General features: G+C 60.4%; 47 protein-coding genes (1 of these 47 only partly in view). 25 read left to right on the forward strand and 22 right to left on the reverse strand.

Going from position 1 to position 48,539, the window contains the following annotated elements; genetic code table 11:
- The 3 genes in view from ACVDG9_RS26040 to ACVDG9_RS26050 are tightly spaced (at most 50 nt apart) and all read right to left on the reverse strand, a layout consistent with a single transcriptional unit that may run on beyond the window.
- Positions 1 to 491, reverse strand: partial view of a TRAP transporter substrate-binding protein gene (locus ACVDG9_RS26040; protein WP_447239343.1) — the start only. It extends 577 nt beyond the left edge of the window; 491 of the gene's 1,068 nt are visible here — the first part of the coding sequence; it begins with the start codon at positions 489 to 491; its stop codon lies off the left edge, out of view.
- Between the two features lie 29 nt (positions 492 to 520).
- The gene (locus ACVDG9_RS26045) at positions 521 to 844 is read right to left on the reverse strand and encodes a 2Fe-2S iron-sulfur cluster-binding protein (RefSeq protein ID WP_447239344.1); all 324 of its coding nucleotides are present in this window, start codon (positions 842 to 844) and stop codon (positions 521 to 523) included.
- Positions 845 to 894: 50 nt separating this feature from the next.
- Positions 895 to 2,070 (reverse strand): cytochrome P450, encoded by a 1,176-nt coding sequence (locus tag ACVDG9_RS26050; protein WP_447239345.1) that lies wholly within the window; start codon positions 2,068 to 2,070, stop codon positions 895 to 897.
- A gap of 149 nt (positions 2,071 to 2,219) precedes the next feature.
- Here ACVDG9_RS26050 and ACVDG9_RS26055 point away from each other — a divergent pair, with 149 nt between their 5' ends.
- Positions 2,220 to 3,158, forward strand: a complete 939-nt coding sequence (locus ACVDG9_RS26055) for a LysR family transcriptional regulator (protein WP_055660383.1) — start codon at positions 2,220 to 2,222, stop codon at positions 3,156 to 3,158.
- Positions 3,159 to 3,179: 21 nt separating this feature from the next.
- On the opposite strand, the gene ACVDG9_RS26060 is transcribed toward ACVDG9_RS26055, so the two are convergent.
- On the reverse strand, positions 3,180 to 4,283 hold the full coding sequence (locus ACVDG9_RS26060) for a citrate synthase/methylcitrate synthase (protein ID WP_055660578.1): 1,104 nt from the start codon (positions 4,281 to 4,283) through the stop codon (positions 3,180 to 3,182).
- 76 nt (positions 4,284 to 4,359) lie between these two features.
- Here ACVDG9_RS26060 and ACVDG9_RS26065 point away from each other — a divergent pair, with 76 nt between their 5' ends.
- Together ACVDG9_RS26065 and rsgA are read left to right on the forward strand one after the other, a co-directional pair.
- Positions 4,360 to 5,529 (forward strand): citrate/2-methylcitrate synthase, encoded by a 1,170-nt coding sequence (locus tag ACVDG9_RS26065; protein ID WP_075284145.1) that lies wholly within the window; start codon positions 4,360 to 4,362, stop codon positions 5,527 to 5,529.
- Positions 5,530 to 5,728: 199 nt separating this feature from the next.
- On the forward strand, positions 5,729 to 6,823 hold the full coding sequence (rsgA, locus tag ACVDG9_RS26070) for a ribosome small subunit-dependent GTPase A (protein ID WP_447239346.1): 1,095 nt from the start codon (positions 5,729 to 5,731) through the stop codon (positions 6,821 to 6,823).
- Positions 6,824 to 6,930: 107 nt separating this feature from the next.
- On the opposite strand, the gene ACVDG9_RS26075 is transcribed toward rsgA, so the two are convergent.
- From ACVDG9_RS26075 to ACVDG9_RS26085, 3 genes are read right to left on the reverse strand one after another with little or no spacing between them, the layout of a single operon-like run.
- Positions 6,931 to 7,395: a GNAT family N-acetyltransferase gene (locus ACVDG9_RS26075; protein WP_447239347.1), complete on the reverse strand. Its 465-nt coding sequence runs from the start codon at positions 7,393 to 7,395 to the stop codon at positions 6,931 to 6,933.
- Positions 7,396 to 7,401: 6 nt separating this feature from the next.
- On the reverse strand, positions 7,402 to 8,247 hold the full coding sequence (locus ACVDG9_RS26080; RefSeq protein WP_075284142.1) for an isocitrate lyase/PEP mutase family protein: 846 nt from the start codon (positions 8,245 to 8,247) through the stop codon (positions 7,402 to 7,404).
- Positions 8,248 to 8,294: 47 nt separating this feature from the next.
- Positions 8,295 to 8,474: a hypothetical protein gene (locus ACVDG9_RS26085; RefSeq protein WP_162493103.1), complete on the reverse strand. Its 180-nt coding sequence runs from the start codon at positions 8,472 to 8,474 to the stop codon at positions 8,295 to 8,297.
- Here ACVDG9_RS26085 and ACVDG9_RS26090 point away from each other — a divergent pair.
- Positions 8,473 to 9,120 carry a pyridoxamine 5'-phosphate oxidase family protein gene (locus tag ACVDG9_RS26090; RefSeq protein ID WP_208997801.1) on the forward strand — a complete coding sequence of 216 codons (648 nt, stop codon included), beginning with the start codon at positions 8,473 to 8,475 and terminating at the stop codon, positions 9,118 to 9,120. The genes ACVDG9_RS26085 and ACVDG9_RS26090 overlap by 2 nt on opposite strands.
- Here ACVDG9_RS26090 and ACVDG9_RS26095 read toward each other — a convergent pair whose 3' ends face one another.
- Positions 9,121 to 9,588, reverse strand: coding sequence for a DUF1203 domain-containing protein (locus ACVDG9_RS26095; protein WP_447239348.1), 468 nt, complete (start codon positions 9,586 to 9,588; stop codon positions 9,121 to 9,123).
- 100 nt (positions 9,589 to 9,688) lie between these two features.
- The gene (locus ACVDG9_RS26100) at positions 9,689 to 10,111 is read right to left on the reverse strand and encodes a GNAT family N-acetyltransferase (protein ID WP_447239349.1); all 423 of its coding nucleotides are present in this window, start codon (positions 10,109 to 10,111) and stop codon (positions 9,689 to 9,691) included.
- Between the two features lie 236 nt (positions 10,112 to 10,347).
- Between ACVDG9_RS26100 and modB the strand changes: the two genes are divergently transcribed.
- The 9 genes from modB to ACVDG9_RS26145 all read left to right on the forward strand — a co-directional run bounded on the left by modB (position 10,348) and on the right by ACVDG9_RS26145 (position 20,497).
- On the forward strand, positions 10,348 to 11,055 hold the full coding sequence (gene modB, locus ACVDG9_RS26105) for a molybdate ABC transporter permease subunit (protein ID WP_055660401.1): 708 nt from the start codon (positions 10,348 to 10,350) through the stop codon (positions 11,053 to 11,055).
- Positions 11,048 to 12,169: a molybdenum ABC transporter ATP-binding protein gene (gene modC, locus ACVDG9_RS26110; RefSeq protein ID WP_447239350.1), complete on the forward strand. Its 1,122-nt coding sequence runs from the start codon at positions 11,048 to 11,050 to the stop codon at positions 12,167 to 12,169. Before modB ends, modC begins: the two co-directional genes overlap by 8 nt.
- Positions 12,170 to 12,212: 43 nt before the next feature.
- A complete protein-coding gene (locus ACVDG9_RS26115; RefSeq protein ID WP_023002314.1) occupies positions 12,213 to 14,009 on the forward strand; it encodes a sensor histidine kinase in 1,797 nt (598 codons plus the stop codon).
- A gap of 16 nt (positions 14,010 to 14,025) precedes the next feature.
- Entirely contained in the window at positions 14,026 to 15,360 is a 1,335-nt protein-coding gene (locus ACVDG9_RS26120) for a sigma-54-dependent transcriptional regulator (protein WP_023002313.1), read from the forward strand.
- Between the two features lie 147 nt (positions 15,361 to 15,507).
- On the forward strand, positions 15,508 to 15,939 hold the full coding sequence (locus tag ACVDG9_RS26125; protein ID WP_031269919.1) for a carboxymuconolactone decarboxylase family protein: 432 nt from the start codon (positions 15,508 to 15,510) through the stop codon (positions 15,937 to 15,939).
- Position 15,940: 1 nt separating this feature from the next.
- Positions 15,941 to 16,855: an RNA polymerase sigma factor SigJ gene (sigJ, locus tag ACVDG9_RS26130; protein ID WP_023002311.1), complete on the forward strand. Its 915-nt coding sequence runs from the start codon at positions 15,941 to 15,943 to the stop codon at positions 16,853 to 16,855.
- A 273-nt stretch (positions 16,856 to 17,128) separates the two neighbouring features.
- Positions 17,129 to 18,136 (forward strand): DctP family TRAP transporter solute-binding subunit, encoded by a 1,008-nt coding sequence (locus ACVDG9_RS26135; RefSeq protein ID WP_023002310.1) that lies wholly within the window; start codon positions 17,129 to 17,131, stop codon positions 18,134 to 18,136.
- Positions 18,137 to 18,261: 125 nt separating this feature from the next.
- On the forward strand, positions 18,262 to 18,882 hold the full coding sequence (locus tag ACVDG9_RS26140) for a TRAP transporter small permease (RefSeq protein ID WP_023002309.1): 621 nt from the start codon (positions 18,262 to 18,264) through the stop codon (positions 18,880 to 18,882).
- A 10-nt stretch (positions 18,883 to 18,892) separates the two neighbouring features.
- A complete protein-coding gene (locus ACVDG9_RS26145) occupies positions 18,893 to 20,497 on the forward strand; it encodes a TRAP transporter large permease (RefSeq protein WP_023002308.1) in 1,605 nt (534 codons plus the stop codon).
- A gap of 311 nt (positions 20,498 to 20,808) precedes the next feature.
- On the opposite strand, the gene ACVDG9_RS26150 is transcribed toward ACVDG9_RS26145, so the two are convergent.
- The 9 genes from ACVDG9_RS26150 to ACVDG9_RS26190 form a co-directional block, all read right to left on the reverse strand.
- On the reverse strand, positions 20,809 to 21,090 hold the full coding sequence (locus ACVDG9_RS26150; protein ID WP_023002307.1) for an SCP2 sterol-binding domain-containing protein: 282 nt from the start codon (positions 21,088 to 21,090) through the stop codon (positions 20,809 to 20,811).
- 283 nt (positions 21,091 to 21,373) lie between these two features.
- A complete protein-coding gene (locus ACVDG9_RS26155; RefSeq protein WP_023002305.1) occupies positions 21,374 to 23,173 on the reverse strand; it encodes an IlvD/Edd family dehydratase in 1,800 nt (599 codons plus the stop codon).
- A 115-nt stretch (positions 23,174 to 23,288) separates the two neighbouring features.
- The gene (locus ACVDG9_RS26160; protein WP_447239351.1) at positions 23,289 to 24,692 is read right to left on the reverse strand and encodes an HAD family hydrolase; all 1,404 of its coding nucleotides are present in this window, start codon (positions 24,690 to 24,692) and stop codon (positions 23,289 to 23,291) included.
- Between the two features lie 774 nt (positions 24,693 to 25,466).
- On the reverse strand, positions 25,467 to 27,188 hold the full coding sequence (locus ACVDG9_RS26165; RefSeq protein ID WP_077291308.1) for an ABC transporter ATP-binding protein: 1,722 nt from the start codon (positions 27,186 to 27,188) through the stop codon (positions 25,467 to 25,469).
- Between the two features lie 7 nt (positions 27,189 to 27,195).
- Positions 27,196 to 28,173 (reverse strand): ABC transporter permease, encoded by a 978-nt coding sequence (locus ACVDG9_RS26170; RefSeq protein ID WP_023002302.1) that lies wholly within the window; start codon positions 28,171 to 28,173, stop codon positions 27,196 to 27,198.
- A gap of 14 nt (positions 28,174 to 28,187) precedes the next feature.
- Complete coding sequence (locus ACVDG9_RS26175; RefSeq protein WP_023002301.1) at positions 28,188 to 29,162, reverse strand: ABC transporter permease; 975 nt, start codon at positions 29,160 to 29,162, stop codon at positions 28,188 to 28,190.
- A 79-nt stretch (positions 29,163 to 29,241) separates the two neighbouring features.
- Positions 29,242 to 30,825 carry an ABC transporter substrate-binding protein gene (locus ACVDG9_RS26180; RefSeq protein WP_031269916.1) on the reverse strand — a complete coding sequence of 528 codons (1,584 nt, stop codon included), beginning with the start codon at positions 30,823 to 30,825 and terminating at the stop codon, positions 29,242 to 29,244.
- A gap of 116 nt (positions 30,826 to 30,941) precedes the next feature.
- Positions 30,942 to 32,084, reverse strand: a complete 1,143-nt coding sequence (gene argE, locus ACVDG9_RS26185) for an acetylornithine deacetylase (RefSeq protein ID WP_447239369.1) — start codon at positions 32,082 to 32,084, stop codon at positions 30,942 to 30,944.
- A gap of 64 nt (positions 32,085 to 32,148) precedes the next feature.
- The gene (locus ACVDG9_RS26190; protein ID WP_152504993.1) at positions 32,149 to 33,927 is read right to left on the reverse strand and encodes an adenylate/guanylate cyclase domain-containing protein; all 1,779 of its coding nucleotides are present in this window, start codon (positions 33,925 to 33,927) and stop codon (positions 32,149 to 32,151) included.
- A 273-nt stretch (positions 33,928 to 34,200) separates the two neighbouring features.
- Between ACVDG9_RS26190 and ACVDG9_RS26195 the strand changes: the two genes are divergently transcribed.
- A complete protein-coding gene (locus ACVDG9_RS26195) occupies positions 34,201 to 34,560 on the forward strand; it encodes an ArsC family reductase (protein ID WP_023002296.1) in 360 nt (119 codons plus the stop codon).
- Positions 34,561 to 34,624: 64 nt separating this feature from the next.
- On the opposite strand, the gene ACVDG9_RS26200 is transcribed toward ACVDG9_RS26195, so the two are convergent.
- Positions 34,625 to 35,041 carry a YcbK family protein gene (locus ACVDG9_RS26200; RefSeq protein ID WP_075284578.1) on the reverse strand — a complete coding sequence of 139 codons (417 nt, stop codon included), beginning with the start codon at positions 35,039 to 35,041 and terminating at the stop codon, positions 34,625 to 34,627.
- Positions 35,042 to 35,229: 188 nt separating this feature from the next.
- On the opposite strand from ACVDG9_RS26200, the gene ACVDG9_RS26205 reads away from it, so the two are divergent.
- The 3 genes from ACVDG9_RS26205 (at position 35,230) to purU (ending at position 38,288) form a co-directional block, all read left to right on the forward strand.
- A complete protein-coding gene (locus ACVDG9_RS26205; protein WP_447239352.1) occupies positions 35,230 to 36,546 on the forward strand; it encodes an aspartate aminotransferase family protein in 1,317 nt (438 codons plus the stop codon).
- 2 nt (positions 36,547 to 36,548) lie between these two features.
- Positions 36,549 to 37,358 (forward strand): beta-keto acid cleavage family enzyme, encoded by an 810-nt coding sequence (locus ACVDG9_RS26210; protein WP_289807657.1) that lies wholly within the window; start codon positions 36,549 to 36,551, stop codon positions 37,356 to 37,358.
- A 72-nt stretch (positions 37,359 to 37,430) separates the two neighbouring features.
- Positions 37,431 to 38,288, forward strand: coding sequence for a formyltetrahydrofolate deformylase (gene purU / locus ACVDG9_RS26215; protein ID WP_023002292.1), 858 nt, complete (start codon positions 37,431 to 37,433; stop codon positions 38,286 to 38,288).
- 99 nt (positions 38,289 to 38,387) lie between these two features.
- On the opposite strand, the gene ACVDG9_RS26220 is transcribed toward purU, so the two are convergent.
- Positions 38,388 to 39,314 (reverse strand): LysR family transcriptional regulator, encoded by a 927-nt coding sequence (locus ACVDG9_RS26220; RefSeq protein ID WP_023002291.1) that lies wholly within the window; start codon positions 39,312 to 39,314, stop codon positions 38,388 to 38,390.
- 191 nt (positions 39,315 to 39,505) lie between these two features.
- On the opposite strand from ACVDG9_RS26220, the gene ACVDG9_RS26225 reads away from it, so the two are divergent.
- Positions 39,506 to 39,646, forward strand: a complete 141-nt coding sequence (locus ACVDG9_RS26225) for a hypothetical protein (protein ID WP_023002290.1) — start codon at positions 39,506 to 39,508, stop codon at positions 39,644 to 39,646.
- Positions 39,647 to 39,757: 111 nt separating this feature from the next.
- Here the strand turns inward: ACVDG9_RS26225 and ACVDG9_RS26230 are convergent, their stop codons facing one another.
- On the reverse strand, positions 39,758 to 40,285 hold the full coding sequence (locus tag ACVDG9_RS26230; RefSeq protein ID WP_055660585.1) for a TetR/AcrR family transcriptional regulator: 528 nt from the start codon (positions 40,283 to 40,285) through the stop codon (positions 39,758 to 39,760).
- Between ACVDG9_RS26230 and ACVDG9_RS26235 the strand changes: the two genes are divergently transcribed.
- Entirely contained in the window at positions 40,265 to 41,137 is an 873-nt protein-coding gene (locus tag ACVDG9_RS26235) for a methyltransferase family protein (protein WP_447239353.1), read from the forward strand. The genes ACVDG9_RS26230 and ACVDG9_RS26235 overlap by 21 nt on opposite strands.
- A 13-nt stretch (positions 41,138 to 41,150) precedes the next feature.
- Here ACVDG9_RS26235 and ACVDG9_RS26240 read toward each other — a convergent pair whose 3' ends face one another.
- A complete protein-coding gene (locus tag ACVDG9_RS26240) occupies positions 41,151 to 41,747 on the reverse strand; it encodes a LysE family translocator (protein ID WP_447239354.1) in 597 nt (198 codons plus the stop codon).
- Positions 41,748 to 41,853: 106 nt separating this feature from the next.
- Between ACVDG9_RS26240 and ACVDG9_RS26245 the strand changes: the two genes are divergently transcribed.
- The 6 genes from ACVDG9_RS26245 to ACVDG9_RS26270 all read left to right on the forward strand — a co-directional run bounded on the left by ACVDG9_RS26245 (position 41,854) and on the right by ACVDG9_RS26270 (position 48,152).
- Entirely contained in the window at positions 41,854 to 43,263 is a 1,410-nt protein-coding gene (locus ACVDG9_RS26245; protein ID WP_209014511.1) for an aminotransferase-like domain-containing protein, read from the forward strand.
- 127 nt (positions 43,264 to 43,390) lie between these two features.
- Positions 43,391 to 44,170, forward strand: coding sequence for an energy-coupling factor ABC transporter ATP-binding protein (locus ACVDG9_RS26250; protein WP_447239355.1), 780 nt, complete (start codon positions 43,391 to 43,393; stop codon positions 44,168 to 44,170).
- Positions 44,167 to 44,775 carry an energy-coupling factor transporter transmembrane component T family protein gene (locus tag ACVDG9_RS26255; protein WP_023002284.1) on the forward strand — a complete coding sequence of 203 codons (609 nt, stop codon included), beginning with the start codon at positions 44,167 to 44,169 and terminating at the stop codon, positions 44,773 to 44,775. The genes ACVDG9_RS26250 and ACVDG9_RS26255 overlap by 4 nt, the downstream gene beginning before the upstream one ends.
- A 145-nt stretch (positions 44,776 to 44,920) precedes the next feature.
- The gene (locus ACVDG9_RS26260) at positions 44,921 to 45,475 is read left to right on the forward strand and encodes a biotin transporter BioY (protein ID WP_031269905.1); all 555 of its coding nucleotides are present in this window, start codon (positions 44,921 to 44,923) and stop codon (positions 45,473 to 45,475) included.
- Positions 45,476 to 45,501: 26 nt separating this feature from the next.
- Entirely contained in the window at positions 45,502 to 46,956 is a 1,455-nt protein-coding gene (locus ACVDG9_RS26265) for an AMP-binding protein (RefSeq protein ID WP_447239356.1), read from the forward strand.
- Positions 46,953 to 48,152: a thiolase family protein gene (locus ACVDG9_RS26270; protein ID WP_447239357.1), complete on the forward strand. Its 1,200-nt coding sequence runs from the start codon at positions 46,953 to 46,955 to the stop codon at positions 48,150 to 48,152. The genes ACVDG9_RS26265 and ACVDG9_RS26270 overlap by 4 nt, the downstream gene beginning before the upstream one ends.
- Positions 48,153 to 48,539: the final 387 nt, after the last annotated feature.

A 48,539-nucleotide genomic window follows, 5' to 3' on the forward strand; every position in this document is an offset into this window, starting at 1 on the left:
ATCAGCCCGGGTCCATGCACCCAGAGCCCCAGAACCTTCATGTCCTTGAAGTCCTGGTCCAGCATGGTTTCTTCCGCCAGTTGCCAGAAGGCACGCGACACGGCCTCGGCATTGGTCATGACGAAGGGCAGTTCGAAGACTTCCGTCCTTGGAAAGCGGCCGGGCGTATAGCCAGGCAAGGTCCAGACGATGTCGGCGATGCCGTCGATGGCCTGGTCGACCAGTTCCGGCGGCTTGCCGCCAAGCTGCATGGCGGGGAAATGCTGGAACTCGATCCGCCCGCCCGATTCTTCCTCGATCCTGGCCATCCACGGTTCAAGGATGTTCTTCGGCACACTGGCTTGCGCCGGCAGCATCTGGTGCAGCCGCAGCGTGACCTCCGCTGCCACGGCCTGGCCCGCCGTAAGGCTCAGTGAAAGCGCGGCCATGGCAACCGCTCCCACGGTGAGCGCACCTGCGGCCACCGATCTCATCATCCGGTACTTCGACATGGTTTCCTCCCTTGTTCGAAATCGTTTCCTCACGCCTGCTCGTCCGGCAGATGCACCACCAGTCCGTCGAGCGCACCGGTCAGCCTGATCTGGCAGGACAGGCGGGATGTTTCGCGCAAGTCGGCGGCCGCGCATTCCAGCATGATTTCCTCGCCGTCCGTGCGCGCGCCGGTCCTGTCGCTCCACGCCTCGTCCACGTAGCAATGGCAGGTGGCGCACATCATGGCGCCGCCGCATTCGGCAAAGATGCCATCAACCCCGTGGCTGACAGCCGTTTCCATGACGCTCGCCCCTTCGCTCGCATCTATGGTCTTCCGGCTGCCGTTCGGCTGGACGAAGATGATCTGCACCATGCGGTTTTCCTTTCAGCCGGCTCTAACCCGGCCCGGTTGGTTTCTTTTTGTCAGCTCAGTTTGACGGGCAGGTTCAGGGGGCCACGGAAACCGAAACCGCTCCAGACAACGTCTTCGGGCTTGTCCAGCGTCATGCCGGGGAACCGTTCGAACAGCATCGGCAGCATGATTTCCCCGACAGTCCGCCGCGAGATATGGGCGCCGGCACAATGGTGCGGGCCGCTGCCGAAGGCCTGATGCGGCGCTTTCTTTCGAAAGACGTTGAAGGATTCGCCGTCCTCATAGAGATCCTCGTCGCGATTGGCCGAGGCCTGGATGGTCATCAGCGTCACGCCTTCGGGAATGTCGATGCCGTCGATTTCCAGATCCCGCGTCGCCCGGCGAGACGACGCCTGGATCGGCGCGACCCAGCGGACACCTTCCTCGAATGCATCCGCCCAGGCGTCCTGCCGCTTCACTTCCTCAAGCTGGTCCGGATTGGTCAGCAGGCCATAGATGATGGTTGCCAGCGCATCGCGCGGCTCGTTGATACCGCCGCCGATGGCAATCTTGATGTTGGCGTAGATCTGGCTTCTGGGGATCGGGTCGCGGGCATTCAGCATGACGGAGAACGCGGAGTTGTTGGGCTCTGCCAGATGCCGGGCAATCAGGCTGTCGAACAAGGCATCCATTTCGGCATTGGCCGCATCGGACCGGGCAAACGGTTCATCCGCGAAGCCGAAATTGCCGGCGCCGTCGATCAGCACCTGCGACCAGCGCTGCATGTCGGCGTCGCCGACTTCGTCGAGACCCAGGATGTGCGCGAGGATCCGTGCCGCCACCGGTCCGCACAGGTCAGTGAAAAGGTCGACCGTTTCGCCTCGTGGGAGCCGGTCGAGATACTCCGCGGCAATCTTGCGGTAGAGATCGGCCCAGTCTGTCTTGATGACCTTGGGCGAGAAAGCCGGCTGCATGGCCATGCGCTCGCGTCGGTGTTCCTCTCCGTCCTTGCGCATCAGTGTGTGGGCCAGAAAGGCGCGCCGCATCGGTGTGACAGGATCGTCCGAACTGTAAAGCTCGGGATCGTCCTTCACCATCTTGGTGTGTTTCGCCTTGGTCAGAAAGATACGGTTTGCCGCCGGAACCTGAACGATCGGCGTTTCGGCCCGCATCCGCTTGTAGATCGGATAGGGGTCGCGCGTCAGGTCCGCAAGCGTCAGCGTTTCGTCGACAGGTGCGACCGCCATCTGCCTTCTCCTCCCAAATCCGGCACTGACGGCAGGTTAAGCGGGCAGAATAAAATCAGGCAATACGATTGACTTTATAGTTGTCATCGAATTTTTTGATTTTACAAATCGTGGCGAGTGTTCTTGCCGGATTCGGGAGGAAATTGCCGATGCCGGGCGATCCGTTGGAAGTCGATTTTCGGGCGCTGCAGGTCCTGGTCTGGGTGCACCAACTCCGTTCGTTCACGCGTGCGGCGGAAGAACTCGGCGTCAATCAGTCAGCGGTCAGCTACACGATCAACAAGCTACGGGACGTGTTTCAGGATCCGCTGTTCGTCCGCCAAGCACGTCGGCTCCACCCGACACAACGCTGCGAAGATATCGTCCATCAGGCCAAACGGTTGACGGCCGAGTTCCGGCAACTGGTCGCTCCGCCGGATTTCGATCCGAAGACGGCGGCTCAGACCTTCACCATCGCCTGCAACTTCTATGAACGCGTGCTGATCATTCCGGAAATCGTTCATTTTCTGAAGCGCGAAGCGCCCAACCTGGACCTGGAGATCATCGATGCGTCGGGGATCGGTCACGAGCGCCTGCTGCGCAATGAGGCGGATCTCCTGCTTGGTCCGTTCGAACGGTCGGACCCGCATTTCTACAGGCGCGACCTCTATCAGGATCGCTACGTCTGCCTACTTGATCCGGAGCACCCGAAAGCCGGAGCGGCACTGAGCCTGGACGATTATCTGGATCTCGACCACGTGCTTGTCACCTACGGCGGCCAATGGCGGTCGCGCTACATCATCGAGCTTGAGCGCATGAACAAGGACTTGAAAGTCGCCCTGCGCGTGCCGAGCCCGGCCGGGCTGGAGCGTCTGGTCGCCGGATCGAACCTCGTCGCCACGGTGCCGGAACGACTGTCCAGATCAGTTGCGGATGGACTTCATGTGGTTCCCTGCCCGGTTGAAACGTCGGTGACGATCAGCCTCGTGTGGACCACGCTCAACCACCGCGCACCGCTGCACATGTGGGTGCGCGACATGGTCTACCGGCTGAACACACGAACCCGGAAGGCGGATGATCCGCCTTCCGGGCTGGGTATCTCACGGTAACAGGCTTTCAGCCGGTCTCCGTCATGCGGGGCTCGGCCCGACATAATGCGACGATGGCCGGATCAACTTGCCGGTTTCCTGCTGTTCCAGAACATGGGCGCACCAGCCCGGTGTCCGGCCGACGGCAAACAGCGGCGTGAACAGGGTCCGGTCGATGCCGATCGCGTCCAGCAGGACGGCGGTATAGAACTCCACGTTGGTTTCCAGCGGCCGGTCGGGCTTGGCAGTTTTCAATGCGGCAAGCGCTGCCTGTTCGATCTCCTCCGCCAGGCGCACTTTCGGGTTCTCAGGCCCAAGCAGACGCAGCCCTGCCTTCAGGACGTCCGCGCGCGGATCCCTTGTCCTGTAGATCCGGTGACCGAATCCCATTAGCCGCTCCTTGCGTGCCAAGGCTTCGCCAATCCAGGCAGCTGCGTTTTCCGGACTGCCGATAGCATCGATCATGTCCAGCACAGGGCCTGGCGCGCCGCCATGCAGCGGCCCGCTGAGGGCGCCCATCGCACCAAGAACGGCCTGTTTCAGGTTCGCCTGGGTCGAGCCGATCACGCGCGCCGTGAAGGTGGAAGCGTTCAGCCCGTGATCCAGGATTGTCACCAGATAGCGATTGAGCGCGGCGGCATGGTCGGCAGGTGGCAGCTCGCCGGTCAGCATGCGCAGAAGATCGGTTGCGGTCTCCAGAGTGCTGTCCGGTGCGATCGGCGTCTGTCCCCTGGCAATCCGGTGAGACGCAGCCAGAAAGACGGGCAATGCGCCGCTGATCGCAATCGCGTCGGGCAGGCCGGTGGACATCGGCAAGGCAGCCAGGCCCAGCTGCATGCGTTCATAAACGCCGAGGCTGGAAGGGGCAGCTTCAAGAACCGGCATGACGGCAAAGGCGGCCCGCCGGGCTTCACCGAAAGCCTCACGCAGGGACGAGGCCTCAGGCATCTGGAAATCCTGCCACAGATGCCGGACGGCCTCCTCGAAGCTCAGCTTGCCGGCCAGGTCTTCGATATGGCGGCCATAGAGGATGAGGACACCCTTTTGGCCGTCGACATGGCTGAGCATGGTGGTGGCGGCAACAACGCCCTCCAAACCGGCAATCGGGTCCGGCGTCATCCGGGCGGGGTTCGGCGCTTCGGTCATGGCTATCTCCTTTTCTTTCCCGGTCAGATAGAAAGAGAAGATTGCATTGATCAATGTTGATAATTAAAATCAATGTATGAGCAAGCCGATCTACCTGTCCGCCCGAGAAGCCGCTGCCGAACTTGGTGTTCAGCCGGCGACTCTCTACGCCTACGTCAGCCGGGGGCTGATCAATTCCGTTGCCGGTCCGGGCAAGCAGCGCCGCTACGACGCGGTGGATGTGCGCCGCATGAAAGGCCGCAAGGCTGCCGACGACTACTCCGGTGCTCGGCCCTTGACCGGCGACCCGGTGCTGGAAACCGAACTGACGCTGATTTCGGAAGCCGGTCCGGTCTATCGTGGCCGGCCGGCGGTCGATCTGGCGCAAACTTCCACGCTTGAAACCGTGGCGACCCTGCTCTGGGCGTCGCAGGAAGACCCGTTTGCCGAAAGCGCTCCATTGCCCCCGCCCAACCTGCCGGAAGGACTTGCGCCGCTGGACCGGCTGATGGTCGCGCTTGCCGCCTGGCCGCTGCAGGACAAGGCGGCCTACACCCAGGCACCCAAGCTTCTGCAGGTGAAAGGCGCTGCCCTGCTGCGCTACGCGGTTGCAGCTCTTCTCAACGCAGATCCGGTCGACGTGCCGATCCACACGCAGATTGCCAATGCTTTCGGCGTGTCGTCTTCGGCGAAGAACGTGATCCGGGCGGCGCTGATCCTGTGTGCCGATCACGAGCTCAACACCAGTGCCTTCGCGACGCGCTGCGCTGCCTCCACCCGGGCGCCCCTTCACGCGGCGCTCATTTCCGGTCTGGGGGCCTTTGCCGGTCCGCGCCACGGTGCTGCATCCGACAGGACAACGGCATGGCTGTCCGATGTCGGGCCGGACACCGATATAGAAACCCTGCTTTCGGACCGGTTGAGCCGGGGCGAGCCCCTGCCCGGCTTCGGTCACACAATCTACCGGGGTCCGGATCCGCGCGCCGCTTGCCTGCTCGACGTGCTTTACCGCAGCGAGCCCGCACACCCCTTCGTTCAGCGTCTGCCGGGTTTGATTACGGTCGCGCGTGACCTGTTCGGCGAGGCGCCGAACATCGATCTTGCCCTGGCGGCTACACAAAAGACCTATGACCTGCCGAAGGACGCCGGCAAGATCATCTTCTGCGCTGCCCGCATGACCGGATGGATCGCTCATGCACTGGAGCAATACGCGGCGCCGGAACAGATCCGGCCTCGGGCTGCCTATGTCGGCGAGCGGCCGGAATAAGCCTGGTCACATTTGCGGGATGCTTGTATCGGGGCGTCTTTGCGACTACTTAAAACGGGCACCTTCGAGGTGCGTCCCATGGAGATTGGATGTCAGAGATTGCGTGAGCAGGCTCTCTGAAGATCAGAGAGCCTTGAATACATGAACCGGTGCCTTGGCGGGCGCCTGATGACGTGTGTTTAATTCACGAGACAATCCAATGGTACGGAACTATTCCGACTTCTTTCCCGCACGCCCTAAAAACGATGGGCCGGACAAAAACACTTCACGACTTCTTTCACTTGGCTGGCGGCCCTATTTTGCACAACAGATCAGCTCCGACGAGCTGACGGCATCACCGCCCGTCCGTGTTGTCGAGGTCCATCGAAACGCGTTTCACGTGGTCGGCGAAGGGCTTGACGAAGTGATCCTGCCTGTCAGGAACGCCACGGTAGGCGACTGGTTGCTGCTGAACCGCGCTCATCCGCCGTCAAGCCGGGTGCTGGAGCGACAGAGCCTGCTCAAGCGCCGTGCACCCGGAACCGATCGACAGATCCAGCTGATCGCAGCCAACATCGACACGGTGTTCGTGGTGTCATCCTGCAATCACGACTTCAATATCGCCCGGCTGGAGCGGTACATCGCCCTTGCTTTCGAGGCGGGTATCGATCCGGTGATCGTCCTGACCAAGTCGGATCTGGCGAGCGATCCGGAAAACTATGTCGATCAGGCTCGGACGATTTCGAACTCGGTTCCGGTCGTGACGCTGGACGCGCGCGGCGATGAGCCGGGCCTGAAACTCGCGGCCTGGTGCAAGCCGGGCAAAACAGTTGCCTTCCTTGGCTCTTCGGGCGTCGGCAAGTCGACGCTTACCAACGCGCTTTCCGGCACCGAGGACATAGCCACTCAGGCTATTCGCGAAGACGATGCCAAGGGCCGTCACACGACGACCCACCGGCAACTTCACGTGGTTCCAGGCGGCTGTCTGGTGCTGGATACACCGGGCATGCGTGAACTGCAGCTGACGGATGTGGCAGCCGGTATCGATGATCTGTTCTCGGATCTGAACGAACTGGCATCCCGTTGCCGTTTCAATGACTGCCGGCACGAGACGGAGCCCGGTTGCGCCGTTCAGGCCGCGCTGGAGGAGGGCGCCCTGGAACCTGGCCGGCTGAACAGGTGGCGAAAGCTGAAGGCGGAAGAAGCCTTCAACTCTGCAAGTCTGGCGGAGCGCAGGTCCAAGGACCGGGCATTCGGCAAGATGGTCCGAAGCGTCATGAAGCAGAAGAAGCAGAAAACCTGGGGTCCGGAGTAGCGGGCCTGGAAGGCCAAGGCTTACGTAGCTGCTGACATCCGGGGCCGGGCTCTGCCCGGCCCCGGATCAATGCTTTCCAGCGCACCCGGAGTTGGCAAGCAGCTTGGTCACAGTGTCAGCCGCATGTGGACGATCCGCTTGCCGCCGCGCTGTTCCTCATGGGTTTCCGCGAAGCCCGCACGCTGGTACCAGGCCCGGTTTTCGGTCATGAGCACGTTGGTATAGAGCCGGATTTCGCTCAGCCCGAGGTCCGCTGCCCGCCGCCGCGCCCAGTCGAGCAGCTGCCTGCCACGGCCCTTGCCCTGCTCTTCCGGATCAACGGCAATGCTTTCGATCAGGAGATGGTCCGGATGCCGGATCAGAACGATGCTGGCGGCAAGAGAGGTGCCGGAGCGGAGCACCCAGACATCGTCCCGCCGGATATGCGCTGCATAATCTGCGGTCATTGGCACGGGCACGGCGTTGATGACCGGGATATAATGCGCATAGGCCCGCCGGGCGAGTTCGGTCATTGCGACTGCATCACCCGGGTTCGCCAGGCCAAAGCCTTCGGAAACCTGTGAGGCGTCCATTACGGATCAGGGCCTTGTTTTCATGAAGGATTCGAAATCGGGAATGCCTTCCGGCATGGTTTCGGTCCTGTCGAAACAGCCGAACGTGCCACCGTCTTTCATGTCTTCGGCAGCAGCAATGAAGGCGCGGTAGGCAAGCCGTGCCAGACCTGCCCCGATGGAGACACGCGTAACGCCCATGTCGCCCAGTTCCTTGCGGGTCAGGTGGAAGTTCTTGCGCCCGGCCAGGACGTTCATCGGCGCTTTCACGGCGGCCAGAACGGCGGCAATCTGTTCCTTGTCCTTCAGCTCCGGTGCATAGACGCAATCGGCACCCGCCTCTGCAAAGGCGTTCAGGCGCTTGATGGTCTCGTCAAGTTCATGCTGCGTCTGGACGGGTCCTTCACTGCGGGCAGTCAGAACGAAATCCGGCGCCAGCCGGTTCTTGGCATCCACCGCCGCCTTGATCCGCTCCACCGCCAGCTCCAGATCGTAGTAGGGATGTTTCGGATCGGTTGTGTAATCCTCGATGGAGCAGCCGGCGAGGCCGACCTCGATCGCCCCCTTGACCGTTGCCACCACATCGTCCGGGCTGTCGCCGAACCCGTTCTCCAGGTCACCGTTCACCGGCACGCTGGTCGCGGCAATGATGTCGGCGGCATGTCCGAGCGCATCGTCACGTGTGATCAGCCCTTCGGCATCCTTCACGCCTTGCGTCCAGGCATATCCGGCGCTGGACGTGGCCATCGCGTCAAACCGCAACCCGTCCAGAATGCGGGCTGTGCCGATATCGAAGGGATTCGGCATCAGGAAAGCACGCCCTTTTTCGTGAAGAGCTTTGAAGGCGGCACGGCGTTTGGCTGCGGTCGGCATGGCCGGATCTCCCTTGAGGTGTATTTCGCAAAGATTACCGTTAAAGTTTAAATCGGCAATGCGATCCCTTTATGATGGGTGCGATGTTGCTCAGGTAAGATCCAGTTTAGCCAGAATCGGGGCGCCAGTTTGGAAAAACCGTGATTCCAGCGAAACGCCTTGTCTTTGCGTTCGCAGCGCCGTTTGATGGTGAAAGCGCCAGCAGGCAGATCCAGGGAGGTTGCCATGCCGGAAGATCCCACGACACTTTCAGATTTCAACGACCCGATAACAACGGTTGACCAGCTCGAAGCCCATGCCGGAACCGCGCCTGAAAAGGTGAGGGTAAAGGAGATCAAGGCACTGGACGACCTGTGCAGACAGTTCATTGCACGGTCCCCCTTCTGCCTGATCGCGACGGTTGATCCGGAGGGCGTGATCGATGTGAGCCCCAAGGGGGACCCGGCCGGTTTTGTCACCGTCTTGAGCGACACAGTGCTGGCGATCCCCGACCGCCCCGGAAACCGCCGCCTCGACAGCTACCACAATCTGCTGAAGGACCCGCGCGTCGGACTTATTTTCCTGATCCCGGGCAAGGGCGAGACCTTGAGGGTGTCGGGCAGAGCCCGCATCGTCCGGGATGCCTGGTTGCTGGAGCGGATGCAGGTGGAGGGCAAACAGCCGGCGATGGCGCTGGCAGTGGAGATCACCCGGGCATTCATGCATTGCCCGAAGGCGATGGTCCGCTCGAAGATCTGGCAACCGGAAAGCTGGCGCAACGCTGATGACCTGGGCGACATCGGCGATGCGATGATCCGGCATGGCAAGCTGAAACAGACCCCGGAGGCGCTTCTGGAAGAAGCCACCTCCGAAGGCTTGCTCAGGCTTTATTGATCAGGTCCATGCGGTGCGTGAAACCCTTGCCGCGTAGCAGCCGCGGCGAGCAAAATGCAGGTGAATATAGTCGACTTGCGGATTGTCGAAGAACGTCCGGATGACACCTTCCAGCTCGCGGCCTTCAACGACTTCCGCGTCGATCATCTCGTGGGCCCGGTTGAAGGCTCGTGCCGACAGCAGGCGCTTTGCCACGACTTCCGGGATCGTGTCCGGGTCCGGATGGCTTTCCTTCGCGCCATCGGCGACAAAGATCGCATGCCGGGAGCGGTAGGGTGTTTCGCCAGGTTGATGCTCGAAATTGAGCAGGTAAACCCGGGTTCCCGGGGCTGCATCGGCAAGTGACACACGGCAGGGAAACGCGCCGTCCGAAATGTGCACCTGAATGCCCTTCTGCGCGAGTTCCGTATCACTCAGGCTGCTCAAATGTGCAAACTTGGTGGCGGGAAGAGGCTCGATCTGAAACATGGTGTTGTCTCCTCAATGGTTGTGAGAAGACCCTAGGCGGCTCAAAACGCCCAAACGACCCGATTTGCGAGCGGGAATATATTTTCCCGCTGCCGGTCTGTCAGACCGGTTTTTTGGAACCTGCCCGGCGTGCCATACCCAGGGAAACCGGTGCGGTTTCTTCAAAACCGAACTGGGCATAAAGCGCATTGGCCGGAACATCGGCGATCAGGCTGACATAGGTAGAGGGCGGAAACGCGCTTTCGATATGGGCCGTCAGGGCTGCCATGATGCGCTTGCCAAGGCCCTGTCCCTGGTAGGCGGGCAAAACCGCGATATCCGTTACCTGGACAAAACAGCCGCCGTCACCGATGAGACGCCCCATGCCGATCGCTTCATCACCGTCATAAAGCATCACGCAAAACAGGCTGTTCTTCAGCCCGATTTCCGCCGCGTCCCTGCCGTAGCCGCTCAGCCCGGAATCGACCCGCAGGCGCAAATAGGTATCGACGTCGGGGACCTGGGTCTTCAGCGAGATTGTCATGCAGTGTCCTGGAATCGGCTGCAACAAGGAGGGAACGCGACCCTAGCCGATCGCACCGGCGCTGGCCATCGGAATAGACATGCTCAAGCCGGCCAGGGGCTGTTGATCCCAGGCACGCTACTTTGCATTGCAGGCTCAAGACAAAGGACATCTTGCGTTCCTGCGGTGTTCTAACCGATAACGGCAGGTGGCTGAGAAAATTCGGCCGCGTACCGGAACGAGAAGACTGAGCAGACGTGGATTTTTTTAATCTCCAGCCCGGGGAATGGCAGGCCCTTCTCTTGACCCTCAAGGTCGCTTCTGCCGCCCTCGCTGTCGCGCTGCCGCTTGCCGTTCTGATGGCCTTCGTACTTGCCCGCTACCGGTTCACCGGCCACGGCGCCGTCAATGCTCTTGTGCATCTGCCGCTTGTCTTGCCACCGGTGGTCACGGGCTACGTGCTGCTGCTGACCTTTGGCCGCAAGGGTCCGGTCGGATCGTTTCTGGACAGTGTCTTCGGTGTCACCTTCGCCTTCAATTGGACCGGCGCAGCGCTTGCTGCCGGTGTGATGGCTTTTCCGTTGATGGTCAGGCCGATCCGAATTTCCTTCGAAGCCGTGGACCCGAAACTGGAAGAAGCGGCCAAGTCTCTCGGTGCCCATCGCCTGACCGCCTTTCTGACGGTCACCCTGCCTCTTGCCCTGCCGGGAATTCTCGGTGGCGCGATCCTGGGTTTTGCAAAGGCCATGGGCGAATTCGGTGCGACCATAACCTTCGTCTCCAACATTCCGGGGGAGACAAGAACCCTATCCTTGGCGCTCTATACCGCTACCCAGACCCCGGGTGGAGAACTGGCTGCCTTCCGCCTGACACTGATTGCGGCCTTTGTCGCCTTCGCGGCGCTGATCGCCTCGGAAGCACTGGCGCGCCGATTGCGCGCGCGCATGGGGGGCGGTCATGCTTGATGTCGACATCACCGGCCGTGTCGGTCAGCTCGATCTTGAAGCCCGGTTCAACAGCCGTGGCGGGGTGACATCGCTTTTCGGCCAGTCGGGGGCCGGCAAGACAACGCTCACCAACATGATCGCCGGGCTGATCAAGCCGCTCAGCGGACATATCACCGTCAACGGCACGACCCTTTTCGACGCGAACAAGAGTATCAACCTCTCGGTGCAGGCACGCAGGATCGGTCACGTCTTTCAGGATGCCCGGCTGTTTCCGCATCTCAGCGTTGCCTCGAACCTCACCTATGCGCGCTGGGCGGGCCGCAGGCCTGGAACCCGGGACATGGCCGAAGTGGTCGATCTGTTGGGGTTGGGCGGGCTCCTGGAGCGAAAGCCCGGAACACTTTCTGGCGGCGAGAGGCAACGGGTGGCCATCGGGCGGGCGCTTCTGTCGGACCCGCGGCTCCTGATCATGGACGAGCCGCTGGCCAATCTCGATCAAGCGCGGCGAAACGACATTCTTCCGTATCTGGACCGTCTGTGCGTGGAAGCGGGAATCCCAATCCTCTATGTCAGCCATTCCATCGAGGAAGTGGCGCGCCTGTCCAACACGCTCGTGATCCTGTCGGATGGACGCACGCCCGCCTTTGGACCGGTGGCCGACATGCTCGCGCGGACCGATCTGGGCCGGGCAACCGGCCGTCACGAGGCCAGCGCGCTGCTGGAAGGTACCGTCACCAGATGTGACCCGGACTGGGGCCTGACCGATGTCGATATCGGCGGAGCCACACTGCAGATACCGGATATGGCAGCCGTGCCGGGCGATGCGGTGCGCCTGCGCATCCGGGCCAGGGACGTTGCCCTGGCGGTCAAACCGCCGGAGGGCCTGTCCATCCGCAATGCCTTCGCCGTGACAATCCGCAGTATTTCGAGTGAAAGCGGCCCCTATGCGGAAATTCTTTGCTCCGTCAGCGGACAGGTGCTGCGTGCCCGCATCACCCGCGCGTCCGTTGCGGATCTCGATCTCCACACAGGCAAGGACGTCACGGTTCTGATCAAGAGCGTTGCCATTGACCGGCGCCAGCGTGCACCAGCCCTGTCGGAAACGGCTACCGGGGAGGATTTCGCTGGATAAGGCTCCCGCTTCACGCGGCGCTCGGCTTGTTTATACTGACGCGATGTTGCGCAAGACCAAGCGCCGGACCTGGCGCAGGCTGAAGATCGGTATCGGAGCGGCGGCGATCCTGTCGACGGTCGCACTGATGTGGCTGACCGGGCTTGCCAGCTTGCGGATCACGCTTGCGGAGGTGGAAACCGGTGCGCGGGCCAATCTTGCGGTTCAGACAGCCGTTCTCGAAAGACTTCTCGACAAGTTCCGCCTGCTGTCGCCGCTGTTGGCACGTGGTCCGGATATCGGTCAGTTGCTGATGAGCACGGGCAGGTCTGGAGACCCCGGCATCGCCGCGATCGCTGCCGGCATGTCGGGCGCGGAAGAGATCTGGCTGATGGACAGGCAAGGCAATGTCGTGGTCTCCAGCCAGGACGGTGTGCCGACGGGCTCCTTCGGCGGGGCGGAACGCATCGGACATGCCTTCGAACAGGCCCTTCAGGGCCAGCTCGGCCGGCAGCTCATTCCCGGTACGCCAGAGGCCGCATCGAACTATGTCTTCGCCTCGCCGTTGCGCCGGGGTAGCTCCATCGTCGGCGTGATTGCCGTCCGGGTCAGTCTGGAAGACGTCGAGCAGGCCTGGGCACTCAGCAAGGAACCGCTGGTCGCGCTGGATGGCAGTGGCCGGATTGTGGTCACCAATGTGCCCGCATGGCGCGGCAAGCGGATGGACGAGCTTTCTGTCGGCCGGGATATCGCCGACATGTCGGTGGCGGAACGCATCGAGGTCCTGCTGCCGGCAACGCCGTCTCCCTACTATTACCTGCAATTGACGGAGAACTTGGCCGTTCTCGGTTGGCAGGTCAGAACGCTTGTGACGATCGAGGATGCCCGCCAGCGATCCGGCTGGGCCATGCTGGTCGCGCTTCTGGTCTGTGTGATCGCCGCCGGAGGTATCGCCATCCTGATCGTCAGGCGGGAAGAATTCGTGCGCCAGGAACGGCGCAACCGGGCGAGCGCACTGCGCCTGGAGCGCCGTGTGCAATCACGGACAGCGGATCTTCGCCGCACCAACGTCCTTCTGGAACAGGAAGTGCGCGAGCGCGAACAGGCTGAAGCCGATTTGCGTCTGGCCCAGGCCGAACTCGTGCAGGCAGCCAAGCTGGCAACGCTCGGCAGGATGTCTGCGGCTCTCAGTCACGAGTACAACCAGCCACTGGCAGCTATCCGTTCCGATGCCGAAGTGGCAGGCATGCTGATCGAGCGGGGGCGTGCGGACGAGGCCCTCGGCAATCTCTCGCGGATCGAAGGCATGGTCAGCCGCATGGCCGAAATCGCCAAGACGCTGAAAGGCTTCACGCGCAAGTCGGGCACCGACATCAAGCCGGTGTCCCTGCGCCAGGTGATCGACGAGGCAACGTTGCTGCTGCAGCCACATATCAAGCAGAGCAAGGTGCGTCTCGATCTGGCGCTGCCGACAGAAGATATCATCGTCAAGGGCGGGCGCATCCGCCTGGAGCAGGTGGTCATCAATCTCCTGTCCAACGCACTGGATGCCGTCAGCGGCAATGCCGCATCGCTTGCCATGCCTGAAGTGCGGCTGGAACTGAGGCAGGAAGGCAGCGAAGCGGTGCTGACAGTCAGTGACAACGGCACAGGCATCGATGCCGATGTGCTGCCGCAGATCTTCGACCCGTTTTTCACCACCAAGGATGTCGGCGCCGGGCTCGGGCTGGGCTTGTCGATTGCCTACAAGATCGTTCATGACTTTTCCGGATCGCTGAAGGCGGCGAATCGCGACGGTGGCGGTGCGGTGTTCACCATGCGCCTGCCGGTGGCCGATGAGCATGTCCTTGCAGCGGAATGAAATGAGATAGGCGTTAATGGATCAGGCGACCGTCCTACTGATTGACGATGAAGCGGACCTGCGTGGCTCCTTGAGCCAGGGGCTGGAGTTGTCCGGCCAGGCGGTGTTTGCGACCGGCGAACCGGAAGAAGCCCTGGAGCGGGTCAACCGCGGGTTCTACGGCGTGCTTGTTACAGATATTCGCATGCCCGGGACGGATGGGTTCCAGGTCATGAAGCGGGCCTTCGAGATCGATCCCGCCCTGCCCGTGGTGCTGATCACCGGCCATGGCGATGTGCCACTGGCGGTCGAGGCCATGCGCGCCGGTGCCTATGATTTCATGGAAAAGCCCTTTTCCGTTTCGCGCCTTGCCTCAGTGGTGGAACGCGCGCTCGACAAGCGCCGGCTGGTGCTGGAAAACCGAAAGCTGCGCGAGGAGCTGGCAGACCGAACGGGCCTGGAAAGCCGTCTCGTGGGGCGCACCGCCGCCATGGAACTGCTTCGCCGCAATGTCACGGCCCTGGCGGCAACCGATGCCGATGTGCTGATCCTGGGGGAGACCGGCTCCGGCAAGGAGGTGGTCGCCCGGGCACTGCATGACGAAGGTCCCCGCAAGGAAAAGCCTTTCGTCGCCCTCAATTGCGGGGCGCTTCCTGCCGAAATCATCGAATCTGAACTCTTCGGCCACGAGAAGGGCGCCTTTACCGGTGCCAGCGGACAGCGCATCGGCAAGCTGGAACATGCCCATGGGGGCACCGTGTTTCTGGACGAAATCGAATCCATGCCGCTGGAACTGCAGGTCAAGCTGTTGCGCGTGATCGAGACCCGGACAATCGAACGGCTCGGCTCCAACAAGGCGATCGAACTGGATGTGCGCTTCATCGCGGCCACCAAGGAAGACCTCGAGGCCGCCGGCAAGGAAGGCCGGTTCCGGCTGGACCTGTTCTACCGGCTCAATGTCGTAAACGTTGCCATACCACCGTTGCGCGACCGGCTGGAGGATATCCCCCTCCTGTTCCGGCATCTGGCGGTGGAAGCCCGGGCACGCTACCGGCGCGAGATCCCAGACATCAACGAGGAATATCTCGCCGAGCTGATGGCGCGGGACTGGCCGGGCAACGTCCGCGAGTTGCGCAATGTCGCCGACCGTTTCGTGCTCGGTGTCGAGCTGGTCAACGCGCCCAGCAGCGGTGCCGGATCCACCTTGTTCGAACAGGTTGCGACATATGAACGGGCGTTGATCGTCGCCGAACTCAAGCGCAACGACGGTGCCATCAAGCCCACTTACGAGAACCTTGGGCTCTCGCGAAAGGCGCTTTACGAGAAAATGCGCAAATACGGTCTCGGCAAGGACGAAGCGCTTTCCGTCTGACAATGACCTGATTTCCTTGCCGTCCCGGCTTGCTGGGCGGGTCGGCAAAACGAATGGCCGAAAAAAGTTTCGGGCCGGTGTCACAAATCGCTGCCCCCGGTCGTCAACCCTGTGTCACACCCTGAAACCTGAATGGAAGACACGCCAATGACGACCTCTAATGCCATCAATCACTACGAAAATGTCCCCGATATCGTGAAGCGTTTCGTTGCTGCCAGCGGTGAGATCGGCAAGGCAGGGCTGGAGCCGAAACTGCGGCATCTCATCGATCTGCGTGCCTCGCAGATCAACCAGTGTGCCTATTGCGTGAAGATGCACACCCAGGAAGCGCTCGACGCGGGCGAGACCCAGGAGCGTTTGCAGCGCCTGACGGTCTGGCGGCACGTTGATGACTACACGCCGGCGGAGAAGGCGGCCTTTGCCTGGACGGAAGCCTTGACCAGTCTTCAGGTCGATACGAACTATGAGGCGTTGCGCGGTGAATTGCGCCGCCACTTCGATGACGCCGAGATCAGTGCGATCACCGCCGCGGTCGCGATGATCAATCTGTGGAACCGGGTACAGGTATCGAACCACTGACATGAGTGACGCTCCAGGCATCGATGTTTTCGAGACGGTACGCCCGAAGCTGATGGGGCTGGCCTATCGCATGCTCAGCTCCATGGCGGATGCCGAGGATGCGGTGCAGGACACATACCTGAAGTGGCAATCCACGGACCGTGCCGGCATCCTGAATCCGGAAGCATTCCTCACCACGGTCTGCACCAATTGCTGCCTGGACACTCTCAAGGCCGCTCACAGGAAACGGGTCGACTATGTCGGCCCGTGGATCCCCGAACCGCTTCAGTTCGAAAGTGGCTCGGACCCGGAGACCGATCTGGACAGGGCACAATCCCTGACGACGGCGTTCCTCCTGCTGCTGGAGCGCCTCAGCCCGAAGGAGCGCGCCGCCTACCTGCTGCGCGAGATCTTCGCAAAGCCCTATGACGAAGTTGCCGAAACTCTGGGGGTTACCGAACAGGCCTGCCGCCAGTTGGTATCCCGGGCAAGCAGACATGTGCAGGGTCCGACCTCCCGTTTTGTTCCTCCGGCCGATCATCAGGATCGGATCCTGTCTGCCTTTCTCACCGCGATTGAAACAGGATCCACGGACCACCTGACGGGCCTTCTCGCCGAAACAGTACAACTCCAGTCCGATGGTGGCGGCAAGGCAACGGCCATGAGCCGGATCCTGGAAGGCGCGGACGAGGTCGCTCGCTACGCGGTTCTTATTCTTGGCCGCCTCTGGGAGCCCTGCCAGATCAAGATACTGGATCTGAACGGAACGCGTGGCCTCGTCATGTTCTACGGCGACGAGATCGTGACAGCCGTGATGTTCGCCTATGACGCCGATGGGCGGCTGGAGCGTATCTACAACATGCGCAATCCGGACAAGCTGGCACGCCTGAAGGTCAAGCTGCGCCACGACCGGTCTTCAGGCGCTATCTGGCACTGATAATTCGGCGCTTTACGGCTTAAAATATGATGTAGCAGGCCTGAAATGTGTCGGTTTCGACACATCCGGTTTGATGCCATGTGTCTGACTCGACCCATAAACGAAAGTCTCTCCCGACCAGGTTCATTTGAAACTTTTTGTTAACCTGCAGAAATCGACGCTTTTTGTTGCTCTTCCGGCACTTGGCACGGACTTTGCCAATAGGGTGCCGACCAGCCACCACGCTGTCCGGCCCGAATGGCCGTCATACTGAAATGTCTGGGAGGACATCCGATGAAAAAATTCGCTCTCGCCGCAGCTACCGCGGCGTCTCTGGCCCTGTCTGCAAACGCTTATGCGGCTGACGATTGCAATGACGGTGAAATCGTCATCAAGTTCAGCCACGTGGTTGCCGCAACCGGCCACCCGAAAGGCGACGCTGCCACGCTGCTGGCGGAACGCGTCAACGACGAGATGAACGGCAAGGCCTGCATGCAGGTGTTCCCGAACTCTCAGCTGTTCGACGACGACAAGGTAATGGAAGCTCTTCTGCTGGGCGATGTTCAGCTTGCTGCGCCGTCGCTTTCCAAGTTCGAAGCCTACACGCTGAAGTTCCGCCTGTTCGACCTGCCGTTCCTGTTCCAGGATCTGGACGCCGTCGAGCGCTTCACCACCGGTGAAAACGGCAAGGAACTCCTGAACTCCATGACCGACTACGGTTTCCAGGGCCTCGGCTACTGGAGCTCCGGCCTGAAGCAGTTCTCCGCCAACAAGCCGCTGCTGGTTCCGGACGACGCAAAAGGCCTGAAGTTCCGCGTGCAGACCTCTGACGTGGCTGTTGCCATGATCGAAGCCATGGGCGCCAACGCTCAGAAGCTGGCCTTCAAGGAAGTCTACGGTGCACTGCAGACCGGTGTTGTGGACGGTCAGGAAAACTCCTGGTCCAACATCTACACCCAGAAGTTCTTCGAAGTGCAGGACGGCATCACCGAAACCAACCACCAGCTGCTTGCTTACCTGCTCGTCACTTCCGACGAGTGGCTGGACAGCCTGGACCCGGAAGTTCGTGACCAGTTCCTGACTATCGTGGAAGAAGTCACAGCAACCGCAAACGGTAACGTAGCAGCTGCTGAAGCCCAGAACCGCCAGAACGTTCTGGATGCCGGTTCCACCATTCGTGAACTGACCCCGGAGCAGCGCAAGGCATGGGTTGGCGCCATGAAGCCGGTTTGGGACAAGTTTGAAGGCGATATCGGTAAGGACCTGATCGACTCCGCCGTCGCTTCCAACAACGCCAGCTAAGGCTGACCTGAAACAACTCCTGGAAGGGCCGGATCGTCCGGCCCTTCTGCCAAGGTCCCGCGGCCGCCCGCGCAACCATGCCGGCGGACACGCTGATAACCAAGAGGCCAATTCGGGGGAAACGCATGCAACGCGTCGACAATTGGGTCACGCGCTTCGAGGAAGGTGTACTCGCCTTTCTCCTGGCCGCCATGACCATCGTATCCTTCACCCAGGTGGTGGCGCGATACGGCTTTAATTCCGGCTGGACCGGTGCCCTGGAATTCACACGTATCCTGTTCGCCTGGCTGATCCTGTTCGGCATGAGCTATGGCGTCAAAATCGGCTCGCATCTGGGCGTCGATGCGGTCATCCGCCTGTTTCCCAAGCCGGTGTTCCGGGCTGTTGCCGTGTTCGGTGCGCTCTGCGGCGTTGTCTATGCGCTGACGCTGCTCTGGTCGGAATGGCTGCACATCTTCGGTCTCGATACCAGAGGCGGCGCGATCGACTACTGGTCCAAGATGTACAAGATCGGCATCGGTCTCGACGACCTGCGCTATCCCGACGCGATCATTGAAACCTTCGGCACGAAAGAGCGTGTTCAACGCTGGATCGCCTATCTGATCCTGCCCATCGGCCTGTTCCTGTTCATGTTCCGCTGCATCCAGGCGGCCTGGCAGATCATTACCGGCGAGCGCGAGATGATGATCGCCGCGCATGAGGCGGAAGACCTCGTCGCTGAAAACAAAGACGTCTTGAAGGACTGAGGCCGGGGCAATGGAAGCAGCAATTCTCTTCATTCTCGTCCTCGGCTTCTTGTTCCTGGGCGTTCCGATCTCCATTTCGCTCGGCTTGTCCAGCGTTCTGGCGATTGCCATCTTCTCCAACGATTCCATCTCGTCGGTGGCGCTGCAGCTGTTCACGGCGTCGCAGAACTACACACTCCTGGCGATTCCCTTCTTCATTCTGGCATCGGCCTTCATGTCGACGGGCGGTGTTGCCAAGCGCATCATCCGCTTCTCGATCGCGTCCGTCGGTGCGATCCGGGGCGGTCTGGCGATCGCCGGCGTCTTCGCCTGCATGCTGTTTGCAGCTCTGTCAGGCTCTTCGCCCGCAACCGTGGTCGCGATCGGTACGATCGCCATCGCCGGCATGCGGCAGGCAGGCTACACGAAGGAGTTTGCCGCGGGCGTCATTGCCAATGCCGGTACGCTCGGCATCCTGATCCCGCCTTCCATCGTCATGGTGGTCTATGCGGCTGCAACCAACGTTTCCGTTGGCCGCATGTTCCTTGCCGGTGTGGTTCCAGGGCTGATCGCCGGTCTGATGCTGATGATCGCCATCTATGTCATGGCACGCGTCAAGAACCTGCCGGCCCAGCCGTGGCCGGGCTTCAAGGAAATCTGGCATGCCATGATGGAAGCGGCCGTCGGCCTGTTCCTGATGGTCATTATCCTGGGCGGCATTTATGGCGGTATCTTCACCCCGACCGAAGCTGCGGCAGTGGCGGCCGTTTACGCCTGTCTGGTGGCTCTCTTCGTCTATCGCGACATGGGCCCGCTCAGTGGCATTCGCTGGGTGCAGGAACAGGACGGCCCTCTGGGGCTGGCCGGTTTCAAGACCATCACCTACGGGTTTGCTGCAATGTTCGCCTGGTCGAGCATCGCCGGCATGGTCACGGACAGACAGGGTTTCTACGGCATCGACAGTGCCATTGTCCTGCTGGCTGCGCTGATTGGCTATCCGCTTCTGCGCGGCCGTGTCAGCCCTGCCGAGCTGCCGTCGATCTATGGTATCGGCGCAAAGATCTGGGGTCGGAATATCGGACTGATCGTCTGGAAGTTTCTTCCGGCCATGTTCCACAAGGACACCAAGAAGGTGATGGTGGATGCGGCGAAGACGACCATCATGCTGATGTTCATCATCGTCAACGCCCTGCTGTTTGCCCACGTGCTGACATCGGAGCGGATTCCGCAGGCAATCACCGACTGGATGGTCGGAGCCGGTTTCAACTGGTTCACCTTCCTGATCGCGGTCAACCTGCTGCTGCTGCTTGGTGGTCAGTTCATGGAACCGTCGGGCCTGCTTCTGATCGTGGCGCCGGTGGTCTTCCCGATCGGCATGGAACTCGGCGTCGATCCGGTTCACCTCGGCATCATCATGGTCGTGAACATGGAAATCGGCATGATCACACCGCCAATCGGGCTCAATCTGTTCGTCACATCGGGGATAACAGGGATGAGTCTGGTGCAGGTGGTCAAGGCGGCAGCGCCGTTCGTGCTCATCCTGCTCCTGTTCCTCATCCTGGTGACCTACGTCCCGGCCCTGTCCACCTGGCTGCCCTACAGCCTGATGGGACCGGAAATCATCACAAACCGGTAACGACCCGGATCATCCAGAAACTCGAACGGCGGGCCTTGCCCGCCGTTTTTTTGTTTGCCGATTAGATGACCAGTCCACATGTCCCTGACCCGCCCTCCTCCTCACCACCTCATCCTGAGGAAGGCCAAAGGCCTGTCTCGAAGGATGGGCGGCACACTCCGAAACAAGCGGCCCATCCTTCGAGACGCCCGGCTGTACCGGGCTCCTCAGGATGAGGCTGATGCGAATGGGGGAGGTGGGAGTGGGATCGTGGAACAAAAAAAGCCGGCCCTGTTGGGACCGGCTTGAAAAGGTCTGCTGTAAAGGCTTGCTTAGACGATGCTGCCGAGTTTCATGGCAACGCTCATGTCACCTTCCACCTGCATCTTGCCGCCCATGAAGGCAGCCGTCGGATTCAGATCACCCGAGAGAAGGTCACCGAGGTCTTCGGCGGACATCTTGATGGTGCAGTCTGCCTCGTCATCTTCGTTGGAAACGCTGGAGCCTTGCAGGAAGATGATACCCGTTTCCCCAAGATCGAACTTGACGGATTCTTCAATGCCGCCATCGGCAACCTTCGCGCGGACACCTTCGGTAAGCTGTTCCAAGGACATGTCGTTTTCTCCCGTTTGAATTGGGCCGGAGCCCGTCTTTGCCCTCTTGAAGCATGACGTTTACGTAATCGTCAAGTGGAAATCTGTGTCGAAAGAGATGCGCCACCGGGAGCGTTTCGCCACACCCTCCGTCATCCCATGGCTTGACCATGGGATCCATGTCGTTTCACCCGCAGCGCGGCCGCCGTGATCATCGCATGGATTGCCGGATCAAGTCCGGCAATGACGGAGAATTTCAACATTTCGCGGTGCCAGAGGCAATCCAACTGACAGGATCGTAAGATCAATGGTTGTCCCGTGGCAGCCCCTTGGTATGCGCGACGTCCTGGTATTTAACCGCCGGCTCCAGAACCATGCCCTTGTCGAACTGCCCGATCATGGCGCGCTGGATCTCCTGCCAGGGTGTCTGGCTCTCCGCAATCTTGAAGCCGCCCGCCGCTTCCAGATCCGTGCGTCGTTGCGCAAGTTCCTCATCGGAAATCAGGATGTCGGCAGTGCCTTTTCTCAGATCGATGCGCACACGGTCCCCGCTTTTTAAAAGCGCGAGTCCACCCATGGCGGCAGCTTCCGGTGATGCGTTCAGGATCGACGGCGAACCGGATGTGCCCGACTGACGGCCGTCGCCGATGCAGGGCAGGGATGTAATCCCGCGTTTGATCAGGGCTGCGGGTGGCTGCATGTTGACCACCTCGGCACCACCCGGATAACCGATCGGGCCGGTGCCGCGAATGAACAGCATACAGTGCTCATCGATCTCAAGGTCCGGATTGTCGATGTTGTCGTGGTAATCCTCCGGCCCTTCGAACACAACGGCACGACCCTCAAACGCTTCCGGATCGTCCGGATTGGAGAGATAGCGGTCGCGGAACTCTTCCGAGATGACGCTGGTCTTCATGATGGCGCTGTCGAACAGGTTGCCCTTCAGGTTGATGAAACCGGCCTTGTCTTTCATCGGATTGTTGAACGGCTTGATGACGTCCGGCAGGTCTGTGACGACACCGTCGCAATTGTCGCCGATGCCCTTGCCGTTGACGGTAAGCGCGCCCGGATGCGGCAGCTTGCCATTTCGCATCAGCTCCGCGACGACAGCAGGCACGCCGCCTGCGTGGAAGTAATCCTCGCCGAGATATTCTCCGGCCGGCTGCAGATTGACCAGCAGCGGCACGTCATGGCCGATCTCCTGCCAGTCGTCGTTGTCCAGTTCAACACCCAGATGGCGGGCAATGCCGTTCAGGTGGATCGGTGCATTGGTCGAACCGCCGATGGCCGAGTTGACGACAATGGCGTTTTCAAACGCTTCGCGGGTCATGATGTCGGAGGGTTTCAGGTCCTCGCGCACCATGTCGACAATGCGTTTGCCGGTCTCGTAGGAAATTGCACCGCGCTCACGGTAAGGCGCCGGAATGGCGGCCGCCCCCGGAAGCTGCATGCCCAGGGCTTCGGCTAGGGAGTTCATGGTCGTTGCCGTGCCCATGGTGTTGCAGAAGCCGACGGACGGCGCGGAGGAGGCGACGAGGTCCATGAAGCCCTTGTAGTCGATCTCGCCAGCAGCAAGCATCTGGCGGGCTTTCCAGACGATGGTGCCGGAGCCCGTGCGCTCGCCCTTGTACCAGCCGTTCAGCATCGGACCGACAGACAGCGCGATGGCCGGAATATTCACAGTTGCGGCGGCCATCAGGCAGGCAGGTGTGGTCTTGTCACAGCCGATTGTCAGCACCACGCCGTCGATGGGGTAGCCATACAGCAGTTCGACGAGACCAAGATAGGCCAGGTTCCGGTCCAGTGTCGCGGTCGGGCGCTTGCCGGTCTCCTGGATCGGGTGAACCGGAAATTCGAAGGCAATACCACCGGCGTCGCGAATACCTTCGCGCACGCGCTTGGCCAGCTCCAGATGGTGGCGGTTGCAGGGTGAAAGGTCAGAGCCGGTCTGGGCGATGCCGATAATCGGTTTGCCCGACTGCAGCTCTTCACGTGTGATGCCGAAATTCAGGTAACGCTCGATATAGAGCGCGGTCATGCCCGGATTGTCGGGATTGTCGAACCAGGCGGCGGACCGCAGTTTCGGTGTTTTGGTGTCGCTCATGTCGCCTCATCCCTCAATGCACTCACAAAGTGTCAAAAGCCGATAAACACCAGCTCCATGAGGCTGTAAAGGCGCTGAAACCCGATTTCGGTTCCACAATCTGAGAATACGCCCGTCATGAATTCCGGTGCAGCGTATCTGCAATGGAAAACCGGGCAAATGTCCAAAGGACGGCAAGACAGACAGCAAAAAGAACGGGTGCGGCCGACAGCGGAAGGAGGGTCAAGGCACCGCACAGGCCGGCGAAAAGCCAGAGACCTGACAGCAGCCGGCGGGCGTGCACTGCCAGCAGATTGCGGCGCATGGCCAGCGCCTTCAGGGCAGGGAAGGCTCCAATGTCGTCGGTGTCGCTGACAGCAAGGGGGGAATGCCTTGCATCCGTCCCGTCCTTTCCGGGCGTGGCGCCTTCGCGCAGTTCCAGCGCCATACGGTCCTGCGACAGGGTCAGGACAAGGGGAGGCATGTCCGGAAAGCAGCGTGAGGCGGCCTCGGGCGCGGTTTCTCCTGGCTTCGGATCATCGGTCAGCTCTAGGCCAAGCATGCCCGCCAGCGCGCTGCGTGTGTTGGGGCTGTCACCACTGAACAACCACGGCACGAGGCCCTCTTTGCGCAGGGCCATCCCCGCAACGCCGGCGTCCTGACGCAATGTGCCTTCCAGACCTAAAACACCCACGACGCGTCCCCCGACAGCGACGCGCAGCACCGTCTTGCCGTCTGCTTCCAGCGACCGGGCAATGGCGTCGGCGGTAAAACTGTCGATTTTGAGGCGCTTCAGGAGGTCCGTCGTGCCGATCACCACGGTCTGTCCGCCGAGCAGCGCAACAACACCCAGACCAGGTGTCGGTTCGAACCGGTCCGGCATCTTGAGGGCGACCTGCCACTGGCTGGCCAGTTCGCGCAGGGCCTGGGCGACTGGATGGGATGATCCGGCTTCCGCGGAGGCGGCAACGGCCAGGAGCGTTTTCGGCTCGTTGTTGAAGGCCATGACATTGGTGACCATCAGGTTGGGTCCAGACATCACGGCAGCCTTGTCGATGAGGATATCGCGGGCATGAGCGACCTTGGTGAAGGCGCCGGGGGCAATGTCACGGGCGCCTGCCGCCAGCGCTGCCTTGTGAAAGACCTTGTCCGCGAATGCGTTGATTCCGTCGATCAGTTGCGGCCAGGAAAGAAGCAGAGCGGCGGCAAGAGCTGCCGGGGCCTCGGTCCTGTCGAAGACCCACCACCAGGTACCGGCAGCCAGCAGCGCCAACAGGACAGACCATGCCGCTTGTGGCACTCCGCTGAGGTCACCCCTTGGTGGCAGCAGAACCACACCGAACGCCCGCAGCACCATCAGGAAAGCTGCGGCAAGGGCGGGTGCATTGGTCTGGGGCGATGTCAGACCGGACAGGTGGAGGCCGGTCGAAACGGCAAGCAATCCGGTGCTGACCACCGCCGTGAAAAGCGTCAAGGGCCGGCCGACAGAGGTGTTGAGCGAAAAAGAGAGGCCGAGAAGCGAAAAAATCGCGGAAAACATGCTGAAAATTAAGGCGCTGTAGGAACCGAAAACCAAAAGTGACGTAGCGGCGTCAGAAGGTTCTCCGCCTGCTGCCGCCAGAGCCAGAACAAGGCACACTACGGCAATGACAAGAAAAAATGCCCAAAGAACTGAAATCAATGATGTTTTCGGCATGGCCGGTCGGCTCTCGTATCTGGAATTCTTCTGCTGGAACCGGGTCGTGGGCCAACTGGAGATACAAACGGCACGCCCTGGGGACCGTCTGAAAATGCGGGAGCGGCCGGAGACAGGCAATGCCGCAGAGTCAGTTCGGTAAGCATGTTGCCTGTCACAGTCGCAGTGCATCGGAATGGGTGCTGACCATTTGTGCAGCGTGGAACTTGAGCGAAACTGAATTGCGGGTAGTATAAACGGGTAATTTTTTAAACGGCCTGCAAGTATTGAGGGCCTGTATTTAATAGTCCTCTGGACGAAGATTATTTCGGGGTGTGGTATATTAATGGGAGAGCCGAAAGGCTCTCCCTTTTACGTTTGGGCACGCCGGAAAAACATGGTTAACATCTGTTAACAATCGGGTCCGGACTAAAAATCAGAATGAATCTATTTGGGTGCAGATCGTAGTGGCGCCCTGGGCGGCAAAAACTGCCCGGTTCGGACTGGATTGTGACTAACGTTTTGCGGTCACCGGAGAATCGGGGTGGGGTTTGGAGTCAAGTCAGCGACTCGGCCGAATCCGAAAAAAGACTCATCTTCAAAGACTTGGGAAGGCCGGCGACAACGCCGCCGGTTCCTTCAGGCCGTTGCGAGGTTTGCCCGCGACAGCAACTCCAGTGACGGCATCAGGTTCAGGAGTTCGCGTGTATAGGGGTGTTGCGGCGCTTCGAAGAGCTGGTCGCAGTCTGCCACCTCGCACAACTCGCCATGGCGCATGACGCCGATGCGGTTGCACATCTGCCGGATCACGGCCAGATCGTGGCTGATGAACAGCATGGTCAGCCCAAGTTCTTCCTGAAGATCCTTCAAAAGGTTCAGGATCTGTGCCTGGATCGACACGTCGAGTGCCGAGGTGGGCTCGTCGCAGATCAGGAACCTGGGCCGCGTCGCGAGCGCCCGTGCGATGGAGATGCGCTGGCGCTGACCGCCGGAAAACTCGTGCGGAAATTTCCTGCCGGCCGCCGCGCCCAGACCGACATGATCGAGCAGGTCATCGACGATCTGGCGCACTTCCGCATTGCTTGACGCCAGACGGTGGAACTTGATCGGTTCCGCGATGATGTCGCTGACGCGCATGCGGGCGTTCAGCGAGGAATAGGGATCCTGAAAGATCATCTGCATCTGGCGACGCATCGCCAGAACGTCCTTGCGATTCTTGAGCGACGTCAGCTCGGTCTTGCCGAACAGGATCGACCCTCCGGTCGGCTGGTAGAGGCCGGTGATCAGGCGCGCGATGGTCGATTTGCCCGACCCGCTCTCGCCGACGAGGCCGAAGGTCTCGCCCTCGTTGATGTCGAAACTGACCTTCTTGACCGCCTGGAAGTATTTGCGCTTGGACGGGAAGATCGAGCCACGGGTCTCGAACCGCATGTCGAGGTCCGTTGCCTTGACCAGCGGACCGGACACTTTTTCATAGTCGCGTGCCTTGCCGAGCCAGTGTGTGGCGATGTCGATCTGCTTCTGTGGCGTGCCGGCCTTTTCGATGTAGTTGACCACCGGAAACCGCTCGACCTTGATATCAGGGCGTGGCACGGCGGAAATCAGACTCTGGGTGTAGGGGTGTTCCGGAGCGCCCAGCACCTGGGTCGTCTCGCCGTATTCCACCAGTTCACCGTGGTACATCACCGCCACATGGTCCGTGATGTCGGCAATTACGCCCATGTCATGGGTGATCACCAGCATGGCGACGTTACGCTCCCGGCACAGCTTCCTCATCAGTTCAAGGATCTGCGCCTGGATGGAAACGTCGAGCGCGGTTGTCGGCTCGTCCGCGATCACCAGTTCAGGTTCCGCACACAGCGCAAGCGCGATGACCACCCTTTGGCGCATGCCGCCGGAAAACTGATGCGGATACTGCTTGATGCGTTCGGGCGCATCTGGAATGCCCACGGCCTCGATCAGTTCGATCGCGCGCTGGCGGGCCTGCGATCCGGAGAGCGGCAAATGGGTGCGGATCGTCTCCACAAGCTGGCTTTCCACCGTCTGCAGCGGATCGAGAGACGTCAGTGGATCCTGGAAAATCATGCCGATCTTTCGGCCGCGCAAACGACGCTTTTCCTTGTAAGGCAATTGGTCGATGCGCTTGCCGTGAAGATAGACCTCACCGCCGGCTATGTGTCCGGGTTCCTGCAGCAGCCCGATCACCGCGTTGCCGACTGTCGACTTGCCTGCACCCGATTCTCCGACGACGCCGAGAACCTTGCCGGCATCGACGCTCAAGGTAACGTCATCGACGGCGACGAAGACAGATTTTCGGCCCGGAAACTCGACCCTCAGGTCCTTGATATCGAGAACGCTCATACCGGCCTCACCTGAGTTTCGGGTTGAGGGCGTCGCGCAGCCAGTCGCCCAGAAGGTTGACGTTCAACACCAGCAGGGCCAGTGCAAGGCCCGGGAAGATCGCGATCCACCACTCCCCCGAATAGAGGAAATCGTTGCCGATGGCGATCAATGTGCCGAGGGACGGCTGGGTAGGCGGCATGCCGACACCCAGGAACGAGAGCGTCGCTTCGGTCACGATGGCAAGTGCCAGGTTGATGGTCGCGATCACCAGCACCGGTCCGGTGACGTTCGGCAGGATATGGCGCACCATGATGATGACCGAGGGAATGCCGATCACACGGGCGGCCTGAACATATTCCTTGTTCTTCTCCACCATGGTGGAACCGCGAACCGTGCGCGCATATTGCACCCAGAAGGACAGCGCCAGCGACACGATCAGAATGTAGAAGGCGAAGACCTCCCGGTCGATCGCGCCGAAGATGCCATGCGCGACACCGTCGATCAGAAGGGCGATCAGAATGGCCGGAAACGTCAGCTGAACGTCGGCAATCCGCATGATGATCGCATCTACCCGCCCACCCATGTAGCCCGCGACCAGCCCCAGCGAGATGCCGATGAAGGCGGCGACGACAACAGAGCAGAAGCCAACGATCAGCGAGATCCGCATGCCGTAGAAGATACCGGAGAGCATATCGCGGCCCTGATCGTCCGTTCCCAGGAGGAAGCGGGGATCGGCATATTCCATCCAGACCGGTGGAACGCGGGCGTCCATGATGGAAATCGATGCCAGGTCGAACGGATCATGTGGAGCAATCCACGGCGCCAGGAACGCAAGGAGGAACAGGATTGCCGTGCCGGTGGCAGCGACTACGGTGACCTTCGATTTCAGGAACGAATGAAAGAGGTCGCTGTCGAGAGCGCGGGCCATTCGCCCCGGTTCCTTGACCGGTGCCGCCCTGTCCTGAACGCTGGATTTTGCTTCTTCGTTGGTGACGAAAGGCATGGCGTCGGTCTCCCTTATGGCCGACCGACCCGCAGACGCGGATCGATGAAGAAGTAAAGGATGTCGACGATGAAATTGATCGTCACGAACAGGAAGGCAGTCAGCAGCAGATAGGCGGACATGATCGGAATATCGACGTTCTGCACGGCCTGCAGGAACATCAGGCCCATGCCGGGCCACTGGAAAACGGTCTCGGTGATGGTCGCGAAAGCGATGATCGCGCCAAGCTGCAGACCGGTGATGGTGATGACCGGAACGAGCGTGTTCTTGAGGGCATGCCGGAAATTCACCAGCCGGTCCGGCAGACCGCGTGCCCGGGCGAACTTGATGTAATCGGTCCGGATGACTTCCAGCATCTCGGCTCGGATCAACCGCATGATCAGGGTCATCTGGTAGAGGCCGAGCGTGATGGAGGGCAGGATCAGCGCCTTCAGGCCGGAGATGGTCAGAAAGCCGGTCGTCCACCAGGATCCGATCTGCACGGTCTCGCCGCGTCCGAAGCTCGGCAGCCACTGCAGGGTGACGGAAAACAGGAAGATCAGCAGGATCCCGATGAAGAACGTCGGCAGCGAAATGCCGATCAGCGAAACTGACAGAAACAGCTTGGAAACGGGCGATTCCCGATTGAGCCCGGCGTAGATGCCCATGGGAATGCCGACAACGAGCGCAAACACCGCAGACGCGAAGCTGAGTTCGAGCGTGGCTGGGATGCGCTTGGCGAAAAGTTCGGAAACCGGCTGACGGAACTGGTAGGACGTGCCGAAATCGAATTGCGCGGCCTTGGTGACGAAACGGAAGAACTGGACCGGAACCGGGTCGTTCAAACCCAGGCGCTCGCGCAGGGCCTCCCGTTCTTCGATCGAGGTTTCGATGCCGACCATCTGGTTGATGGGATCGCCGACAAAGCGGAACATGGTGAACGCGAGAAGGGCGACCACCAGCATGACAATCATCGCCTGCACGATGCGGCGCGTTGCAAATCCAATCATTTCGGCTCTTTGAATGCTTTAGTCATGAAAATACGCCCCCGGCGGAGTTGCCGGGAGCGTCATTTGCTGTGCTTCAGGATCAGTTCTTGGTCACGAAGCGGAACTGGAACTGGTTGTCGGCACGCTGGACAAGGTCCAGCTTGTCGGAAACGCCCCATGCCAGGCTCTGCTGGTGCAGCGGGAGGTAGTAGGCGTTCTCGTGGCTGATGCGGAAGGCTTCAGCAATCATGGCGTCACGCTTTTCCGGATCGATCTCGACCAGGATTTCGTCGGTCAGCTGGTCGATCTTCTCGTCGCAGAAGCCACCGTTGTTGAACGGCGAACCTTTGCCGGATTCGTCGCGGCAGTTCATCAGGTTGTCCAGAACGTTCCAGCTGTCGAAGGATCCGGGGGTCCAGCCAAGCAGGTAGAACGACGTGTCGTAACCACCGGAAGCAAGGATCTTGGCGAAGTATTTCGCCTTTGGCTGGGCGTTGAGGTTCACCTTCACGCCGATACGGGCCAGCATGGCGGCAACCGCCTGGCAGATCGCCTCGTCGTTGACGTACCGGTCATTCGGGCAGTCCATGCCGATGGAAAAGCCGTCTGCATAGCCGGCTTCGGCCAGCAGTGCCTTGGCGGCTTCCGGGTCATAGGGATAACGCTCGAAATCGGCCGACTTGGAGAACAGCAGCGGCGAAACCATCAGGGCAGACGGGTTGGACAGGTCCCGCATGACCTTCTTCTTGATCCCCTCGATGTCGATCGCCTGGTAGAAGGCCTTGCGCACCCGGGCATCCTTGAGCGGGTTCTTGCCCTTGACGTCGGAATAGAGCAGCTCGTCGCGCATCTGGTCCATGCCAAGGAAGATCGTGCGCAGTTCCGGTCCGGTCAGCGCCTTGGTTCCCGCATTGTCGTTGATGCGTTTGATGTCCTGCACCGGGATCGGGTAGACCATGTCCATCTCGCCGGACAGCAGCGCGGCAACGCGCGTTGCATCGGAACCGATCGGCGTGAATTCCACCGTGTCGATATTGTGCTTGGCTTCGTCCCACCAGCCGTCGTATTTTTCATAGACGGTCTTCACGCCGGCTTCATGGCTGACGATCTTGAACGGGCCGGTACCATTTGCATTGAGTGCCGCATGGTTCGCAGAAGTGTCGGACGCCGAGGTGACTTTCACCGCGTCGTTCTCCGTCGTCCACTCCTTGTCCATGATGTAGAACGTGTCCCACTCGTAATGCAGGATCGGGTTCGGACCGGTGAGAACGAAATCGACCGTGTAGTCGTCAACAATCTCGACCTTGGCATCAGCCGGGACGCGGGTGGTCAGGTCAGACCCTTCCGAGCGCACGCGGTCGACGGAAAAGGCAACGTCTTCGGCAGTGAAATCGCTGCCGTTGTGAAACTTTACGCCCTTGCGCAGGTGGAAACGCCAGCGGTTCGGATCGACGATTTCCCAGCTCTCGGCCAGGGCCGGTTCAATGGCCAGGTCCGGACCACGGCGCGTCAGGCCTTCATAGGTATTGCCGAGCGACGACAGGGTGAAGGTCTCGTTGAGACTGTAGGGATCAAGCGCGTTCAGTGCACCCTGAAAGGCAAATTTCAGCGTTTCAGCATGAACAGCAGTCCCCGTTCCCGCCGCAAACAGCGCTGCGGCGATGACAATTTTTCTTTTGTTCATAGTCCCCTCGTTTTCCGGTTTCGGCTTTGCTCCACGGCCGCACCCCCCTGCCAGGACCATGCGGCCATGTTGTCAAAAACGACTATGACATCGTAAATCTCTGTGTTCAAACCCGTTTAGCTGTCAAATTGCGACATTCTGTCAATCAGCTTGTCGAGGAAGGCAGCGCAGCGGTCGAGTTCGGAAAGCTCGATAAATTCGTCGGGCTGATGGGCCTGATCGATGGATCCGGGACCGCAAACCACGGTCGAAAGTCCGTGATCCTGGAAGATCCCGCCTTCGGTGGCATAGACCACGACGTTGCGGCTGTTGTCGCCGGTCAGACGCCTGGCGGTCGTTTCCGCCAACCCTTCCTGTTCCTCTCCCAGCCCGGGCACATAGGCAAGTTCTCTCACCTCGATGGCGCAGTCCGGCGAGATCGCTTTCATTCTCGGCAGAACCTCATTTTCGATGAAGGCCCGGTAGGCTGCGACCCAGTCCTTCGCGTGTTCACCCGGCAGCAGCCGGATATCAGTCACGAATTCGCAGTGCTGGGCCGTGATGTTGTGTGCCTGGCCGCCGGAAATGGTGCCGCAATGCAAGGTGGTGTAGGGCGGTTCGAACGGGCAGTCCGGATCGGCCTTGGCCCGGTTCTCCGCGGTTCTGGCATCCAGCCATCCGATCAGCCTGGCCGCCACCGAAATCGCCGAAACACCCCGGTGCAACTGGCTGGAATGGACCGGATGCCCCTGGATGCGCGTCTTCAGTACCGTAATGCCCTTGTGGCCCGTAACGACCTTCATGCTGGTCGGTTCGCCCACAATCACCACCGAAGGGCGCGGGCCGTTTGCCAGCATTTCAGGGATCAGCACCCTGGCCCCGTCGCAGCCGGTTTCCTCGTCATAGGACAGCGCGATATGGATGGGCCGTCTGAGCGGTGCATTCAGAAAATCCGGAACCTTGGCAAGCACAGTTGCCGCGAAGCCTTTCATGTCCGCAGCGCCACGGCCGTAGAGGCGGCCGTTTTCCTCCCAGGCGGAAAAAGGATCGTGAGACCAGTTCTGGCCCGCCACCGGAACGACATCGGTGTGGGCGGACAGGACCGTTCCACCGTCTATATCCGGACCGATGCGGGCATAAAGAGCGGCTTTTTGGCCCGTTTCATCCAGCGCCCGCCCTGAAGCGACACCCCATTGGCTGAGATAGTCTTCGACGAAGGTGATCAGATCGAGGTTGCTTCGATCCGAAACGGTGTTGAAGGAGATCAGTTTCTCCAGCATTTCCCGAGGCGTGTAGATCCGGCTCACGTGGTCTCCAGAGGTTTTGTGACAGGGAGGATGGGTCTCAGGCGGGAACGGCGTCAGCGAGATGGAGACCATCTAAGCTTTTCACCGCAAGGATTTGCAAGGGGATTTCCTTGCCGCGCACCTTGATCTCGGCCTCTTCGGCACCGTCGATCCGCGCGCCTGCCGCATCGACAACAGCCTTGGAAACAACCATGAAGCTGCCGTGGTTCTTGTTCTCCGTTTCCAGCCGGCTGGCGGTGTTGACCACGTCGCCAAGCGCAGTCAGCCCGCCGCGTTTGCCTGCCGTTCCGGCGGCGCCGATGCGACCGAGAATGGCCGGCCCCAGATGCAGGCCAATGCCGAGCCGGATCGGATCGCGAAACTGCGGACCCTTCTCCTTGTCGAGCGATTTCATGACCTTCTCGATACGGCGGCAGGCGGCAAGAGCTTGCCGGGCGCCGGTTTCCGCGTTGCTGTCCATGCCGAAGATGGCCATGATGCCGTCACCAATGAACTTGTCGACATAGCCGCCCTCCTCCCGGATCGCGGCTGAGGCCTGGTCCAGGTAGCTGTTGAGCAGATAAACCACGTCATAGGCGAGCTGGCTTTCGGTGATGCCGGTGAAATTGCGCAGGTCCACGAACATGACCACCACATCCTGCTCGACGCCCCAGTAATAAGCGTCCTTCAGGTGTTCGCCGATAATTGCACTGGCCTTGACCGGTACAAGGGGCTGCACTTCCACGTTGCTTTCCGGGCGCGCCTGGCAGGCCAGCCGAATGTCGCTTCCCGCGCCGATCCGTGTCAGCACCGCAGCTTCGGCAACACTCGGTTTCGGCAAGGTTTCGCCGCCCTCCAGAATTTTCACCCGGCAGGTGGAGCATCTGGCCCGCCCGCCGCACACCGATGCGATCGGTATGTCGTTCATACGGCTGATTTCCAGCAGCGTTGCGCCCGGTTGCGCCTTCACCGTCAGTCCGCCTGGGTAGACCACGGTCAGGCTGCGCGCTTTCAGGCTGAGAAGGTAACGGATCAGGATGGCCAACAGGCTGACGGCAATCAGGCCGAACACGACTGCCCGGAACTGAACGACGACCTCGCTGGCCCACAATTGCTGGTCCGGAGTGATTCGGAGGGTTACGTCACGGCTGAGGGCCAGCCGGCGGGCGCCTTCAATCCAGCCCCAGATGGCAAGAACCGGCATCGCAAAGGCAAACCCGGCCGCCAGTGGCTTCAGCTTCTGGTAAGCCGGATAAAGGCGCAGGAAGAAGTGCAGGCCGATCATGGCGTGGGTCCACACCATGAGCAGCAGAATAGACTGATTGACCGCCGCATTCGGCCACAGCAGCGTCAGCATCTGCTCGTAGAGCGGCAGGAAGCCGAACTCCTTGGCAACGCCCATGGTCGTGGTGACATGCGGTATCAGGAGCCAGGGAATGTAAAGACCGAGGGCGAGTTGCAAAAGCTCCCAACGGGACATCTTCAACGTTCGCCGTTTGCTTGTCCGCCACAAGGCGAGCAGCACATGGGTCAGCGCGGCGAGGATGAGGACAGTTTCCCCAAGTGGGCTTCTCCAGACCCAGTAGTGCCAGACCGAGGCCTGGTCCATGGCCTGGAAGGAAATGATGCCGAGGGCGTGATTTGAAAAATGGCTGAGGCAGAAAGTGAACAGGATCAGGCCGCTCCACAGCCGGAGCCGCTGACGCCAGTTCCCTCCGGCGACCATGACACTGTCGGACTTCTTGCCCGGTCTTGCAGCCGAAGCGGACTTTTCAGAAGATTTGGCGGCCGTCGCGGGTCTGTTTGGCCGGCTTGTGCCGGGGGCCTCTTCCTGCATATATTTTCAGTCTCCGGTCTGGCCGTTCCGGCCTTCTGCCGGTCTGCGCTGTCAATTGCCACTTGAAGCGCGGGGGGCAGCCGAGGTCAAGAAGGCAAAAGGGAAATGCGGTGAACTGCCCGTGAAGGCACGCGCAACGTGGAAAACTCCTCGGCATGCGGGCACTGTCAGGTCAAATTTCGCAAAATTTCGGGTTTTCTTCGGCTATGACCTTGCATCCCGGGCGTCAGTCGGCACATTCCGGGCCGGACATCCAACAATCGGGAAGAGGCGATGAAGGTCTACGGCATCAAGAACTGCGACACCGTCAAGAAGGCGCGGAAGTTTCTGGAAGAGGCCGGCGTGCCTTATGAGTTCCACGACTACAAGAAGGATGGCGTCGATGCCGATCGACTGGCCGGCTTTGTCGGTGAATTCGGATGGGAGTCTATCCTGAACAAGCGCGGCACCACCTGGCGGCGCCTGGACGAAGCAACGCAGGACAGCGTTGTCGACGCCAAGAGCGCGCTCGACGTGATGATCGAGAACCCGTCCGTTATCAAAAGGCCGATCGTGGCAGGCGAAACCAAGAATTTCGTCGGCTTTGACCCTGTCGCATGGGAAATGGCACTGGAACTGGGCGAACTGAAGTAGCGTTTGCCGTCACTGGCCAATCAGGCCCGGTACATACCGGGCCGGGCTATTGCCTGCCAGGCGGCTACCAGGTCCGGCGCGGGCCGGTGTCAATGTGGTAGTGGCCGGAAGAATAGTGCTTGTATCCGCCAACTTCCGGCTGTGATTTCAAGAAGGCAATGACGGACGACGGGTTGCCACGGACCGAAAAATCGACCGCCCGGCAGTTGAGGTGATAAGAGTCCTTGGCGCCACCCTTCCACCAGTTCTCAAGCCACCAGCGCTTGGTCGAGCTGACAGTCACTTTGCCATAGCGGGATGCAACCCGGTTTAGAACCTTCTTCAGCTTGCGCGGCACGCACCAGGAACTGTCGTTATAGTCGATGGAATTGTGGGATGCGGTCATCCAGCCCATGCCGGTAACACCGGCGACGGTTCCGCAGCCGGCAAGTGTGACAGTCAATCCTAGGAATACGATCCAGGCGGTGAGGCGCTGACGCATGACGGGCGGCCTTCGGTTACTGATTACAATCTCGTCCCCCGCGCGCAGGCTGATTGAATTTTATTAAAATTCTAATGAAAAACGTGGTTAACGCGCCTTCGAAACAAATGTTTCAGGAGCTAACGTTTTCTGATACAAATGCGTCAACCCAATGCGGGCTGTCCCGTCAGTTGTCGGATGCGTTTGCCATGTCTCATGTTTTTCCCCGCCACACCAAAGCCGATCTCCCCGTCGCAGTAACAGGGGATGGTTGCTACATTCTCGATCGGTCCGGAAAGAAATATTTCGATGGATCCGGCGGCGCCGCGGTCTCCTGTCTCGGGCACAGCGATCCGGATGTGATCGCTGCCATCAAGGCCCAGGTGGACCGGATCGCCTTCGCCCATACAGGCTTTTTCACCAGCGAACCTGCAGAGGAACTGGCGGACCTCCTGATCGGAAAAGCACCAGGCAATCTGGACCGCGTCTATTTCGTCTCCGGTGGATCGGAAGCCATGGAGGCGGCGCTGAAGCTGGCGCGTCAGTATTTCCTGGAGAAGGGTGAAGCGTCGCGGCACCGGGTAATTGCCCGTAGGCAGAGCTACCACGGCAATACGCTTGGTGCGCTGGCAACCGGCGGCAACCAGTGGCGGCGGGAGCCTTTTGCACCGTTGATGATCGATACCACCCATATTGCCCCCTGTTACGAGTATCGGGATCGCCGCGAGGGGGAAACCGCCTTCGACTACGGTCAGCGGATCGCCAACGAACTGGAAGCGGAAATCCTTCGGCTCGGGCCGGAAAACGTCATGGCTTTCGTTGCAGAACCGGTTGTCGGTGCGACGGCGGGTGCCCTGCCGCCGGTCGAAGGTTATTTCAAGCGGATCCGGGAGATCTGCGATAATTACGGCGTGCTTCTGATCCTGGACGAGGTCATGTGCGGCATGGGCCGCACGGGCACCCTGTTTGCCTGTGAGCAGGATGGTGTCGCACCGGATATTCTATGCATCGCGAAAGGGCTAGGAGCCGGCTATCAGCCGGTCGGTGCCATGCTGTGCACCGCTGCCATTTACGAAGCCATCGAGACCGGATCGGGCTTTTTCCAGCATGGCCACACATACATCGGCCATCCGACCGCCTGCGCCGCCGCGCTCGCCGTGTTCAGGAAACTGACCGGCGGCGTTGCCGACCGGGTGATGCCGATGGGCGAGAAACTGACGACGGCGCTTAACGATGCTTTCGGTCAGCACCCGCATGTTGGTGATATTCGCGGCCGCGGACTTTTCCGGGGCATCGAAATCGTCGAGGACCGGGCCAGCAAGGCGCCGTTTGATCCGAAGAGGGGCATCAACAAGGCGCTCAAGAAGGCAGCATTCGAGGCCGGTCTAATCTGCTACCCGATGGGCGGGACGATCGATGGGGTGCGGGGCGACCATATCCTGCTGGCGCCGCCTTTCATTCTTCAGGACAGCCATGTCGGAGAGATCACCGACAAGCTCAACCAGGCGTTCAAGGCGGTCTTCTGAACATGAGTGCGCTTTTTGTTCCGCCGCCTTTATCATTGATCATGGTGGCTCCCAACGGTGCCCGCCGGACCAAGGCGGATCATTCCGCCCTGCCGATGACCATCGCCGAAACGGTGGTGGCGGCAAAGGCGTGTCTTGAGGCTGGAGCCGGTGCGCTTCATGCCCACGTACGCGACCTTACCGGTGCCCATGTGCTTGACGCCGGGCTTTATCGTGAGCTCTTGTCGGAAATGCGTGTTGCGGTGCCGCAAATGCAGGTTCAAATCACCACGGAAGCTGTTGGAAAATACACTCCGGAAGAGCAACGCGAACTGGTCTACAAGGTCAAGCCGGATGCGGTCTCCGTCGCGATCCGGGAGATGGTTCCGGAAGGCGGGGAAGACCAGGCAAAAGCCTTTTACCACTGGGCATTCGACCATGAATGTGCGGTCCAGCATATCGTCTACAGCGCGGATGATCTGGACCGGTTTTTCGACCTGGCGGCAGCCGGTACCCTGGCAGGGGAAAGCCATCAGCTGCTGTTCGTTCTGGGGCGCTATGCGGCAGACCAGGAAAGCGCACCGGAAGATCTGGTGCCGTTTCTGGAAAAGCTCGCGGAACGCGGCAAGGGGCAGTCGCTGGACTGGGCGGTCTGCGCTTTCGGACACCGCGAGACGGAGTGTCTGGTGGAGGCGGTCCGGCGGGGCGGCAAGACCAGGATCGGTTTTGAAAACGGCCTGTGGAACAGGACCGGAGAACGCGCGATAGACAATGCCGACCGGGTCAGCGATCTGGTATCGGCCCTGAAGGAACACAGTCTGATGCCTGCCTGATCGTTCGGGCCGGCATCCGGCACGAAGCAAAATCAGCGGGCTGCGGCCCTCAAGGTTGGAGACTGGAAAATCATGGCGGATAGCCTTTACGTTCTGACGCTGTCCTGCGCGGACAAGCCTGGCATTGTGGCGGCAGTCACGACGGAACTGGCGGATTTTGGCGCCAATATTGCCGAAAGTGACCAGTTCTGGGACCGGGTAACCAACCAGTTCTTCCTGCGTATTGCCATTCTGGCTCCGGAAGGCGTGACCCTGGAAAGCGTTCAGAGGGCGCTTGACCCGGTCATCAGCCGATTCGACATGAAGGCCAAACTGGTCGACACGGCCAAACGGCCGAAGGTCATCGTCATGGTGTCCAAATTCGACCATGCCATGTTGCACCTTCTCTACCAGATCCGCGTCGGCTGGATGGATGCCGAAGTGGTCGCGATCGTTTCCAACCACACCGACAGCCAACGCACGGCCGAGCACGAAGGCATTCCGTACCACCACTGGCCGGTGAACAAGGAAAACAAGGCCGAGCAGGAAGAGAAACTGCTGAAGCTGGTCAAGGAAACCGGAGCCGATCTGGTGGTTCTCGCCCGCTACATGCAGGTGCTTTCCGACAGCCTTTCCAAGCGTCTGTTCGGCAAGATCATCAACATCCACCACTCCTTCCTGCCGAGCTTCAAGGGCGCAAAGCCCTATCACCAGGCGCATGCTCGCGGCGTCAAGATGATCGGGGCCACCGCTCACTATGTGACGCCGGATCTCGATGAAGGCCCGATCATCGAGCAGGACGCCGAACGGGTAAGCCATGCGCTCTCCGCGGACGATTTCGTCGCCCGTGGCCGCGACATCGAATCCCGCGTGCTGGCCCGTGCCGTCAAATACCACCTGGAAAATCGGGTGATGATCGTCGGCAACAAGACCATCGTGTTCACGCCGTAAGGCAGGCCTTGGTGCTCGAAAAGCAATTGGCCCCGGTCGTCCGATGGATGGCCGGGGCTTTTTCATGATCCGGAAGCTTGGGTTGGGGGCCGGGTGTCCTCAGGCTACCACTGCCATCGGCGCGGTGACGGGCATGCCGTCGCGCTTCAGTTCCGCATGAACCCAGTCGCGGAACAGGCGGACCTTGCGGCTGGTGCGTAAGGCTGGCGGGTAACTCATGTACCAGCTTTCGTCATCGGCATGGCAGGTCAGCTTGAACGGCTGGATCAACTGGCCGTTTTCAAGGGCGGTCTTGCAGAAATAGGGGGTCAGGATCGCGACGCCCTGTCCTGCGATCGCCCGGTTGGCCTCGAGCGCCTGTGACCCCATGCGCGAGCTAGGGTGACCGCTCAGGTCGACATTCGGCAGTCCCGCTGCCTCGAACCACATCTGCCACCAGGGGTCCTGCGGATCGACCAGCGGCAATTTCAGAATGTCCTCGGGCTTTTTGACGCCGCCGATCGTGTCCGCAAGCTTCGGGCTCAGCATCGGCGTAAAGTCCGCTCGCACGATTTCATGGGCGAGCCAGTTTTTCGGAGGGGCCTTGCAGGCGGAAATCACGACGTCGGATTCGTTGAACTCCGGTTCAGCATGCGGGCCATAGGGAACGATGCGCACGCCCACGTCCGGGTTCTGCATCTGGAACTCGAACAGACGGTTTGACAGCCAGTTGACCGCAAACGTGGTGTTGCTGGAGACGACAAGCTGGCCGGCATTCTTTTCGGAAATATCCTCGAAGGCACTGCGAAGCGAGGAGAACGCATCCACCACCCGCGCCGCCAGTTGCCCGCCATTGTCGGTCAGCTCGATCTTGCGGGCCTTGCGGGTGAACAGCTGAAAGCCGAGACGATCTTCCAGGATCTTGATCTGGTAGCTGACAGCCGCCTGGGTCATGCCCAACTCGTCGCCGGCCTTGGTAAAACTCAGGTGCCGACTTGCAGCTTCAAAGGCCCGGATTGCGGAAAGTGGTGGCAAATTCACTGACATGCATAAGTCTCCCTTATGCATGTCTATCGAATTTTCGTTGGTAAGACAACCGGAACCCGCCGATATGTAACTCACAAGAAACAGGAGTTATAGACGTGTTCAGGCTCTCCCAGACGAAATCGGGCTGCGCGACCCATCAGCAAGACTTGGGCTTTTCATTAAGGTCGCTTATCGGTTCTCTGTTCGCAAGGATGGCAACCCGAGGCCGCAAGCGTGTGAACGTGGCTCATCTGCCGGACGAGCTGCGCCGGGATATCGGGCTTGGCCCCAACCCGCATGAAACGTCGTTCGAGGCGCGTTGGCAAAAGGAACTGAAGGACCTGCAGCGGTAGAGTTTACCCGTTGCCTGACCTTCACCCGGCCGCGGTCTCCCCTGTGGCCGGTCGGGCAGATCCGGCAGGCGCATGCTGCCGGATCTGTCTCGCTTCACGCAGTGCCTCCGGTCAGGTCAGTTTCTTGAGCGCCGGCAGAATGGTCTCATAATCCAGCGTCCCGCCGGTGAAATGGCGCATCAGCAAGGTGCCCATCAAAAGGCACAGCACGCTGTCGGCCGCCTCGCTCCCCGCAAGGCTTTGAACGTGCCCGCGCAGCTGGTCATTGGCGAGCTTCATTGCCGGGTCACTGGCGATTTCTTCCCCCGTCTTGCCGCGCAGGTAGTCGAACAGCAGCGAGATTTCGGCTGCAAATCCAGGCTCCAGGCTCCGGGCAAAGTCAACCAGTGCTGACGCGGGCACCTGTGAAGCATCATTCGCGCCGGCCTCTGACGTCATCTGCGCCATGACTGTTTCGGTGCAGGCCAGGAACAGGCTCTTCTTGTTTGGAAAGTAGTGATAGAGCGCGCTTTTCGACAATCCCAGGGCTTCCGCAACGCGGCGCATGCCAAGGCCGGAGTAGCCGAGTTCGGAAAAAAGGGGCGCAGCCTTGCGCGCAAGTTCCAGCCGGTAGGCCTCGTGATCGATCTGTTTCGGCATTATTTCGTCCAGTTGGTCGATAAATATATTGACCACCTGAAGGTGCGTCGTCTAGATCTCTTTTTAGTCCAGTTGGACGAAAATAAATTGACGGTCCACAAACTCCAAAAATCGAGCTGTCGGATCGAAGGAGTATTCATGGCGCAATCCGGAGGCGTGAGTCGCCAGCACGAAAGGTCCCTGCTGCAAAAATGTGTCTTCGCAGCACTTCACCTCATCTGTGTGCTCTTAAGCATCTGGCTTCTTCTGGGCGGTGGATGGGTACGGGTCGGTGCCTGGTTCGGGCTGGAACTCACCCTCGCCGATCCGCAGCGTGGTCTGCTCCTGCTTGCCTGCACTCTGCTCTATTTCGCCCGCCATCTGTTGACCCTGTTCTACCTGCTTGCCCGGAAGGTGGCTTTTCCGGAGGTCTTTGGACTGGGGGCATTCATCGCCTTCTTCGAAATTGGCTTTTTGTTGCTCGGCAGCGGTGCCTTTCGACAGGCCGCCGTACCCTTCTCTGTTCTTGATGGTGTGGCGCTTGCAATGGTGGTCGGCGGTTCGTTTCTCAACAGCTGGTCGGAACTGCAGCGCAAGTGGTGGAAACGGGATCCCGCCCATCACGGTCAATGCTACACCGGGGGCCTCTTCGCCTCATCGATGCATATCAACTATTTCGGCGACACGGTGCTGTTCACGGGCTGGGCTCTGCTCACCCACAATCTTGCGGCGCTTGCCGTTCCGGCATTCATGGCAGTTTCCTTTATGGTCTTTCATATCCCGGCGCTTGATGCCTATCTCTCGCGGAGATATGGCCCGCAATTCGACGCCTACGCAGCCCGCACGAGCAAGTTCATCCCGTTTGTTTATTGACTGACATGCAGCCTCAGATCAGCAATGCCCAAACAGTCGCCGCCAACATGGCGATTGCCATGGTCACCGTAACGGCTCGCATGAGCGGGCCTTCGCCGATCAGGGCGAGGATCGACACGCCAACCAGGGCCCAAAGGGAATGAAACACCATCCCGCCAAGGGTAAAGCCCGCCACCAGGATCATCGCGTTTTCGTGGATTCCGAGCCCGTTGCCGGCCAGGAAGGTTGAAAAGGCAACCAGGTTCATGGCCCAGGTTTTCGGGCTGAGCGGGTGTATCAGCAACCCTTCCCAGAAACTGGGCAGCGCAACCTCGCCCTTCGGCTTGACGCTGAGGCCAACGATCCGCCAGGCAAGATAGGTCATATAGGCCATGCTCAGCACCTTGAAGACAGTCACCACCGTTCCGCCTCCGGCCATCACATGGCCAAGGCCATAGGCAACGCTGAGCTTGAGCGGCAAAGATCCGATCTGCGAGGCGACAATCACGGGAAAGGCGGTGCGGTACCCTGCGGATGCGCCGATGGCCAGAAAGGTCAGGTTGCCCGGACCGGGTGTCCCGGTCATGACGATGACGAACACCGCGAAGGCGAGAAACGTGGCGTAATCCATGGGTATCTCCAGACACAGCATCGAGTGTTTCGATACAATCGATACAAAATAGCGGAGATACTAATTGTCTTGAGGTATTGTATCAGTCAATGATAACATTGTTCTCATGACAATGTGGATCCCGAACATCGAAGCGGCCGGTGGCCCGATCTATCTGGCGATCGCGGACGCGTTGGAAGCCGACATCAAGACCGGGGCGCTTGCCCAGGGCGACAGGCTGCCGCCACAGCGCGAACTTGCCTATCAGCTTGGCGTGACGCTCGGCACCATCACCCGTGCCTACGGCGAAGCCGAGCGACGCAGGCTGGTGAAGGGAGAAACCGGACGGGGCACCTATATTGCCTCTGAAACCCAGAAGGTTTCGCCCCTTGCCCCGAAGGAAGACGAGCCGGAAACCTGCGATCTGGCGCGAAACTTTGCCTATCCGCATCTCAACCCGAGCCTGTCCGACGGGCTGACGCGGATGGCGCGCACGGTGGGGATCGACCGGTTGAACGGGTTCGTACCGTCTGAAGGGCTCAAGGCGCATCGCGAAACCGGGGCTCTCGTCTTCAAGGACTACGGTCTGGAAGCCGACCCGGACCGGGTCGCGGTTACCTGTGGCGCGCAGCACGGAATTCAGGTCACCTGCCAGGCCCTGTTCCGCCCGGGCGATGCGGTTGCCGTCGACCGGTTCACCTACCCGTCGATCTTCAGTTCCTTTGCCAGCATCGGCCTGAAGCCGGTGCCTTTGCCCGCATTGATACGGGCCGATGGCGGCTTCGGCGCCATGGATCCGGCAGCGCTTGCCCAGGCCGCGAAGACGCATGGTGTCAAGGGCGTGTTCCTGATGCCGAACATGCAGAACCCGACCACCCACACAATGTCTGTCGAAGAACGGCAGGATCTGGTTGCGGTTGCCCGGCAATTCGACCTGAAGATCGTCGAGGACGATCCCTATACGCCTTTTCTGCCGGACGCCCTGCCCGCCTTCGGTGCGCTGGCGCCGGAGCGCACGGCCTCAATCGCCAGTATCTCAAAGGTCTGTTCACCCGGAAGCCGGATTGGCTTCGTCCATGTGCCCGGGCCTTTCGGTGACAGCATTCGCAACAAGATCGGTGAAAGCACCTGGATGGCCTCCCCGATCACGGCAGAACTGATTGCCGGCTGGGTGCGTGAGGGACATCTGTTCAAGACGCTGCGCCTGAAGCGCAAGGCAAACCGCACGAGGTTCCTGGCGGCGCGTGACCTGCTCGCGCCGCATTTCCTGCAGAGCGACGTCAACAAGGTGTTCGGCTGGCTGCGCCTGCCGGAAACCGTCGATCCCGACGCGCTTCAGAACGCGCTCGGACACCAGGGCATTTCGGTCTTGTCATCCCGGTATTTTCAGGCGAAGGACCACCAGCCGGCGCCCTATCTGCGCCTGACCTTCGGATCCGAACAGTCCGACGACCGTTTCCGCTGGGCGCTCCAGCGCATCAGATCCACCATCGGCCAATTGGCCGAATTGCCCGATCTCACCCGCCCGGTAGGGTAAGGCCTTGCGGTAATGTGTGATTTTGCCAGGTACCTGTCAGTCTTTGACAAGCCGGCAGATCCGACCGATAAGCTGCGCGCAAAACAGGACCGGCCCTTGCAAGGAGTGCCGTCCGCGACGAGGTGACATGGCATTCTGGCCCAAAAGCAGGAAACTCAAGGACAGGCCCAGTGTCTGTAATCCCGACGCCAGTCCCTACGCGGTCTTCGATCGGGTTGGCCTGAGTGTCGGCAAAGAGCATATCCTGCAGGAACTCACCTTGCAGCTTGCCGAAGACCGGATCGGCATTATCGGCCTGAACGGGTCCGGCAAGAGTTCTCTTGTACGCCTGTTGAACGGGTTGCGTACGCCGACGAGCGGCGACCTCACGCTTTTTGGAGCCCCCTCCGGTGAAGCGGAACTGGAGTTGCCGCGTCATGTCGGCTTCGTGTTCCAGAATCCGGATCATCAGGCCATTTTTCCCACGGTGGAAGAAGAGATCGCCTTTGGCCTCACCCAACTCGGGGCCGGCAAGGAAGAAAGCCGCAGCCGCGCGCGCGCGTTCCTCGCCCTGCATGGCTGTGAGGGGCTGGCCGGCAAACCGATCACGGAACTTTCCGGCGGTCAGAAACAGCTCGTCTGCATCCTGGCGGTTCTGGTCATGGAGCCGCGCCTATTGGTGCTGGACGAGCCGATGGCCAGCCTTGATGCACTGACGACAGTGCGGATCCGCCAGAAAATCCTGTCACTGCCGCAGAAGATCGTTCTCGTCAGTCACGATCTCAGCCAGTTCGACGGTTTCGACAGACTGCTCTGGCTGGAGGACGGACGTTTGCGCATGGATGGCGCGCCGGATGCGGTTCGGGCGGCCTTTCAGGAAGACGTCGTCTCGCGGCAGGGCATGAATGTGGAGGTTGCCCAGTTATGATGTCGGTCTATCTCCAGGGCAACAGCTGGGCCCACCGGATGCCCGCGGGCCTGAAACTTCTGGCTGTTGCCGTCGCCAGCCTGCTGCTGCTGCGATACACATCATTTTGGGTTCTGCTGCCGGCTCTTGCAGGTGTTCTCCTGTGTTATGCCTCCCTCGGGCGCGAGGGACTGGCGCAACTGAAGCTCCTGCGGGCAATGTCGTTTCTGCTTGCCGTGCTGCTGGCGCTTCACTGGGTGTCCGGAAGTCTTCTGGAAGGGGTTACGATCATCCTGCGGCTTGCGATCATGATCCTGGCTGCAAATTTCGTATCGGTGACCACCCGCATGGACGATATGCTGAATGCCGTCCAGCCGCTGTTCAGGCCGCTCGAGTTCCTCGGTTTCTCTCCTCGCAAACCGGCGCTGGGCGTTGCACTGGTGCTTCGCTTCGCGCCCTACATGCTCGTCGTTTTCGGTCAGTTGCGCGAAGCCTGGCAGGCGCGAACAGGCACGCGAAATTCGTGGCGTCTGCTGGCGCCTTTCGCCATTCAGTCCCTGAGCATGTCGGATCACGTTGCCGAGGCATTGAAGGCGCGCGGCGGCTCGGAAGGCTTGTCAAGATGACCGAAAAGAAGCTCCATATGGCTGGCATTCGGCCAAAAACTGGGATATCCCGCCCACAGATGACGTTGCCTGACCCTCATGTGGTAAGATCCGCGCGAGGTTGAACGGCAGCACCCTTGTTAACGAGAAGAAGGTCGATTTCATCATGGCTGACAGGTCTCTTGTGCACGTTGCTTTCTATGCCGCGCTGATTGCCGCCCTGGGGCTGGTTCCGCCGGTGGCGATCGCCTTTCTCGGCGGTGTACCGATCACGGCGCAGACCCTCGGTGTCATGCTGGCTGGTGTCATGCTCGGCCCCATCCGCGGTGCGCTTGCCGTGCTGCTATTCCTGTTTCTCGTCGCGCTGGGCTTGCCGTTCCTGTCCGGCGGCCGCGGTGGTCTTGGCGTCTTCATGGGTCCTTCTGTCGGTTTTCTGATCGGCTGGCCGGTCGGAGCTCTCGTGGCCGGCTTGATCATGCAGTCGACCCGCGAGCTGAACATTCTGGTGTCTTCGGCAATAGCGGCTGCGGTCGGCGGCATTCTGGTGGTCTACGCTTTCGGCATCCCGGGTGTTGCCATCATGGCCGGACTTTCCCTTCCGAAAGCCGCGCTTGGCAGCGCAATCTATATTCCCGGTGACCTGGTCAAGGTCGCACTTACGGCGCTCATCGTTCAGACCGTCGCACGCGGTCTGCCGGGTGCCGTGTTGTCCCGGTCTTAATTCCGAAGATCCAGCAAGGCCACGTCATGGCCTTCGTCGGCGACAGTCTCGACCGGTTTGCCAGTGAGAAAGCCACTGGGGCCGCACTCACATGCGGTCCGAATTCTCTCTCCTGGCAGGAGCTTGCAGTCCGGATCAACCGGATCGAGGCAGTGCTTTGTGATCGGACCGACCATGCAAGCTATGTGGTTCTGCGTCTTCGGGACCCTGCGGACCTGGTCGTCTGCTTCTTTGCCTGCGCCCGCACCGGGCGTGTCGCCACGGTCATGGACCCGGACTGGCCTTCAGCCCAGGCATCAGCAGTTCTGGAAGCGGTCGGGCCAGACCTCGTCATCGATGACCAGTCCCTGCCGGTGTTGTTGACGGCTGGTACCGGTTCCACTGAAACACGAAGGTCACCGGAAACTTCACCTGAGATCCTGCCGGACGAAGACGACCTCTTTTATGCAGGCTTCACCTCCGGATCGAGCGGTGTTCCCAAGGGCTATGTGCGCTCTCACAGATCGTGGCTCGAAAGCTTCAAGCTGTCGGCACAGGCCTTCGGTATTTCGAAAGGTAGCCGCGTCGTCCTGCCCGGGCAGCTCACGCATTCACTTCACCTTTATGGCGCTGTCTGCGGCCTCGCCTGCGGCCAGCAGGTGGTGCTCACGCCGCGGTTCGACCCGCGCGTCGTCCTGAGGGAACTTGGCAGCGCCCCTGAAGGCTCTGTCCTTTATGCAACGCCGACCCAGCTGCACTTTCTGGCCGAGGCTGCCCGGCGCAGCGGTCCCATCGCTGCGGTGAAACAGGTTCTCGCGAGCGGGGCCAAATGGCGTGAAGCCGATCGGCAGGCCTTGAAGTCGGTTTTCCCCGAGGCACGCCTTTTCGAATTCTACGGGGCTTCGGAAACCAGCTTCATCACGCTGTCCTCACCTGAGGACAATGTCCCCGCAGGCTCGGTCGGGTGTGCCGCGCAAGGGGTCGATATCGTGATCGGTGACCCTTCGGGCCCCGCTGCCCCTGGCCGGGCCGGGCCGGTCTGGGTGCGGAGCGGACTGCTGTTTTCGCACTATATAAGCGGCACATCGCCGGACACGCTCTGGCGGGACGGTTGGCTCACCGTCGGCGATCACGGTTTTCTCGATGAGCGAGGCTTCCTGTTTCTGACAGGACGGGAAAACCGCATGGTCATCACTTCCGGGCTGAATGTTTATCCGGAAGAGGTTGAGGCCGTATTGGCCGAACATCCCTCCGTTGCCCTTGCAGTCGTCGCAGGGTTACCGGATCGGGTGCGCGGTCACCGGCTGGAGGCGGTGGTTGAGCTGGGTGCGCCATTGGCGGGTGCAGAGCAGATCTTGCTGCGCCATTGCCGCGAACGTCTCGCACCCGGCAAGGTGCCGAGGCATATTCACATCAGGGCAAAGATGCCGCTGACGCCAGGGGGCAAGCCGGATATTCGGAAAGTCGTGGCCGATTTGGCGAAAACCGGAGGCAGCGGGTGACGCAGACACGCAAGGCAGTGATCGCAGCAGCACGGCGGACGGCGGTTTGCCCGCGCGGTGGCGCACTTGCCTCGTTTCAGGCCGACGAGCTTGCCGCATCCGTTCTTGCACAGCTTGTCGTTGACGCCGGAATAAAGCCGGAAGAGGTCGACTGCGTCTTTCTGGGCAATGCTCTTTACGGTGGCGGCAATCCGGCCCGCCTTGCCGCGCTTCGCGCCGGGTTGCCTCAAACGGTTCCCGCTCTCACCATCGATACGCAGTGCTGCTCGGGACTTGATGCGATCGTCATGGGTGCAAGATTGATCGAGGCAGGTGCGGCGGACATTGTACTGGCAGGAGGAGCGGAAAGCTTCAGCCGGTCGCCGATCCGGATGACCAGACCTGTCGATCCGGCAGTACCGCCCGTTGCTTACGACCGTCCTGCTTTTGCGCCCGCGCCATTCGGCGACCCGGATCTTGCAGATGCAGCCGCAAGGCTCGCCGCTGAAACGGGAACATCGCGAGAAGACCAGGCGGTCTTTGCTGTCACCTCACACGACAAGGCGAGGTCGGCAAGGGACTATCTTCGCGGACGTCTGGTCAATGCCGGAGGGAAACTTCCGGAAGAGGACGGGTTCACGAGACAGCTGTCGCTCAAGACAGCCCTCAGGGCACCGCTTCTGAACGGCGATCACGAAACCGGTCTTAGTGCAGCAACGATCGCCTGCGAAGCAGACGGAGCTGCCGCGGTATTGCTGATGTCCGAGGAAGCCTTTCAAGAACGCTTTCATCTGAATTCAAATGAGAGCCGGATGACAGGCCTGAAAATACTTGCGAGCCGAAGTGCCGGCGGTAACCCCGCCGAACCGGCTCTGGTTCCGATAGAGGTGGCGAAGGCCATGTTCGCAGAACTGGGTATGGATGCGACGGAGCTGGCTGCTACAGAACTCATGGAAGCCTATGCGGTTCAGGCAATGGTGACAGCAGCGCACCTGGGTCTTGAATCTGAAGGTCTGAACCGGATGGGCGGCGCACTTGCAAGGGGGCATCCGATCGGCGCATCAGGCGCAATTCTGGCTGTGCACCTGTTTGATGTGCTGACACGCAAGGAGACCCCTGCGGAAGGTGCCCGGAACGTGGGCATGGCGCTCATTGCGGCAGCTGGTGGACTGGGCTCGGGGATAGTGGTTTCGCCTGCTGTGCGCAAAGAAGGATAACTATTAAGTATCTGAAATATTACGTCTTTTCGTGATCAATGAAAGTTTTTTCGCTTTTTTTGATTTTTTTCGAAAACCGGTGTTGACGGGTTGGGTTGGTCTGCGTATAACCCGGTTCATCGACGGCGGCAACGTCGCTGGCGACAGGGTTTTGTGACCTTAATTCCAGAAAATTGGTCCTAGTGGCCGGGCTTGATGGTTCGGCGAGTGGCTTGTTTTTGTTGAGTTCTGGTTACGGCTTGAGAGGTTTTGATGCCTCTGTTCTTTGACAATTTGATTATTGAAGGAAGGGAAGCGTAGGCGGCGTTGGCCTTGCGATCATTGGATGTTTTTGGATGTCTGATGGTTTTAAGGAGTTACGCAGGTACGCTGATCTTTCAAACAAGG

It is taken from the genome of Roseibium sp. RP-7 (assembly GCF_053005225.1).

Coding starts and splice junctions, on each gene's coding strand:
- ACVDG9_RS26045 (WP_447239344.1), bottom strand. CDS start 844: ATGGTGCAGATCATCTTCGTCCAGCCGAACGGCAGCCGGAAGACCATA.
- ACVDG9_RS26050 (WP_447239345.1), bottom strand. CDS start 2,070: ATGGCGGTCGCACCTGTCGACGAAACGCTGACGCTTGCGGACCTGACG.
- ACVDG9_RS26055 (WP_055660383.1), top strand. CDS start 2,220: ATGCCGGGCGATCCGTTGGAAGTCGATTTTCGGGCGCTGCAGGTCCTG.
- ACVDG9_RS26060 (WP_055660578.1), bottom strand. CDS start 4,283: ATGACCGAAGCGCCGAACCCCGCCCGGATGACGCCGGACCCGATTGCC.
- ACVDG9_RS26065 (WP_075284145.1), top strand. CDS start 4,360: ATGAGCAAGCCGATCTACCTGTCCGCCCGAGAAGCCGCTGCCGAACTT.
- rsgA (WP_447239346.1), top strand. CDS start 5,729: ATGGTACGGAACTATTCCGACTTCTTTCCCGCACGCCCTAAAAACGAT.
- ACVDG9_RS26075 (WP_447239347.1), bottom strand. CDS start 7,395: ATGGACGCCTCACAGGTTTCCGAAGGCTTTGGCCTGGCGAACCCGGGT.
- ACVDG9_RS26080 (WP_075284142.1), bottom strand. CDS start 8,247: ATGCCGACCGCAGCCAAACGCCGTGCCGCCTTCAAAGCTCTTCACGAA.
- ACVDG9_RS26090 (WP_208997801.1), top strand. CDS start 8,473: ATGCCGGAAGATCCCACGACACTTTCAGATTTCAACGACCCGATAACA.
- ACVDG9_RS26085 (WP_162493103.1), bottom strand. CDS start 8,474: ATGGCAACCTCCCTGGATCTGCCTGCTGGCGCTTTCACCATCAAACGG.
- ACVDG9_RS26095 (WP_447239348.1), bottom strand. CDS start 9,588: ATGTTTCAGATCGAGCCTCTTCCCGCCACCAAGTTTGCACATTTGAGC.
- ACVDG9_RS26100 (WP_447239349.1), bottom strand. CDS start 10,111: ATGACAATCTCGCTGAAGACCCAGGTCCCCGACGTCGATACCTATTTG.
- modC (WP_447239350.1), top strand. CDS start 11,048: ATGCTTGATGTCGACATCACCGGCCGTGTCGGTCAGCTCGATCTTGAA.
- ACVDG9_RS26115 (WP_023002314.1), top strand. CDS start 12,213: ATGTTGCGCAAGACCAAGCGCCGGACCTGGCGCAGGCTGAAGATCGGT.
- ACVDG9_RS26120 (WP_023002313.1), top strand. CDS start 14,026: ATGGATCAGGCGACCGTCCTACTGATTGACGATGAAGCGGACCTGCGT.
- ACVDG9_RS26125 (WP_031269919.1), top strand. CDS start 15,508: ATGACGACCTCTAATGCCATCAATCACTACGAAAATGTCCCCGATATC.
- sigJ (WP_023002311.1), top strand. CDS start 15,941: ATGAGTGACGCTCCAGGCATCGATGTTTTCGAGACGGTACGCCCGAAG.
- ACVDG9_RS26135 (WP_023002310.1), top strand. CDS start 17,129: ATGAAAAAATTCGCTCTCGCCGCAGCTACCGCGGCGTCTCTGGCCCTG.
- ACVDG9_RS26140 (WP_023002309.1), top strand. CDS start 18,262: ATGCAACGCGTCGACAATTGGGTCACGCGCTTCGAGGAAGGTGTACTC.
- ACVDG9_RS26145 (WP_023002308.1), top strand. CDS start 18,893: ATGGAAGCAGCAATTCTCTTCATTCTCGTCCTCGGCTTCTTGTTCCTG.
- ACVDG9_RS26150 (WP_023002307.1), bottom strand. CDS start 21,090: ATGTCCTTGGAACAGCTTACCGAAGGTGTCCGCGCGAAGGTTGCCGAT.
- ACVDG9_RS26155 (WP_023002305.1), bottom strand. CDS start 23,173: ATGAGCGACACCAAAACACCGAAACTGCGGTCCGCCGCCTGGTTCGAC.
- ACVDG9_RS26160 (WP_447239351.1), bottom strand. CDS start 24,692: ATGTTTTCCGCGATTTTTTCGCTTCTCGGCCTCTCTTTTTCGCTCAAC.
- ACVDG9_RS26165 (WP_077291308.1), bottom strand. CDS start 27,188: ATGAGCGTTCTCGATATCAAGGACCTGAGGGTCGAGTTTCCGGGCCGA.
- ACVDG9_RS26170 (WP_023002302.1), bottom strand. CDS start 28,173: ATGCCTTTCGTCACCAACGAAGAAGCAAAATCCAGCGTTCAGGACAGG.
- ACVDG9_RS26175 (WP_023002301.1), bottom strand. CDS start 29,162: ATGATTGGATTTGCAACGCGCCGCATCGTGCAGGCGATGATTGTCATG.
- ACVDG9_RS26180 (WP_031269916.1), bottom strand. CDS start 30,825: ATGAACAAAAGAAAAATTGTCATCGCCGCAGCGCTGTTTGCGGCGGGA.
- argE (WP_447239369.1), bottom strand. CDS start 32,084: ATGCTGGAGAAACTGATCTCCTTCAACACCGTTTCGGATCGAAGCAAC.
- ACVDG9_RS26190 (WP_152504993.1), bottom strand. CDS start 33,927: ATGCAGGAAGAGGCCCCCGGCACAAGCCGGCCAAACAGACCCGCGACG.
- ACVDG9_RS26195 (WP_023002296.1), top strand. CDS start 34,201: ATGAAGGTCTACGGCATCAAGAACTGCGACACCGTCAAGAAGGCGCGG.
- ACVDG9_RS26200 (WP_075284578.1), bottom strand. CDS start 35,041: ATGCGTCAGCGCCTCACCGCCTGGATCGTATTCCTAGGATTGACTGTC.
- ACVDG9_RS26205 (WP_447239352.1), top strand. CDS start 35,230: ATGTCTCATGTTTTTCCCCGCCACACCAAAGCCGATCTCCCCGTCGCA.
- ACVDG9_RS26210 (WP_289807657.1), top strand. CDS start 36,549: ATGAGTGCGCTTTTTGTTCCGCCGCCTTTATCATTGATCATGGTGGCT.
- purU (WP_023002292.1), top strand. CDS start 37,431: ATGGCGGATAGCCTTTACGTTCTGACGCTGTCCTGCGCGGACAAGCCT.
- ACVDG9_RS26220 (WP_023002291.1), bottom strand. CDS start 39,314: ATGTCAGTGAATTTGCCACCACTTTCCGCAATCCGGGCCTTTGAAGCT.
- ACVDG9_RS26225 (WP_023002290.1), top strand. CDS start 39,506: ATGGCAACCCGAGGCCGCAAGCGTGTGAACGTGGCTCATCTGCCGGAC.
- ACVDG9_RS26230 (WP_055660585.1), bottom strand. CDS start 40,285: ATGCCGAAACAGATCGATCACGAGGCCTACCGGCTGGAACTTGCGCGC.
- ACVDG9_RS26240 (WP_447239354.1), bottom strand. CDS start 41,747: ATGGATTACGCCACGTTTCTCGCCTTCGCGGTGTTCGTCATCGTCATG.
- ACVDG9_RS26245 (WP_209014511.1), top strand. CDS start 41,854: ATGACAATGTGGATCCCGAACATCGAAGCGGCCGGTGGCCCGATCTAT.
- ACVDG9_RS26250 (WP_447239355.1), top strand. CDS start 43,391: ATGGCATTCTGGCCCAAAAGCAGGAAACTCAAGGACAGGCCCAGTGTC.
- ACVDG9_RS26255 (WP_023002284.1), top strand. CDS start 44,167: ATGATGTCGGTCTATCTCCAGGGCAACAGCTGGGCCCACCGGATGCCC.
- ACVDG9_RS26260 (WP_031269905.1), top strand. CDS start 44,921: ATGGCTGACAGGTCTCTTGTGCACGTTGCTTTCTATGCCGCGCTGATT.
- ACVDG9_RS26265 (WP_447239356.1), top strand. CDS start 45,502: ATGGCCTTCGTCGGCGACAGTCTCGACCGGTTTGCCAGTGAGAAAGCC.